Here is a 56,968-nt window from a genome sequence, read left to right on the forward strand (position 1 = left end):
CAGTACAGGCGAATCATCAAAATCGCGTCTCTAGGCAGTTTCGGCCCGGGAGGTCCGCCCTCAGCTGCTGACCTGCACGTTCAGGCCACAGTGCCCTCTAGGAGCCCCGAATTACGTCGAACCCGGGTGACCGGCGGGTCGAACGTGATGGGGCGTTCGGTGGTGGAGACCTGGCAGGTGAGCAGGGTCTGCTGGGTGGTCGCCGCGGCGGGTGTTGTGGTCGTCATCGCCACCGCGGCGGCTGTGGCCGCGCCTGCGCGCACGAGCGGGTGAACGGGCATGTCGTCTCCTTGTCCTGGTGGTGGCCGGTGTGTGGTGCTCGGTGATCGTTCCGAGGTGGGGCCCACGATAGGAGCGGGCGTGCTGCGGGGCGGCGAGCGCAGCACCTGGCGGGAAAACTTGATCGACTTCTTAACGGCGCGCGCCGCGCCACAAGTGATCGGTTGTCGCGGTATGGGCGACGCTGGGTGGCAGGGGCGCCGACTGTGCCCTGGGGAGGGAGTTTCGCCGTGAGTGAGGACGACATCGCGACCGTGGTGCGGGAGCACTGCGCGAGGATCCTGAAGGTCGACCTGGGCCGGGTGACCGTGGACGCGCTGCTGCGTGAAGATCTGGAGGCCGACAGCCTGGACCTGGCCGAGCTGCACGTGGCCTTGGAGGACAGGTGGGGGCCGCTGCCTCGCGAGACCCTCGCGAACGTACGGACCGTGGGCGATGTGATCGCCAGGGCCCGCCTGCTGCTGAGCGGATCGGTGTGAGTGTGCCCGGGGTTCGTGTCGCGGTGACCGGCCTTGGGGTGCGCACTCCGGCCGGCGCCCACCCCAAGGAGGTGTGGAACGCGCTGCTGGCCGGCCGGTCCACCGCCCGCCCGATCGCCTCGTTCGACACCGACGGGCTGGGCGTCGGCTTCGCCTGCCAGATCGCCGATCTGGACATGGAGGCGTACCTGCCCGCCAAGCAGGCGTCGCGGCTCGACCGGATGGCTCAGCTGGCCTTCTGCGCCGCCACCGACGCTCTGGCCGACGCGGGAGCTCTGCGAGCGCCGCCGCAGCGTCGGGCGGTGGTGACCGGCACCTGCTTCGGCGGCCGGATGACGGACGAGACGGTCATGCTCGGAGGGCGGCATCCCGGACGCGGCGATCCGGGTCCGCTGTGCGTGCCGATGGCCATGCACAACTCGGCGGCCGCCGCGATCAGCATTCACCACCGCATCCAGGGTCCCAGCCTGTCCGTGGAGACGGCCTGCGCCTCAGGCTCGCACGCGATCGGCGAGGCGGGCCGCCTGGTGCGTGGCGGGCATGCCGATGTGGTGATCGCCGGTGGAGCCGAGGCCTGTATCACACCGACGGTGCTGCTGGGCTTCCGGCGTTGCCAGGTCCTGTCGCAGCGCAACGACGCGCCTGAGCGTGCCAGCCGGCCCTTCGACCGTGATCGGGACGGCTTCGTGCTGGCCGAGGGCGCCGCGTTCGTCGTCCTGGAGAACCTCGAACACGCCGTGCGTCGCGACGCCCATGTCTACGCCGAGCTTACCGGCTACGCCTCCGTCTCCGACGCCCACCATCTCACCGCGCCGTCGCCGCAGGGCGAGGGCGCCGCCCGCTGCATGCGCGCCGCGCTCGCCGACGCGGGCCTGGCCCCCGAGGAGATCGCGCACGTCAATGCGCACGGCACCGGTACGCCGCTCAACGACGTGGCCGAGGCCCAGGCGATCAACGAGGTGTTCGGCCCGGCGAGGGTTCCGGTCACCTCGGTCAAGGGGGTCACCGGGCACGCCATCGCCGCCGCGGGCGCCATCGAGGCCGTGGCGGCCGTGCTGGCGCTGCAGGAACGGGCCATCCCGCCCACGGCCAACCTCGAGCACGTGGACCCGCGGTGCGACGTCGATGTCGTCGGCCGGGTGCGGCCCATGCCGCCGAGGCCGGTCATGTCGAACTCTTTCGGGTTCGGCGGCCACAACGCCACTCTGATCTTCTCGCCGTGCTGACCCGAGGACCTATCGTGCGCATCTCCGTTCTCACCGGCGTCACCGCCGCCGTCCTGCCCGCTGTCCCGCTCGCCGTCCTGCTCGCCGGGGGGCCGGCCGGTCCGGTCGCCGCCGACGCTGCCGGCGCTGCCGACGCTGCCGGCGCTGCCGGCGCTGCCGGCGCTGCCGGCGCTGCCGGCGCTGCCGGCGCCACGCCCTCACCGGCCGGCGCCGGTGTTCCCCGCGTCGCGCCCGCGTCCTCGCCGGCCGGCCCGGTTGTCGCCGGTGTTCCTGGCATCGCGCCCTCGCCGGTCGCTCCGGTCGTCGCCGGCGTTCCCGCCGCTACGCCCCGGCCGGTCGCCGGCGGCGTTGCCGGCACCGGGCTCCCGTCGGCCGACGTCCCGCTCGACGTCTCGCCCGATGCTCTCCCCGATGGCCCGCTCGATGGCCCGCTCGATGGCCAGGGAGAGGGGCTGGAAGTGGGTCAGGGCAAGATCTGCATCAACGTTCCCGTCGACGCCATCGCCAGAGCCTGGGCCAGGATCGTCGCGCCGGGTCTCGTCGTCGGTCCCGCCGCCGGCGCGGCGCCGCGCGCTGGGGCGCCAACGCCGCCCCAGCCTGCGGTGACGCCTGGGGTGACGCCTTCCCTGCGGTTCCCGAGCGGCGGGCTGCCCAAGGACATGCCCTTCCTGGAAGCCGTGCCCTGCTGAGCCCGCCTGTCAGGCGATCCCGCTCACGGGGGAGCCGTGGAAGGTGCCGCCGTAGCAGGCCATGCGGCTCGTGCTGGTCGGGCTCGGCAGCACCACGCCGGTGCCGAGCATGCAGTCGATGATCGAGACGCTGAGGGCCGGCCCTGCCGTGACGACCATGAGGGCGCTTCCTGCGGCTGTGGAGGCGAGGACGGTGATGAGGCGGCGCATGTCGAGTCCAATCACTTTAGGCAATGTCTAATTACATACGGTTACCATACGGTGAGTGATCCAGAACGACCTGTGAGAGGTGAGGCGTGACCACCCCGCTCTTCGACGTCGTGGCGATGACCGAACGCTGGATGCGCGCCCGGCCCGGCACGGTCGCCTGCCGCGTCGATCGCCGCCGCGGCGCCGAGGAGCTGACCTACGGGCGGCTCGACGAGCTCATCACCCAGGCCGCGGCGAGGCTGGCCCGCGCCGGGGTGACGGCCGGAACGCGGGCCGCGGTGATGATCCCGCCCGGCCGGGATCTGGTCGCGGTGGTGCTGGCCCTGCTCCGGCTGCGGGCCGTACCCGTCCTGATCGACCCGGGGCTCGGGGCGCGCGCCATCGGCGCCTGCCTCGAGGAGGCCGCCGTCCAGGCGTTCATCGCGGTTCCGCGCGCTCATCTGGCGCGGCTCCTGCTGGGCTGGGCACGCGGCAGCGTGACCACCACCGTCACGTTCGGCACGTACGCCCTGTGGTTCGCCCGCATCCGCCGCCTCCACACCGGCCCGCCGCCGGTCGCCGCGGCGCGCCCACGGACGCCGTACGCCGACGATCTGGCGTTGATCGCCTTCACCTCCGGCTCCACCGGCGTGCCGAAAGGAGTGCCCTACCGCCACCGGCACCTGGCCGGGCAGACCGAGCTGCTGGCGCACCTGGGCGCGCTCGAGCCGGGCGCCACGGTGTATTCGACGTTCCTGCCGTTCGCGGTGGCGGCGCCGGCGATGGGGTGCGCCTCGGTCATCCCGCGGCTCGACCTGCGCCGTCCCGGACGTAGCGACCCGGCCGCCATGGCCGCCTCCATCGCCGCCCACGGCGTGCGGGGCCTGTTCGCCGCGCCCGCGCTGCTGGACCGGCTCACCCGTCACTGCGCGCGCCACGGGCAGGTCCTGGACAGCCTCCAGATCGTGCTCACCGCTGGCGCGCCCCTGCCCTTCTCGGTGCTGCGGCGCGCCCAGCGGTGCCTGCCCGCGCACGCCGACGTTCGCTCGGTGTACGGCGCGACCGAATGCCTGCTGGTGGCCATGGCGGACGCGGCCGAGCTCGCGGGAACGGCGGCGGACACCGCGCGCGGCGCCGGCACCTGCCTGGGCTCCGCGCTGCCGGGCAACCGGGTCCGCGTCATCGGCATCACCGACGAGGCGATCCCGCGCTGGTCGGACGATCTGATGGTGCCGGTCGGCACGGTGGGGGAGATCACCGTGGCCGGGCCCGCGGTCAGCGACCCGTACCTGAAGCGCCCGCGCGAGAGCGCGCTGGCCCGCATCGACGACGACGGCGAGCCGGTGCACCGTATGGGGGATCTCGGCTGGCAGGACGAGCGGGGGCGGCTGTGGTTCGCGGGACGCAAGAGCGAACGCGTGCGCACCGCCGACGGCGAGATGTACACCGACCAGGTCGAGCCGATCGTCGACGCGTTTCCGGGCGTGCACCGCAGCGCGCTGGTGGGGGTGGGGCCGCCGGGCGGCCAGCGTCCGGTGTTGTGCGTGGAGTGCGAGCCGGGCACCCCCAGGCGGGAGCGGCGCGAGGTCGTCGAACGGGTGCGGGCCGCCGCGATCGGCGGCATCCGGCACGTGCTGGCCCACCCGGGCTTCCCCATGGACGTCCGGCACGCCAGCAAGATCCGCCGCCCGCTGCTGGCTCGATGGGCCGCGCGCGAGCTGGGCGGTGATGAGCGGTGAAGGTGCTGGTGACCGGCGGCGGAGGGTTCCTCGGCCAGGCCGTGTGCCGGCTGCTGGCCGCGCGAGGCGAGCACGTCTCGACGCTGGGCCGCCGCGGCCACCCGGAGCTGGACGCGCTCGGCGTCGTCCAGCACGCCGCCGACATCCGTGACCCGGACGGCGTACGCGCCGCTGTGGCCGGCTGCGAGGCCGTCGTGCACTGCGCCGCCCTGGCCGGGATGTGGGGGCCGGCCCACGCCTACCGGTCGATCAACGTGGCGGGCACGGCGAACCTGATCGAGGCGTGCCTGCGGGCCGGTGTCACCCGGCTGGTGCACATCTCCTCGCCCAGCGTCGTGCACGACGGAGGCGACCTGGAGGGCGTCGACGAGTCGGCCCCCTACGCCCGCCGCTTCCTGGCCCACTACCCGGCGAGCAAGGCGATCGCCGAACGGATCGTGCTGGCCGCCGACAGCGACCGGTTGGCCACCGTCGCGCTGCGCCCGCACCTCATCTGGGGGCCGGGAGACCCGCATTTCCTGCCCAGGCTCGTCGCACAGGCCCGCCGCGGCCGGCTCGTCCTGCCACGCGCCCCCGGCAAACGCATCGACACGGTCTACGTCGGCAACGCGGCCGAAGCCACCCTGCTGGCCCTGGACGCGCTCGCCCCGGGATCGCCGGTGGCCGGCCGCGCCTACTTCATCACCCAGAACGAGCCCATCACGGTCGCCGCCTGGGTCAACGGCCTGCTGGGCGCGGCCGGCCTGCCGCCGGTGTCCCGGTACGTCCCGGCCGGCGTGGCCCGGATGGGAGCCGCGGTCGTCGAATTCGGCTACGGGCTCGCCCGCCCGCGCTCGCAGCCCCCCGTCACGCGGATCGCCGCCGTCCAGGCCACGACCTCCCACTGGTTCGACATCTCCGCCGCCCGCCGCGATCTCGGCTACGTGCCGCGCGTCAGCACGGCCGAGGGCCTGGCCAGGCTCGCCGCCCACCTGTCCGCTTACGGCGCGGGCCCGGACGACGACCGCGCCGGACGCCCGCCCGTACCACCGATCCAGCCCTGAGGTCCCGATGCCCGCCCACTTCCCGCGCCTGCCCGGCTACCCCTTCGTCTCCCGCTGGTTCGCCCGTGACGGGCTGCGCCGGCACTACCTGGACGAGGGCGACGGGGCGCCCGTGCTCATGCTGCACGGCAACCCTTCGTGGAGCTACCTGTGGCGGCGGCTGATCGAGGCGCTGCGCGGCGAGCACCGCTGCGTCGCCCCCGACCACATCGGCATGGGCCTGTCGGACAAGCCCGGCCGGGACCGCTACCCCCACACCCTGGCCTCCCGCGTGGACGACCTCGACGCGCTCACCGCCCACCTCATCGCCGAACGGGGCGCGCCGGATCGTGGCTGGACGCTCGTGGTGCACGACTGGGGCGGTCCGATCGGCATGGCCTGGGCCGGCCGCCACCCCGGCCGGGTGGCCCGGCTGGTCGTGCTCAACAGCGCCGCCTTCCCCAACCCGCACGGTCCGAGGGTGCGGCCGGCGCTGCGGCTGCCGCTGTGGCTGCTGCGTGAGACCCGCCTGGGTGAGCGGCTGTTTTTGCGCCACCACGCCTTCGCCCGCCTGGCCACGCTGCCGCCGTTCGGGGTCCGCAACCGGCTGCCCTCCGACGTGCGGGCCGCCTTCCTGGCCCCCGACGACCGCCAGGGGAACCGGGTGGCCGTCCAGCGGTTCGTGCACGACATCCCGCTCGGTCCCGGCCACCGATCCTGGCCGCTGCTGGTGCGGGCGGAGGAGAGCCTGGCCGGCTTCGCGGACCGGCCCGTACTGATCGGCTGGGGGCTGCGCGACCCTGTGTTCGACCCGCTCATGCTGCGCGAGTGGCGGCGGCGCCTGCCCCGCGCCCAGATCCACGCCTTCCGCGATGCCGGGCACTACGTGCTCGAAGACGCCCATGACCGGCTCGTCCCCGCCATCCGCGCATTCCTGCGCCACTGACCGGCCCGGACCGGACGCCGTTCACCGGGCCCTTGCGCCGAACGCCTTGCGCCGGCCCTCGTCACCCAGGTCGCCTTGACCGGGCACGGCCCCGCGTTCCTGGCAGCCACCAGTTGCGATGCCCCAGCAGCCGCATCAGGCACGGGACCAGCACCATCCGGATGATCGTCGCGTCGATGATGATCGCCGCAGCCACCGCGAACCCGCCCTGCTGGAAGTCCAGCCGCCGCGTGAACATCAGGCCGCCGAACGTGACGGCCATGATGGCGGCGGCCAGCGTGATGGGACGCGCCGTATGCCGCAGCCCGTGCAGGACGGCGGCGGTGTTGTCGCCGCCGCGGCGGTAGTGCTCGGCGATGCGGTGCACGAGGAAGACCTCGTAGTCCAGGGACAGGCCGAAGACGATGGTGAAGACGACCAGCGGCAGCAGCACGTTGATGTCGGCGCCCGGCCCGCCCAGGTCCTGGAAGACGACGGTGAGCAGCCCGAAGGCGGCGCAGACGCACAGCAGGTTCATGGCCAGCGCCTTCGCCGGGATCAGCAGGCTGCGGAAGACGATCAGCAGGAGCGCGGACGACGCCAGCAGCACGACCGCCAGCACCCGCCACAATCCGCCCAGCGCGCCTTCCGCCAGATCGGCGAGCCGTGCCGTCGGCCCGGTGGCCAGCACCTGCTGACCGGCGGGCAGCAGGCGCCCGGCGAGGGCGTACACGTCCCGCTGCAAGGCGGCGCCGGCGTCGCTGTCCGGGGCGGGCCTGCCGGCGACCAGCATCACCGTCAGATCCCTGCCGTTGTCGAGCACGGTGGTCACCGACACCCGCGGGTCGGCCCTCAGAGCCTGGCCGAACGCGAAGGTGTCCACAGGGGCGGCGCCGTCCGGGTGGGGCAGCGCCAGAGCGGTCAGCCCGGCCACCCCGTCCCGCTCCAGCTCGGCCAGGCCCGCGCCGATGTCGGTGCCGGCCAGCGCGCCCCGGTCGTAGTGCAGCCCGAGCCGCAGGTGCAGCACCGGCGCGGCGGCCAGCAGCAGCACGGTGGTGGCCGCCACCGCGTACCAGCCCGGCCGCCGCATCAGATGCTCGGCACCGCGCAGCCACGCGGGCCGTCTCGTCAGATGCTCGGCGCCGCGCGGGGATGCGGGCAGCTCCGTGCCGCGCCCGGCCCGCCACCTCGGCACCCTGCCCCAGTCCAGCCGGCGATCCACCCGGGCCAGCAGCGCGGGGCCCAACGTCAGCGCGGCCGCCAGGGTGACGAACGCGGCCAGCATCCCCGCCAGCGCCAGGGAACGCGCCCACGGTACGCCGACGACCAGCAGCGCGCAGGAGGTGACGACGACGACGGCCCCGCACCAGGCCACCGTGCTGCCCGCGGTGGCGGCGGCGCGTCCGGCCGCCGCCACGGCCGTCAGACCCGCGCGGCGGGCCTGACGGTAACGCAGCAGGATCAGCAGCGTGTAGTCCAGCCCCAACCCCAGCGACATGGTGACCGTATAGGTCAGCATGGTCGAATCGACGGGCACGAGCGTGCCCGCCACCGCGAGGGCGCCCGCGCCGGTCATGATCGCCGCGCCGCCCACCACCAGGGGCACGACCGCGGCGCCCACCGTCCCCAGCCCGAACACCAGCAGCAGCGCCGCCACCGGGATGGTGACGGCCTCCATCGTCCGCAGGTCGGCCATGTCGGTGTGCGCCATCTGCGCGAAGGCGCGGCTGACGCCGAGAATCGTCACGCCGACCGCGCCCGCCGACGCGTCCCTGGCGGCCTGCCGCGCGCTCGCGAGCTGGGCGGGCAGGTTCCGCTGACGGGTCAGTTCGTCCCCGTGCACGCCGGCCAGCACGTAGGCGTGGCGGGGATGCCCGTCGTCGATCTCCGGCAGCGGCAGCAGCGCGCCGATGTCGGGGCGGGCGGCCAGTGCGTCCACCGTGGCGGCCATCGCCTGCTGGAAGCGCGGCTCGCCCGCGTCCAGGCTCGCCGAGGAGAAGGCCAGCAACATCTGCTCCTCGCCCAGTTCAGGGAGCCCGCGTGCGATCATGGCCGCGGCCGCCGCGGACCGTGAGCCCGGCACTTCCAGCGAGGGCGGAGCCAGCCGCTGCATGAGGCCGGGCAGCAACATCGCCGACCCTGCGGCCAGGAGCAGCCACACCGCGAGAACGAGCCGTCCACGGCGGGCCGCCGCCCGGCCCAGCCTGCCGAGCGCGGCGGAGCCGGCAGCGGGATCGTCCCGCTGAGGGCGAGGAAGGGCTGAGGAGACACCGGCGGGGGAGACGGTGGCAGCCGCGCCGCCGTGGCGGGAACGGCGGCGACGGACACCGACCGGCATGAGCGCTCCTCTTCCTCCTCCCGCCGCCCGGAGCCTCCGGGCGGCGGTCCATCTCCTGGGCCCCTCTCGGGGCCCCTCCTGCGCTTCTCCTGGGCTTCTCCTGCGCTTCTCCTGGGCTTCTACTGGCCGGGCGCCGCCGTGTCATGGGCCGTCTGCGGCCGCAGCCGGTCCAGGACGAGACCGGCGAGGTCGGCGACCGTGCCGCCGCTGCGCAGGATCTCCATCGGCGGGATGTCGATGCCGTACTGGTGGCGAAGCGAGGCCAGCACCTGCGCGCCCATCAGCGAGTCCATCCCGTAGTCCTCCAGCTTGCGATCGTGGGCGATCTGCTCGGCCGGCATCTGCAGGATCGACGCCAGGATCCGCGGGATGTGCTCGGTGAGGTAGGCCAGCACCTCACCGGCGTCCATCGCCTCCAGCTCCCTGGCGATCTGCTCGGGGCTGACGTCCTCCTGCCGCATCGCCGCCGGCATGACCGGCGACATCCGCGGCCGGTCCAGGGCGGGCAGGACCTGGCGCAGCCGGCTCCAGTCGCAGCGGCCCACCCCGGCCACGTCCGCTCCGCCGGCGAGCATGTCCTCGATCGCGGTGAACGCCTCCCGCGGGCTGATGGCCTCGATCCCGAACGCGGCCAGCCTGTCGCCCGCGCCGCGTGCCACGACGCCGGTCTGCGCCAGCGCGCCCAGACAGACCGCCAGAGCAGGCAGGCCGCGGGCTCTCCTGCGGCGCGCCAGCGCCTCCAGGAACTGGTTGGCGGCCACATACGACGTCTGTCCCACATGCCCGAGCGTGGTGGTGACCGAGGAGTACAGCAGGAACAGGTCCAGGTCCTCCTGCGCGGTCACGTCGTCCAGGACCAGCGCCCCGGCGATCTTGGGCCGGAGCACGGCCGCGATCCGGTCATCGGTGAGGTCGCCGACCGGGCCGTCGTCGAGGTGCATGGCCGCATGGACGACGCCGCGCAGCGGCCGGCCCTCCGCCCGCGCCTCCTGGACGATGCGGCTCATCGCCGCCCGATCGCTCACATCGGCGGCGTACACGTGCGTGTCCGCCCCGAGCTCGCCCAGGTCGCGCAGCAGAGCGGCCGCTTCGGGGCTGTCGAGGCCGCGCCGGCCGACCAGCGCCAGACGGCGGGCGCCGCGGGCGGCGAGCCAGCGGGCCGTCGCCGCGCCGAACCCGCCCAGCCCGCCGCTGACCAGGTAGGTGCCGTGGGGGTCGAACCGCGGCGCGCGCGGCCCCGCCTCGACGAGGACGGAGTCGTCACCGCCGCCGAACGAGACGACGATCTTGCCGATGTGCCGCGAGTGGCGCATCGCCGCGAAGGCGTCCGCGACGCGGGAAGCCGGATAGACGGTGTGCGGCAGCGGCGTGACCCGCCCGGCGGTCACATCGCCGGCCAGCTCGGCCATCACGCGGGCGGACCGGTCCGGTTCCTGGGTGATGAGCGTGCCCACGTCCAGGCCGATGAAAGCGGTGTTGTTGCCGAAGGGACGCATCGGCAGCCGATGGTCGGCGAAGATGTCACGCTTGCCGATCTCGATGAACCGGCCGCCGTGCGCGAGGATCTCCATGCTGCGGATCAGCGCCTCGCCGATCAGCGAGTTGAGCACCACGTCCACGCCGCGCCCGCCGGTCAGCTCCATGATCTGCTCGGCGAAGTCCAGGCTGCGGGAATCGTACACGTGCTCGACGCCGTGGGCGCGCAGGAAGTCCCGCCGCGCGCGGGTGCCGGCGGTGGCGATCACGCGGGCGCCGACGCGGCGGCCGTACTGGATCGCCGCCAGCCCCACGCCGCCGGCGCCGCCGTGGACCAGCACCGTCTCACCGGCCCGCAGCCCGCCGGCCGTGCGCAGCGCGGCATGGGCGGTCAGGTGGGCCATGGGCATGGTGGCGGCCTCGGTGAAGCTCATCCGCTCCGGCACCGGCATCATCGCCCAGGCCGGGACGACGGCGTGGGTGCCCAGGCCCACGGCCTGCGCCGTCATCACGCGGTCGCCGGGGCGCACGCCCGTCACGTCCGGGCCGGCGGCGGCGACCACGCCGGCGCCCTCAAGCCCCAGCGGGAAGCCGCCGTAGAAGCCCTCGAGCGCCTCGCCGGGCAGCAGGTTGACGGCGTGGACCAGGTCGCGGAAATTCAGGCCCGCCGCCCGCAGCTCGATCAGCACCTGACCGGGCCCGGGCGGCGGCGGAGACAGCGGCTGCCAGACCAGACGGTAGGCGGCTCCGGGATCGCGCACCGCCAGCCGGTGGCCGCCGCCTCCAGCGGGCCGGGGCGGGCGGGCCGGCGTGTGCCGCGTGCGGGCGACGAAGCGGCCCTGCCCGGTCAGGACGATCTCGTCCTCCTGCCCGGGGCGCGCCAGCTCGCCGAACACCCGCTCGGCGTCGCCGGCGCCGCGCTGCACCGACACCCGCCGGATCGTCATGCGGGGCTGCTCGTTGGCCAGGGTACGGGTCGCCCCCCACACGGCCGAGGCCACCGGCGTGTCCCCGCCACCGGGGACGGGGCAGGGCACGGCCGCGCACTCGTTCGTGACCAGCCACAACGTCGCAGCCGTGGACGGCGGAAGCTGGGCGCACGCCTGGGCCACGGTGCGCACGGTGGCGATGTGGCCGGTGACCTCCTCGACGACGGCCTCGGGCGGGCAGGCGGCGCCGCGGCGGCCGACAGGGCTCTCCACGACGAGGACGAAGGTGACGGCGGTGGCCCCCCGCGGCACCCGGGCGAGCAACCGCGCCGCGTCCTCTCCCGCGCCCGCCCGCTCGACGTGGCCCTGCCCGGCGATCAGGTCGCCGAGCGCGTCCGCCAGCGCGGGCGCACGCCCGTACGTCCGACTGTCGGCAGGTGCGGGCGCACGCCCGTGCGCCGGACCTTCGGCGAGCTCGGGCGCGCGGTCGTGGGCTGGAACGTGGGACGACGGGTCGTCCGCGCCGTTCTTCGTGTGGTCGGCGATGACGATCCAGGTCTGCGCGGGGTCGAGCTCGAGCCGCTGCGGGGCAGGGGCCGTGCCGGCCGCCGTGGCCAGCAGGAGCGAGTACGCCGCCCGCCCGGGATCGTCGTCATCGGTCAGGTGCGCGACCTCGCGGTATCCCGCCTCGGTCAGCACCTGCGGCCACCGTTCGGCCTCGACCAGCGGCGAGTGCGGCCGCAGCTCCCGGTCGGTGTTGCCCCAGTAGCCGGGCAGCATCCCGGCGTAGGCCGCGACGGGCGGCCGGTGGGGTTCGACCGCCAGCACCTGCCCGCCCGGCACCAGGAGTTCGGACAGGCGGGCGAGCGTGCCCGCGAGGTCGGAAGACCGGTGCAGGGTATGGGCGGCGATCACCAGGTCGAAGGAGCCAGGAGGCAGGCCCTGCCCGGCGGGGCCGGCGTCGAGATCGAAGCGGCGGAACTCCACGATGCCGGACCCGGCCAGACGCCGTTGCGCCCGTGCCAGGACCACCTCGTCGACGTCGGTGACCAGGTAGCGGGTACGGTCGGCGGGCAGGATCGGCAGCAGCATGGCGGCCGTGCCGCCGGTCCCCGCGCCCACCTCCACGACGCGCAGCGGCCGGTCCGCCGGCCAGCGTGCGGCGATCTCCCCGGCCACGGCGCGAATGAGCCGGTTGCCGTGCAGGCACAGGGGCGCGATGTCGTGCACCTGCTCCAGCAGTTCGGCGCCTCCGCCGGAATGCAGCAGCTCGGCGGGGTCGTCCTCGCCGAGCAGGACGGGGACCAGGTGCCGGACGCACAGCGCGGTCAGGGCCTGTTCGGCGGCGAACGGCGTCGCCTGCCCGAAGAACGCCGTCGTCTCGTCCTGCCTGGCCGGTCCGGCGGCTGGGCCGTCGCGGTGCGGGCCGGTCAGCTCGAAACGTGCCTCGCCCATGCGCCGGGCCAGGCCGTGCCGCTCCAGGAGCGGGAGGGCGTGCTGCACCATCGCCACGCCGCGGCCCGTCACCCCTGCCCGCACCAGGTCGGTCACGCCGATCTCCTGGCCGGCCGGGCAGTCGACGTCCTGCAGGGCGGCGGCCAGGGCGACGGCGAACGACGCCTCCGCACGGTCGGCGAAACCTCCGTAGTCCAGGGCCCGCCAGGCCGAACGGAGATCGGCGAGCCTGCCGGCGACCGCGTCGGCGATCTCCACGGGGCCCGCCAGCGGCCATGGCGCGGCGGGCGTGTTCTCGTGCGGCAGGGCGCGCAGTTCGGTGCGGAAGTGCTCCAACGGCAGGACCGTGCTGAGCTGGGTGCGCCGCAGCCGGCATCCCTCCACCTCGACCGTGACCGTGCCGTCGGGATCGGCCACCAGGATGTCCCAGCACACCTCGTCGTCGCCGCGCGCGCGTTCGCGTACGTACAGGACGCCCTCGGCGGCAGGGGCGCGCCACACCCGCACCGCGCCGATGGCCGAGGGCATGAAGGCGTTGCCCTGCAGCATGGTCTCCACCAGCCAGGCCACCCCCGCCTGCAGCGCGCTGTCCAGCAACACCGGGTGCACGTGGTAGCGGCCTTCGGCCTGCGCGGGCACATTGTAGGCGGCCAGCACCTCACCCTCGCCCAGCCGCAGGCCGGTCAGGACCCGGAAGGCGGGCCCGTAGGCCATCCCGCCGCGGGCGGTGTCCCGGTAGAAGGCGTCCACGTCGGCTTCGGCGGTGACGCGGGCGCGCAGCGCGGCCAGGTCCAGCGGCGGCGGGCAGGGCCGCAGCAGCAGCCGTACCCGTGCCCTGAAGTGCTCCTGCGGCGGCAGCGCCAGATCGTCGGTGCTGGTCACGACCACCGCGCCGGTCTCGGGCGCCAACGACGTCTGCGCGTACAGCGGCCGGGCGTCGGCCGACTCGGGGATCACCAGCGCCCGGGTGACGGCCGCCCGGTCGACCTCCACGGCTTCGCCGGCCTCCGGCAGGGCCAGCCTGGCGGCCGACAACGCCATCTCGATGTATCCGGTGACGGGCAGGACGGGCACGCCCCACGCGCGGTGGTCGACCAGCCAGGGCGCCAGCGTGCGTTCGATCGGGCCGTGCCAGGTGGGGTGCGGGGCCGGCAGGCGCTCGCCCAGCAGCGGATGTTGCAGCGCTCCCGTGCCGCTGGAGTGCACCCACGTGTCGGGGCCGCCGATCCAGTACCGCTCGCGCTGCCACGGGTAGGACGGCAGGGACACGACCCGGCCCGGGCGGGGGAAGCAGACGTCCCAGTCGAGCTGGGCGCCGGCGGCGATGATCTCGGCGACCGCGGCCGGCACGGCGGCGGGCTGCTCGCGGCGCAGGGTCGGCACCACGCAGGCACGCCGGCGGGCCCGCGCGGTCATCCGGCGCAGGTAGGAGCGGAGCACCGGATGCGGCCCCACTTCCACGAAGACGTCGTGGCCGCTCGCCAGCGCGCCGTCGACGGCGTCCGCGAACCGCACCGGCTCGCGGACGTTGCGCCACCAGTAGTCCGCCGTCAGCTCGCTTCCGTCCAGCTCGCGCCCCGTCACGGTGGACAGCAGCGTGACGCCGGAGCGCCCGGGGCGCAGCCCGTCGAGGGAGCGCAGCAGCGGCTCGCGGACGGCCTCCATGGCGGCGCTGTGGAAGGGATAGTCGAGGTCCAGGTGGCGGACGAACACGCCGTCCGCCTCCAGATCCGCGCCGAGCTGCTTGAGCTGCCCCTCCGGCCCGGCGAGCGTGACGTCGCGGTCGGTGTTGACCGCCGCGACCTCCACGTCCGGATAGCGGGCCAGCACGGCGCGGGCCCGCTCCTCCGGCAGCCCGGCGGCGGCCATCCGGCCCGTTCCCATCGTGGCGGCCTGCGCCGTGCCGCGCGCCGCGATCACGCGCGCGGCCTGCTCCAGCGACAACGCCCCGGCGGCGTAGGCGGCCGCGACCTCGCCCACGCTGTGGCCCAGCACAGCCTGCGGGCGGACACCCGCCGCGCGCAACACGGCCAGCAGCCCGGCCTGTACGGCGAACAACAGGGGCTGGGCGACCTCCGTCGCCGACAACCGCCACTGCCGGGGCGGCTGCTCCATCTCGCGCAGCACCGACCAGCCCAGGTACGGCCGCAGCGCGGCGTCGGCCTCCTGCACCGCAGCGCGGAAGGTCTCGTCGGTGGCCAGCAGGTCGGCGCCCATGCCCGCCCACTGCGAGCCGTTGCCGGAGAAGACGAACACCACCCGGCCGTGCTCGGCCGCGTCAACCACCGCCGCCACGCCCCGCCCTCGCTCAGCGCCGTGCGCCCCCTCCAGACCGGTCGCCTGCTCGGTGCCCACCGTCTGCTCGGTGCCCACCGCCTGGTCCAGGCCGGTCGACTGCTCGGGGCCGCCCGTGCGGGGCTGATCGGCCAGCAGGCCGCGCAACGCCCTGGCCGCCTGCGCGGGCGAGTCCGCCAGCGCCACCGCCCGGCGCGGGTGGCCGCCCCGGCGGCGGGTGGCGGTGTAGGCGCAGTCGTACCAGGCCTCCTCGTCGTCGCCCAGACGCGTCAGACGGTCGGCGGTGCGCTCGATCGCCTGCCGCAACGCCGCGTCGGTCTGGGCCGACACCAGCACCGGCAGCGTCGTCCCCGACCTCGGCGCCGGCCCGGGAAGGCGCGCTGGTGGGGGCGGCGTGGTGAGGGTGACGTGCACGTTGCTGCCGCCGAACCCGAAACTGTTCACCCCCGCCAGCGCTCGCCCGCCGCCGGGTGCGCTCACCGCGGTGGCCCTCGTCGTCACCGACAGGTTGAGGCCGTCGAAGTCGATGCGCGGATTGAGCTCATCGGCGTGCAAGGAGGCGGGAATCCTGCCGTGCCGCAGCACCAGCAGCGCCTTGAACAGTCCCGGCATGCCCGACGCCGGCTCCAGATGGCCGAGGTTGGACTTGACCGACCCGATGGGCAACGGCCCCCGTGCGCGCCCACGGCCGAGCACCCGGCCGAGCGCCTCGCATTCGGCCGGGTCCCCGGCCTGGGTGCCGGTGCCGTGCGCTTCGACGTACACCAGGTCGTCCGGGTCGAGTGCGTCCGGCCCGTACACCTGGCGCAGCAGCGCCTCCTGCGCCTCGGGGTTGGGCAGCGCCAGCCCCATGGTGCGGCCGTCGTTGTTGGTGCCGGCGCCGACGATGACGCCGTGGACACGGTCGCCGTCCGCCAACGCGTCGGCCAGCCGTTTCAGCACCACCACGCCGCCGCCCTCGGCCCGTACGAATCCGTCGGCATGAGCGGAGAAGGCGGCGCACCGGCCCGTGGGGGAGAGCATCTGCGCCTGGCTGAACCCGGTGAAGCTGCCGGGTGACACCAGCACGTTCACGCCACCGGCCAGCGCCAGCCTGCTGGTGCCCGCGAGCAGCGTCCGGTAGGCGCGCTCCACCGCCAGCAGGGAGGACGAGCACGCGGTGTCCACCGCCATGCTGGGGCCGTGCAGGTCGAAGGTGTGGGAGATGCGGTTGGCCGCGATCGACAGCGTGGCGCCCGCCATGGTGTACGGGGTGACGTCCTGTTTCTCCAGCATCTGCTGGAAGCCGTAGGAGGTGTCGGAGATGCCGACGAACACCGCGGTGTCGCTTCCGGCGAGCCCCGCCGGGTCCACGCCCGCGTCGTCCAGAGCCTCGGCCGTCATCTCCAGCAGCAGGCGCTGCTGGGGATCCATGGCGGCCGCCTCCTTGGGTGAGATCTTGAAGTAGGCGGCGTCGAAGCCGGCGATGTCGTCGAGGAATCCGCCGGCCCGCGTGTAGCTCTTGCCCGGGCGGGGCGTGTGCTCGTCGACGAAACGATCGGCGTCGAAGCGGTCGGGCGGCACCTGCCCGACCAGGTCGGAGCCCTGCTCCAGGGCCTGCCAGAGGCCGTTCATGTCGGTGATGCCGCCCGGCAGCCGGCAGCCCACGCCGATCACCGCCACCGCCGTGTCTGTCCCCTTGGTACCGCCCATGCGCCAGCCCCCTTTGTGTCACTCACCGCAAGTGATCAACTACTATGCGATGAAAGCGGGGACCGCAACGAGTGCGGCCGCCACGGCGCGGCGGTTGCGTACGCGCCGAGCCGGGGATGCGCCCTTCGCGCGGCTCCTACCAGCGCAGCAGCACGGTGCCGGCGCTGAGCCCGCTGGCTATGCCCACCAGGGCGACGAGGTCGCCCCGCTTGAGCCGGCCGGCCCGTTCGGCCAGGTGCAACTGCATCGGCAGCGTGGAGGCGGCGAGGTTGCCGTGGTCGACGATCGTCACCTCGGCCTTGCCCGGGGAGGCCCCCATGAGCTCGCAGCCCCAGTGCAGCGCCGCCAGCGACGGCTGGTGCACGCACACCACGGCCATGTCGTCCCAGCCGAGCCCGCGCTCCGCCAGCGGCTGCCGCAGCACGCCGAAGTCCAGCTTCTGCACGCCGATGGCCAGGCCCACAGAATCGATGGTGAAAGGCCCGGTACGGAACCCGCCGGAGGCGTCACGGACGAACGGCATGATGGAGGCCCGCCAGTCCGCCGAGTTCGCGCCGAACGCGTGCCCGAGCACGCCAGGGGTGCCGCTGAGCTCCAGCAGCAGCGCCGTGCCCGAGTCCGAGACCGTGTACGACGGGATCGCCGGTTCGAAGTCCTCCCGCGACCCCACGTGCCACCGGATGCTCGAGGTGATGACCTCGCCGCAGACGATGAGGACCGTACGGTGATGGCCGGCGGTGATGAGCGCGTCGGCGAGGTGAATCGCCCGCAGGACGCTGTTGCACGCGTCCCGCACGTCGAAGACGGGGCAGCCGGCGCCCAGCTTGGCCGCCACCATGTGTCCCGTCGCGGGTTCGACGGCGTCGCCGGACACGCCCGCATAAATGATCAGGTCGATCGAGGGCGGCGTGTGCCCGGTCTGCCGCAGCAGCCGGCTCGCCGCCTCCGCCGCCAGGTCCGATGCCATGCACTCCGGCGGGGCGACATGGCGGCGTCTGACCCCGCTGTGCCGTTCGATCAGGCCGCGCGGGATGTCGATGCCGGGGTTGCGCTCGGCCAGCAGGTCTTCCAGCTGCTCCGTCGTCAGGCTGACCGCCGGCACGTGCGCCGCCACCCCCGCCACCCGGGAGTATCGTGACTTGCTCATTCCGCTCCGCCCTGCACGCCTGCGGGCCGCATGGCCGCACGGCGGCGCCGAGATCGCCGATCGAGCATGCCGCGTCCGCTCTCCTAGGAAACAGGCGCTCACGATAGGCAGCATCCGGCCGCGGACCTAGGGGAACCGCCGAGGAGACGACCTTGCTTGCCCCGGCCTTGACCTGTGTCGTCAAGGAGGGCTGGGGGAGCTGGGAGGTCAGGTCGGCGAGTTCAGGCTCCCGTTTCCCGAGTCCGGCGCGGGCCGGGGGATCCTGGCCTCGACCGCGGCGAGCTGGGCGGCGAGGATCGCTTCGAACACGGCGTGGCGGTTGTCGGACAGGGGGCGGATGTCGCGGGAGAAATGGGCCAGGGCGGGGAAGCGCACGGGGTCGGCGCCCAGCACCGCGACGCGGAACGACTCGAGGCCCTGCTCGTGCTCTTCGGGAGTGATGCTGCCGGCCGCCGCCTCGGAGGAGATCAACGCCGCGAGGAGGATCGCGAGCCGGTGGTAGTGCGCCGGGATCTCCTCGTCGGGCAGGCCCGATGCCCGCAGGGCCGTCAGTGTCTCCTCTATGACCAGCCGGGAGCCGGTGCCGCCTGAGACGTAGCGGGCCCAGATCCCGGCGACCTGGGGATGCCGGCCGAAGGCCTCCCTCAACCGGGTGGCCACCGTGGTGATGCGCTGTTTCCAGTCGCCCTCGGGGCGGTAGCCGTCCATGGCGGCGATGAGGATGCGGTCGGTGACCGCGCGCAACAGCTCGGTCTTGTTGCGGAAGTGCCGGTAGAGGCTGGAGGAGTCGGTCCCGAGGGCTGCGGCGAGCCGGCGCACGCTGAAGGACTCGGCGTCGCTCGTGCGGAGCAGCTCCGCCGCCGTGTCCAGGATCTCTTCGGTCGACCAACGCCTTCGGCCTGCCATGTCACCCCTCTCATCCGGACCCAACCTAACCTATGCACTCACTGTTGCACGCACCGCGTGCATAATGGAGGCGACCATCCATCCACTCACGACGAGAGGACACGCAACGTGAACAACCCCCTTGACGCCGTGGCGCTGCGAACCGCCATGGACAACGTCCACCGCGCGGGGATGCCCGGAGTGTTCGCCGAGGTGCGTGACGGCGACCAGGCATGGCGGGGGGCCGCCGGGGTCGCCGATGTCGCCACCGGACGTCCCGTCACGGCCGACATGCGGCACCGCGTCGGCAGCGTCACCAAGACCTTCACCGCCGCCGCGGTGCTGCAACTGGCCGAGAGCGGCCAGATCGGGCTGGACACGCCGATCGGCCACTACCTGCCGCGGCTGGTCCCCGGAGAGCGCGGCGACGCGATCACGGTCCGGATGTTGATCAACCACACCAGCGGCCTCGCCGAATACCTCCCTCACGCCTACCCGTCGCTCAAGGCGTTCCCCTCCGTGGCGGACACGGGGCCGGAAAGCCTGGACGAGCACCGGCTCACGCGGTTCGAGCCTGCCGATCTGATCGAGATGGGAGTTACGGCGCCCGCCGTCGGCGCGCCGGGCGGCACCCCCGGGGTGTACTCCAACACCAACTACCTGCTCCTCGGCCGGCTCCTGGAACACGTGACCGGCACTCCCGCGGAGAAGCTGATCACCCGGAACGTCATCGACCGCGCCGGGCTGCCGGACACCCGCTTCCCGGACGGACCGCATGTCCACGGGCCGCACTCGCAAATCTACGAGGCGTGGTTCGGCATGATCGACCCGCCGCGCGACTACAGCGTCTACGACATGTCGTGGGTGGGGCCCTCGGCCGCGCTGATATCGACGATGGCGGACCTCAACCGCTTCTTCGGCATGCTGCTGGCCGGGGAGATCGTCAGCCCGTCGTCGCTGGCGCAGATGCAGCGCACCGTCCCGGTCGTCTCCCAGGAGGGGAAGGTGATCGACTACGGTCTCGGCCTGCACCCGACGGAGGCCCCCGGCGGCGGCACCTTCTGGGGCCACGGCGGCACGGTCTGGGGTGGCGGGACACTGTCCATGACGCGCGCCGACGGCAGGCGGCAGATGTCCATCGCGGTCAACCTGCAGCGGTGGAACAGGCTCGACGCCTCGGGGAAACCGCAGCCCCATCCCATCGACGACGCGCTCGCCGCCCTCTACAGGGTGGCGATGGGCGGTTGATCCCGCCGGCGCTCCAGGTCTGGAGTACCGGAGACGCCGCGGTGGCGGGAGTGTCCGTGCTGAGCGAGCGGGAGCTGCGGGTGCTGGAGCTCATCGCGCGGGGCCTGTCGAACGCGCAGATCGCGGAGGAGGTGGGGTTGTCGGTGTCGACGGTGAAGAACCGGGTGAGCGACCTGTTCGCCAAGCTCGGCGTGCGCGACCGCGCCCAGGCGGTGATCGTCGCCTACGAGGCCGGGCTGGTGACGCCCGGCCACGGGCGCCCGTAGGGGCCGCCCGCGAGGCGGGACGGCGAACGTTATCGGGGGGTCAGCACGCAGAACTCGTTGCCGTCGGGATCGGCCATCACCACCCAGCCGACCTCGCGCTGGCCGATGTCGACGCGCCTGGCTCCGAGGGAGACGAGACGGTCGACCTCGGCCTGCTGATCACCGCCGGCAGGGGGAGCGAGGTCGAAGTGGAGCCTGTTCTTCCCGGTCTTCCGCGCCACCGGAGGACCACCCCACGTGATCTTCGGACCTCCGTGCGGCGAGCGGATCGCGGTCTCCTGGTCCTGGTCCCAGACCAGCGGCCACCCCAGCGCCTCGCTCCAGAAGTAGCCGACCTCCTGCGTGCCGTCGCACGAGAGCGCTCCGATGAACCCGCAGTCGGCGAGGAAGTTGTTGCCCGCCTCGATGACGCACATCTCGTTGCCTTCGGGGTCGGCGAGCACCACATGACCCTCCTCGGGGCGCTGGCCGACGTCGATGTGGCGCCCACCGAGCGCGAGCACCCTGTCCACCGTCCGCTGCTGGTCGTCGGGGGACGCGCTGGTCAGATCGAAGTGGATCTGGTTCTGGGTGGTCTTCTTCTCCTGGGTCGGCAGGCAGCGGATGCGGAACCCGGTGTCGTCGCCCGGCACGAGCACGAGGCCGTCGTGGGGGTCGTCGGTCATCTCCCAGCCCAGGACCCCGGCCCAGAAGCGGGCGAGAGCAGGCGGGTCGTTGGCATCGACGCAGAGCGCGACGAGCTGGGAAGCCATCCGGCGTCTCCTATCTGATGACTCGCCGGACGCGGGCACAAGGGCGTCGTCCCGGCGCGTGACGTTAGCAACGCTAGCCCAGCCGATGCGTACGATGCCAACGCATTTCGGGCGCCCTCAGGTGGGCCTCTCGCCCATCTTGTGCGCGAGGCGGATGTAGGTGTTGTCGGCCTTGTACTGGAAAATACCGATGGGCGCCTTGGCCGGATCTCCCCTGTCGGTGAAGTCGATCGGGCCACTCGCTCCGTCGTAGTCGATGTCCCTGCCTTCGGCCAGCAACCGTGCGCACGCCTGGAAGCCGGTGCAGCGCTCGCCGGCCCGCGTCACGTCGGCCAGGGCGCCGGCGATGCTCTTCGGATCATCACGGCCCGCCGCGACGGCGGCCAGCGCGGCGACGACCGTCGCGTCGTAGGCCTCCGGAGCGTAGGTGAAGTCGGTCGGCGCGGAGTCGACTGCGAGCAGCCGCTCCTCGAAGGCGGCGGCCACCCTGGCTCCCGCCTGGGTCGCCTTCGCCCCGGTGAGGACCCCCGGGGGAAGGCCGAGGCTCTCGCCCGAGGACAGGTAGCCGTCCGTGAAATACCACTTGTGCTCTCCCACGCCCAGTCCCTGCCGCACCAGCTCGCGGACGACGGCCGTGGCCTCGGCGAAGCCGACGACCACGATCGTGTCCGGGTTCGATGACCTGAGCTTCTTCACGTCGGCGGTGTGGCTCTCGCCGGAGGCGTCGTAGGTCTCGACATGGACGCGGTCGACGCCGCGGCGCTCCAGCGACCTGCGGATGTGCTCGCTCAGCCCTGTGCCGTACGGGCCGTCCGACGCCAGGATGCCCACCCGCCGGCCGCCGTCGGCCCGGATGAGCTCCCCGAGGACGTCGCCCTGGATGGCGTCCGGTCCCGCCATGCGGAAGAACAACCCGTCGTCGGCGGCGCCGGTGAGCTCGTCGGAGGTCGCGGTGGGCGAGATCTGCACGACCCCGGCGGTCCTGACCTGGTCGATCGTCGCCAGGGACGTTGACGACATGATCGGGCCGATGACGACGTCGTTGCCTCCGGCGATCAGCTGGGCCAGGGCCTCGGTGCCGCGGTCGTCCGAGTCTCCCGCGTCCACCTCGGTCCCGATCACCTCGCGGCCGAACACCCCACCCGCCTCGTTGATGTCGGCGATCGCGAGCCGGACGCCCGCGGCCATCGGCCGGTTGAAGAACTGCAGACCGCCGCTCTTGGGCACCAGCGCTCCCACCCGCAGCACTCCGTCGCCGCCCACGTACGCCGGCGCCATGGCCGGCTCGACACCGCCCGCCCCGCTGCCGGAGACGGACGACAACGTCCAGGAAGCGGCGGCCACACCGGCCAGCGCGAGCACGCCGGCGCCCTTGGTGAAGACGCCGATCCTGCGCCGGCCGATCCTGGCGGGCGCGGTGGGCGTAGCAGGCGGCGCGGCATCGGGCGTGCCGCGGCCGGCGTCGGGCGCGGGGCCTCCTGCCGGGCGCGGAACCTCACGGTACGGGACGACCCCGCCGGGTCCGTCGCCGTCACCGTGCTCCGCGGCCGGAGCCTGGTCCGCCGTGCGCAGGCGTCTGACGGCATCGGCGGCCAAACGGCTCGTGCTGCGTACGCCGGCCATGCCCACCAGCACGTCCCGATAGGCCGCGTCCCATGCCCGGCGATCGGCGAGGTCGCCGGGAAGCGGGCGGCCGGATCGTTCGACGATGCTCAGACAGGTGTCGACGAACACCTCGAAATGCTCCTGCCGTGGGCACACCGGCCGGGTGTTGCTGATCATCCCGTCGATGGTGCTGCGCTTCAGCCGCAACGGCGCCTGTCCCGCGCGGCGCCGCGGCGTACGGCTGCTGGCGACCTCCAACTCGCGGACCGACACCTGTGCGGCGTCCTTCAACGCCCGCAGCCGCCGGGCGAAGTCTGGTCGCGGATCCGGCTCCCACCCCATTCGCCCCACCTGCCGATCGCGTTCCCGGCCACAGGGGTGTCCGGCGATGCCGGACACCCGCCTCATCGTCCAGAGCACGGAGCCCCACCTCGAGATACACCGGTCACGCGAACGGACTCGTCCGGTGACATCGCCGGACACCCGTTCGTGACGCGACCGTGGCAGGAAGGTGCGGGCAGCAAGACCACCTTCCACGCGGACCGGGGCCGCCTCCGCGTCGCCCGCCGGCCCCGGCCTGACGACCTTCGGCGAGAACTTCAGCAAGGAGACAGAGATGAACAACGGCTCACGTGCGCTGGTCGGGCTCACCGCGGCGGCGCTCCTGGCGACGGCCGCGGTGCCGGCCGCAGCCGAGGCCACGGCGGAATCCTCCGCGGCGCGCACGGCCGTCGCCGCGCCGCAGTTCTGGGGTCCGTACCACTCGCCCGGCGGCAGGCGGGCCAGGGCGGCCGGTACGGTCACCGCGACCGGCGAGGACCACGAGGTGATCCCGTCGGCCGCCACGCTGACCGTGTCGGGCACCGTCACCGACCTGGCCCGGGCCCGGTCCAGGTGCGGGTGGGTGGTGTTCGGCATCGCCACCGTCAACACGGCCGGCAATCAGGTGACCTGGAAACGCCACCACGTCCGTACATGCGCCTACCGCACGTCCAAGCGGTTCTCCTTCACCTATCGCCGGGTGTACCAGGTCGAGGTGAAGGTGTGCTCCGCGCGCCGGGGGTCGGCGCCGTCGATCCAGTGCACCGCCGGCAACCCCGCCTGGAAGAACATCTACACCTCCCCGCACTAAGGGGAGTCACCGGGGATGCTGCCCGCCCGGCGTCAGCCGGCGGCCGCGGGGCCGCCGGCGAAGCGGCGCAGCGCGTCCAGCCCCGACAGGCCGTAGACGTCCTCCACCGCGTCGGCCAGCAGATGGCAGGTCCTGAACCGGTCGAGCGGGGTGAGCCCGAGCCGCGTCAGGTGCAGGTAGGTGTAGTTGAGCAGCACGCGATAGCGCCGGAAGGCAGGGTCGGCGAAGATCGCCTCGTGGTAGGCGGGGTTGTCGAAGACCAGGCGTTGCAGCTCGCTCGGCTCGCGGTGCGGCGCCGGCGGGTCGCCTGGCCGCACCCGGAGGGCCTCGCCCGGCTCGATCATCGGCTGGATCAGCCGGCCGTCGTCCAGCGCCGCGACCCGCCTGCGGTACCGCTCCAGCAGGGATGCCCACTCCCGCACGAACGGGACGGCCGGGGCGCCGCCGTCGTCCAGGCAGGCGACGACCTCGCGTACACGCCGCGTCAGGGCCGCGCGCCGCTCCCTGAAGCCGCGCTCGAAGAGGGCGCGGGCGCCTTCCGGGTCGGCCGCCCAGGTGAGGTATCCCTCCGCGTGCATCCGGAACGACAGGTAGCTGCGGTCGATGCGCCGCGAGGTGTGCGCGATGGTCAGCATGAGGCTCAGCGCCAGCCCGATCCTGCTGTCGCGGCCCGCGCGCACGTGCTCCAGCATGCCGAACAGCAGCGGGGTGGCATCGACGTAGAACGCGGTGAGCAGGTCCACCGCCTCGTCGCTGCCGAGCACGTGCCGGCGCGAGTCGTACGGCGCGTCGCGGATGCAGTTATCCGGCGGCCACGGCGTGAGCGGGCCGCGCTCCTGCTCCCGCTGGGCGAGCAGGCGGTGCCTGGGCAGGCTCTCGGCCGGGTCGAGCACGACGGTCGAGGGGTGTTCGCGCAGGTAGCCGCCGACGACCTGGGCCACGCGCGGGCGCACGACCCGCTGCCAGACGGCCGGCTCCGCCTTGACGTTGATCCGCAGGTGCGGGCCCTGCCGCCAGTGGCGCAGCACGTACGCTGCCGTCACCTGGCCGCGCAGCCCGTCGAGCAGCGGCCGTACGGCGTCCAGCAGCAGGCCGTCCTTGTCCGGCGCGTGGTAGTGGACGTGCACGCAGTGCCAGGTGGGAGTGTCGGAATCGGGCAAGCCGGTCAGGGAGACCACCTCCGGGAGTCGGCGAGGCCGGCGATGGCACGGCCCGCCAGGAACGACATGTGCTGCTCGGTTCCGGCGCGCAGCCCCAGCCGGTTGTGGAGCAGATGCGCGCAGCGCATCAGGATCAGCGACACCGTGCGCCGCTCCGGCGGCGCGGCCAGGGCGAAGAACGCGTGGGGGGAGCCCGAGTCGAGCGGCGCGCACCGGCCGGCGGAGCGCAGCGCGTCGAGGTCGTCGCGGAGCGCGCGCATCGACGACGCCCACGTGGCCAGCAGGCCGCCGCCCGACTCGGGCGTGTCCCACAACCTGCGCGTCTGGGCGAGCAGGGCGCTCTCTCGGCGCCGCCAATCCTCCTCGCTCCCGGGAGCGAGCGGGGCGAGACCGGCGCTCGGCGCCTCGCGGGCGGCCGCTGCCAGGCGGCGCGCGGCGGCCGCCAGGTCGGGCTCGCACACGGCGGCCGCGATGGTCAGCGCGGCCAGCCCGATCGCCGCCCGCCGGCCCATCTCCGTCCCCGCGCGCAACACCTCCAGCGCGAGCCTGCTCGACACCGCGAAATGCCGTTCCGCGGCGGCCACGCAGGCGGCGTCGCCGTACGCCTCGTACTCGGGCCGGTAGCCGATGAACGCGACCGAGCCGGCGGGGTGCAGCCGCTCGTCATAGTGCGTACGCCGCTCGCCCCTGGCCATGGCGGCGGCGAAGGCGCGGTAGGCCGCCGCGTCGACGGAAGGGGACGGGCGGGCGGCGAAGTGGGCCGCCGCCCGCTCGCGGACCAGGTTCCGGACGCGCGGCCGCAGCGCCGAATCCGGCACCTCCAGCCGCAGCCGCACGTGCTGGCCGCCCTCCCAGTAGCGCAGGAAGAAGGCGCGGCGCGCGGTGCCGTCCGCCGCCAGCTCCCGCGTCACCGGGTCCACCACGCCGGTGATCAGCGGGTCGAGGTCGCCGAAATGGAACAGGTGCACGCCGACCCAGCCGTCGCCGGTGGCCGCGTCCTCCCGCGCCGCCGTCATCGGCCCGGCCTTTCCGACAGTTGCACGACGTACTCGGTGACCCGGCCGCCCGCACCGTAGCGGGGCGCCTGGTAGGGGTCGGGCAGCGCCTCTTCGAGCACCAGCAGCGCGCCGGGGTCGCGCAGCGTGCGGACGAACCCGGTCAGCAGGAGCAGGTCGGTGACGTCCACGTACATGGGCTTGCGGTCCTTGCTCAGCAGTCCCGCCAGCAGGCCGCCCCGGAGATCCACCACTCGGGCGAAGAACCGGCGGGGCATTCCGTGCAGCGCCAGCCACTCGGCCAGCCTGGGCAGGTACGCGGCCTCGCTCTCGCCCTTGGCCGGCACCGGGAACGCGCCGGCTCGCAGCCGCCAGACCGCCCGCGCGACCGTCACCCGCCCGAGGTCCATCCGCGGCCAGTGCTCCACCACGCCCTCGGCCGGCGGTTCGGCACGGGCGCGGAACACCCAGCCGGGCACCATCGCCGTGGACGGCTCGCCGAACGCCCGCACCAGGAACTGCAACCACGGCGGCAGCCAGTACTGGGCCGTCATGCCCAGGTGGACCGGCCTGACCGGGCGGCCCGCGGCGTCGAACAGCGTCAGCCGGTCGCACTCGGGGTCGTAGCCGACCACGAGGTCCGCCGGCGAGACCCGTGGGAGGTGCGCGTCAGGAGCGGTGAAGGGATGGTCGAGGGCGAGGTCGGCGGCGGCGGGGCGGACGTTGAGGCCGCCGCCGACGAGCCCGCGGCACTCGGCCACCATGACGTCGTCCTGCGCCGCCCGCAGGCCGGCGGCAGGCGGCGGCTCTCCGCCTGCCAGGGTGACCAGCCGGTGCAGCCGCGACAGCCCGCGCCCGTAGCCGGCGGAGACCGAGTTGACGACCGCGCGCACGCCGCCGGGACCCGGCACGGCCTGCAGGTAGCAGCAGATCGACCCCGGCGGCCGGACGAAGCGCGGCCAGTTCTCCGCCATGGCGGCCAGGCGGGGCACCGTGAGCTCCACCACCGGCTCGCCGCCGCCTGGCCCGGCGCCGGCCCGTTCCCAGAAGCTCCGCCGCAGCTCCGTCAGCCGCGTCAGGCCGGGCGGGTGCTCGGCGCCCGGCACCGCGCGCGTGCCCGCGACCGGGTCGCGCAGCATGCCGCGCAGCAGCGCCCCGCCCTCGCCCGGCGCCTGCCGGTGGATCTCGCGGTAGAGGTCCAGGGCGGCGATCCGCCCGCCGGGGCCGTACCGGTCCAGGAAGAACGCGGTGGCGGCGATCTTGACGGGCAGGTCGGGGTCGAACAGGCCGAGCAGCCCGCGCAGCGCGTCGAGGTCGTCGCACACCCCGCGCCAGGCCGTCGCGCTCAGCCGTCCGGCCACGCCGGGGATGACGGCGCTGTGCCAGAGCAGGTTCTTGCCGGGCAGCGACGGCCCTGGCGGCAGCACCTCGCTCAGCGCCGCCCGCACGACCCCGGCCGCCCGCGCGCCGTCGCCGGGGTGGGTGACACCGTCGCGCAGCGCCTCGGCGACCCGGCCGACGGCCTGCGCGTACGGCGCCGCACCGTCCTCCGCCAGCCACGACGCCAGCCGTCCCACCGGGTCGGCGCCCTGCTCGTCGTACGGCGGGACCAGTTCGAGCAGCCCCGCGTCGACCAGTGGCTCGATCCCCGGCGCGGCGGCCAGGGTGGCGGAGTCCCGCCCGCGCACCCAGTCGAGAGCCTCCCGCACCGCGGGGGTCGCGGCCACCCCGGACAGCGGCTCGCCGTGCCCGAAGCCGAGGAACCAGATCCGGTCGCCGTCGTCGGCGGCGGACGGGTTGACGCGCAGGCGGGCCCGCTCCCGCACCCGCCGGTGCCGGGTGAGCGCCGCCCACAGCGGGCGCAGGACCGCCCGGTCCAGCTCCACCATGACGTGCCAGGCCGGCTCGCCGCCGGTCCGCACGGCGGGACCGTCCGCCTCCCACCGGCCCAGGCCGCTGAGCGTGAAGGTGGCGTACGGGCTGGTCTTGACGCTCGCCCGGGCGAGGTAGCGGGCCAGCCGCAGCAGTTCCTGCCGGTCGGGCGGGCGGTCGGCGGGGCCGGCGAGCCAGGCTTCGAGCCGGCCGGCCAGCACCGCGCTGCCCTGGGCGAGCCCGTGGCGGAAGCCGGCGTCGGACACCGCCTCGCGCAGCACCGCCGTCTTCTCCCGCGACTCCTCCGCCAGCACGGCGGGCAGCGCGGCGCGCAACCTCTCCGCGCGCTGCCGCAGGGCGGTCCACGCGCTGATCCGGGCGGACAGGTCCGCGGGCAGCGCCGCCAGCACCCCGGCGGACGCGGCCAGGCCGCCCGGCCGGCGCCCCGCGAACACCGCGCGCCGCAGGGCCACCAGCCCGGACTTCAGCGGGCCCGGCGCCACGCCGCCGATCACATCGTGCAGCGGACCGGACAGCTGCGCGCCCTCCCGCCGCAGCCGGGCCGAGACGTTCGCCAGCTCGTCCACCAGCCGCCACGTCCGGGTGCAGCGCATCCGGTCGAGCCCGGCCACCGGCAGCCCTGCGACGCGGACTGCCAGAACGGGCGACAGGGCATAATCGGGATCGGCGAGCCCGGCAGAGTAGCCGTCCTCCGCGACGGGGACGGCCTGCGCTACATGGGTCAAGGGAACGCGCTCCTCGAAGGGTTCGTCGGGAGGCCGAGGGCGCCCACGGCACGGGCGCCCTCGGCCCTGCTCGTCACATCGGTGGCCGTTCGCGGCTCACCGCCGACGCCTGCTTACACCTCCGGAGCCCAGCAGCTCATCGCCGTCAGGTACGACGAGCAGTAGCCAGGGGAGGAAGAGGCGCCGGTCTCGATGGTGCCGTGCCCTTCGGCCACGATGGAGTCGGCCGAGACGACGTCGATGGAGTCGACGTCCAGGCCGCGCAGGTCGAGTTTGAGGTTCTCCGACATGTGTGTCTCCTGAATGTGTGTGACGTACGAAAGGTCGTTCACGGGTTCTCGCCGACGCCTGCTCAGGCCTCCGGAGCCCAGCAGCTCGTCGCCGTCAGGTACGACGAGCAGTAGCCGGTGGCGGAAGAGGCGCCGGTCTCGATGGTGCCGTGCCCTTCGGCCACGATGGAGTCGGCCGAGACGACGTCGATGGAGTCGACGTCCAGGCCGCGCAGGTCGAGTTTGAGGTTCTCCGACATGTGTGTCTCCTGAATGTGTGTGACGTACGAGAGGTCGGACGCAGTCGGTCCGACCTGGTCACCAGCTCGTTGGGGCGGGCATCACCTCCTCGGCGACAAGGGCGGGGACAGGGCGGGCCACCACGGGCCCGCCGGTCGGCGGGGTGCCCATCGCCAGGAAGGACAGGCTCCTCAGAGGGGTCGCCGCGAGGCCGAGCACATCGTCGGTGGTCTCGTTCGCGCCGTCGGAGTGGATGCGCGCCGCCAGGCCCAGCGCGGTCGCGGTGAGCGTAACCCGCTGCGCGACCAGGCCCGCCTCGATCTGCTGCATGCGATACCAGCGGTCGCCGTACAGGCGCACGCCCGCGAGGGGGTCGCCAACGGGGACCAGCACGGCCGCGGCCCCGCGCAGCGCCACCCGGGTGTTGGCCAGCAGCCGCCCGGTGGCCACGGCCTCCACCCCGGCGCCGGCCAGCCGGTGGAGCGTGTGCCGTACGGGGTCGTACCAGTAGGCGGCGCGCGGCAGCCCCTCCACCCGCAGCGACAGCAGGCACAGGGCGGTCGCGGCCGGTCCCGTCGCGGTGCCGGGAAGGTCGGCCGGGTAGCCGCCCCCTGCCGCGGCCAGCACCGCGCCGAGCGCCCTGGCCGCGAGCGGCACCGGACGGTAGCCGGCCACCGGGGACGTACGCCGCGCCACCCTCGCGGCCGGACGGGCTCCGGCGGCGGGCTCGGGAGCCGGGAAGGCGGGGCCCGCCCGCGCCGGCAGCCCTGGCCGCGGCACGCCCTCCGGTTCACCCCGGCCGGGAGAGCGCGGGTCGGGGGAGTGCGGGCCGGGGGTGAAGGGGCGCGCGCAGGCACGGTGCAGGTCGGCGGCCAGGCCGTCCGGCATCGCTCTGGGCAGCGGCCTGCTCTCAGCGGCCACAGGCCGCGACATCAGCGACCTGGCCACGGACGAGGGCGGCGGTGACCCGCCGGGACGGGAGGCGGGCGGCGCGGTGAAGGCGGGCGGCGCGGCGAAGGTGAGCACGGCCAGCGCGGCCTCCCTGGTGCCGTCGAGGCCGAGCAGCCGGTCGACCTCCCCGTCGGGGAAGCGCAGGCGGGCCCGGCCGGACAACCCCAGCCGCCCGCCCACGGCCAGCGCTTGGGCCATGAGCACACCGGTCTCCTGGCAGATCAGGCGGTAGCCGAAGTCGCCGTACTTGAACATCGACCGCCAGAACACCGCGGACAACACGATCACCATGTCCGCCGCGGCGCCGTCCGCGGCCAGCGCGGTCAGGGCCGGGACGTGGTCGCCGTCGCGGACCCGCTCCAGCGCGTGGTGCACCGGGTCGTAGTGGTGGAGGGCGGCGGGCAGGTGCGGCTGGCCCGCGGCGACGTACGCCTCGATCGGGTAGAGCCCTCCGCCCGACGGCGCGGGCCGGCCGGTGAGCAGCATGGGCGGGTGCCCCAGAGGCTCGCCGGCGTCGTCGAGGTGGTGCGACCACACGATCCTGGTCATGCCGAGCAGGTCCCGCAGCAGCTCACCGAGCAGGCCGGGGCCCCCGCCGTCATCGGCCGACCACGGCAGCCGCACCCGTTCGGCGCCCGGGTAGCGCTTGTGCCGGGTCGGCGCGGCGGCCCAGTCGATGGACAGCGCGCCCCGGTCCCGCATGGCGGCCAGGTAGCGGCTCGTGGCCGCGCCGGGCGCGCTGGTCGCCGTGGTCGTGTGCACTGGGCGTTCGCCTCGCTTCGCGGTCACGGGAACGGGTGAGGGTACGGGTTCAGCTCTCCGGGCCGCAGGTCGCGGTCCCGGTAGCCGAGGAGCCGGGGCAGGCGCAGCAGCCGCGGCAGGCCGTGGACCCGCCGGTAGCGGTGCCCGAACGTCATGGACATCGTCCCGGGCACGATGATCTTCGCGGCGGACAGGCCGCACCCGCGCGCCTCCGGCGAGGTGATGTCCACGGCGATCACGTCGAGCCCGCCGGTCAGGTAACGTCCGGCCAGTTCGGCCACGTCCTCGGTGAGGTCGTCGTGCTCGGGCCAGCCCACGCGGGCCGTCACCTCGGCGACGCTCAGCGTGGGCCCCTCCAGCGGCAGGAAGCCCAGCCGGGCGAACGCGTCCGGGTGGCCGTAGGCCAGGGGATGGTGCTCCAGCAGGCGCACCTCGTCGGAATCGGCCGCGAGCCGCGCCGACGACGCCGGATCGTAGCGTTCGACATGACCGGCCAGCATCGGGCCCAGGTCCTCCAGCGCCCGGCGGAGCGCTCGCTCCGGATCGAGATGCGAGGCGGACCCGCACAGCGCCCGCGGCCGGTCCTCGCCGCCCAGCGCGTCGACGGCCATCACCCAGAACACCGGCACCCGCTGCTCCAGCAGCGCCGCGAATGCGTGCACCTCGTAGCCGAGCCGGTCCCGTACCCGCCGGGCGAGCATCGGGATACGCCGGTCGGCCGCCGAGCCGAGGTCGACCCGGGGGATCGGCATCCGGGCGTACCACGTGGCCAGGGCCGCGTCCCGCTCGGCCACCTCCAGCAGGCCGTACAGGATCGCCTCCGCCGGGTGGCCGCCCAGGGCGCAGCCGTTGGAGCACTCGTAGGCGAACCCGAGGTCGTCCGGCGGGCGGGGGCCGAAGAAGGCGTAGCTCTCCGGCACCAGCACCGGGGCGTTCCTGGCGAAGGAGTACGCCCACACCCAGGTCGTGGGGCGTTCAGGGTCGAAGCGGGTGAACAGGAAACCGGGCTGGTCGTACCAGTCGTCGGGGTAGAGGCCCAGCGTGCGCGGGTCTAGAGCGTGGTCGGCGACGTCCGTGTACGCGGCGCGCACGGCGGTGCGCCGGCTTCGCGGATGGATGCCGGCGATCCGCTCCAGGGCCTCGGCGACGGCGGTGGCCCGCGCCGAGACGAAGTCGTCGCTGCGGCCGTAGCCGTGGTGGCTCTCGTGCTCGGTGCGAACCGGGCTGAGCCGGGCGACCGCCATCGGGCCGCCGCCGTGCTCCTGCGCGACGAGGGCCTGCACGATGCCGGTCTCCGCGTCGACGAACCGCTCTTCCAGCTCCGCCGCGCGGCCGCTGATCCCGCCGACCCGGAACGTCGCGGGGTCCGGTTTGGGCGCCGGGCGCGGGACGTACCGCCCGAAGTGCGGATTGTCGTCCGGCCGGGCGCCGCAGTCGGGGCAGAGCGGGTCGGGCAGGAATCGATGGCGGCGCACCGCGGCGGTCGGCAGGCGTACCTTCAGCAGCGCCCCCACGGTCCGCGCGGAGCCGGGGTCGTGGCGCAGCCGGCGCACCTCGTCGGCGACCAGCGCGGCGACCGTACGTGAGACGAGGGGCGTGAGCAGGGCGCTGGGCCGCACATCGAGGTCGGCGGCCCAGCGTTCGCGCAGCGCGTCACGTGCCGGCGCGTCCGGCCGGTTGCCCGTGCGCCTGCGCTCCACACAGGTCGGGCAGCCGGGCCGCGACGGCCGGACGGCCGGGCCCACCAGTGCCCAGCCGGTCTCGACCCGCACCGGTAGCCACGGCACGTCCCGCTCGGCCGCGCGTCGCGCCACCGCCGGGTACGGCCGCCTGTCGTCGGCGTCGCTCACGACGACGATCACGCCGCCTCCCTGCCCAGCGGCGAGCGCCTGGCGTACGGCCGCGTGCAGGCGTCCCTCGCCCAGGACGGTGGCCAGGTCAGGGTCCGTGGCGGACCGGACCGTGGTGAGGGCGGCCTCAGTCATCGACGAGGACGACTCGGAGGACGAACGGCAACAACCGGGCCGCCTCGGGATCGCCGTCCAGTGGCACCGCCACCGGCACCTTGCCCGCGCGGCGCAGCGCCCCGGCCATCGTCCGTACGGCCTGGGACGGGTAGCCGTCCGGCGGCCAGAGGGGACGGGCTCCGGCGTACGCATGCTGCCGGGACGTACGGGACTGCCAGCGCAACAGCAGCCGTTCCAGGCCGTCGCGCCGTGCGTCGGGCACGGTGGCGGCCGCGGACACAAGTGTCTCCCGGCCGGGAAGCGTCAGGGCGACGGCGGGCACGCCGAGAGCGGCCGTGAGGTCGCGGATCCGCGGGCTCTCACCGGCCAGCGCGAGCTGGCGCAGCAGCGCCTCCGCGTCCGTCCCGCCCGAGTCGGCGCGGGCCGCTGTCGCGCCCGGGCCGGTGTGGTCGTCGGGGGCGGCCGGCAGGTGGGCGGCCGGCAGGTGCTCGCAGTGGGCCCGCAGACCGGCGGCCAGCGCCTCCGGCCAGCTCAGCCCGGCGCCGGTGCCGAGCGGGGCGCGTGGTGTGCCGGAGCCGTCGAGCCGGAGGGCGGCCCTGGGCACGGGCCGAGGACGCCCGCCCGGCAGTTCGACCCCCCACACCGCCTCCTCGCCAGGGCCGAGGGCCAGCAGACCGTACGTGGCCATGGCGGCCAGCAGGCAGCGCAGCCGGGCCGTGCGCTGGTCAGGTCCCCAGCCGTGCACAAGCGGGCTCGGCGCCCAGCCGGGCAGCGCGCCGAACGGGTCGGAGACGACCGCCTGGCAGATCGCCAGCGGTGACTGCGCCAGCGCCTGCTCGTCCAGCAGGCCGATCGGGCCCAAGCGGGAGCCGACCAGCTCGGAGGTGAGGCCGAGCAGCCCTTCCGCGTCGAGCGTGGCAGCCGCCTTCTCCAGAGCAGGCACCGCCCCGGCCTGTACGGCGCCCGCCCGGTCCGCGGCCGGTCCTGGTGCCGCCGGCGCCTCGTCCTCCCGCATGATGGCGGCCAGCGCCTCCGTCAGCTCACCGATCGCCTCCGAACGTGCGCCGGGACGGGCGCCCGCACGCGGGTGAGTCAGGAACCGGTGCGGGAGCGTGTCGAGCGTGCGCAGGTCCACCCTGGTGAGCCGGCGTTCCGTATCCGTGTCGAGCCCGGTCACGTGAGCGAAACCCGCGAGCGCCTGCATGGCGGCGACCACCGTGGGCACCGGTCCGGTGAGCAGGTCCTCGTCCGGTGGCGCCGGGGCCGCGGAGGGCAGCCCGGCCAGCCGATGCCAGCCCGACTCCACCGCTGTGGCCGCGGGCTGTCCCACCTGACCGAGCCAGACCTCCGCGGGGCCGACGAGGGCCTGACCCAGGACGACCGAGGCCGCCTCGCAGGCGCGGGCCGTCGCCACCAGCTCGTCGAGATCCTCGCTGACCTGGAGCAGGACGTCGGCGTCCCCCGTGATCGCCCGGCCCGGCAGGTCGGCGTCGCGCGTGGAGGCGAGCGTACTGATCTCCTGGGCGGGGTCGCGGCGGGCGGCGTCGGCGGCGCGGCCGGCCGCCTCGGGAGCGGGACAGATCACCGTGATCCGCCGCCATCCCGAGCCGGCGCACGCTCCCACCAGCGCCTCCAGCAGCGGCCCTGAGCCGGTCAGCACCAGATGGGCGCGACGTATCCGCTCGAACCGGGCTTCCGGCGAATCCAGGGCATAGCCGATGAATGCAATTTCTTCCGCGTACTCGCGCAGTTCGGCGGCGGTGAGCCCGTGGGGCCGCGCCTGCCGGGCGTCCACCACGAACCGCTGCTCGGCGAGCCGGCCCACCAGGCGCTCGACCATGGCCCGCCGGTCGTCGGGAAGGTGCGCGGTGAGCTCCGCCAGGGTGTGGCGGCCGGTCAGCGCGGGTGCCAGCCTCGCGAGCCAGGCGTAGGCCTGGCGTCCTCGCAGCGTGCACGCACCGTAGTCGCTGTGCACGTAGGCGCCGTCGGGGCATTCGACGAACCGTACGTCGTCGCGTAGCTGCGGTCTCATCGCCGTATCGGCGTTTGGGAGCGCTCCCATGAATGGGATGTTAGAAACCGGAACCGTTTAAGTAAAGATAAATCCGCTCTTTTATGTGCCTCTCTCTGCCGATATAATCGCGAAATCCGTCAGCTGATAACGGAAGGTAACTGACCGGACGACCGCCCCGATCGAACACGGTCGTCCCGCCTCAGGATTCGAGGGCCCTGAGGTAGGCGTCCAGGTCGGCGGCACCCTTGAGCATGGCGCGGCCCCGGGCGGACAGGCGGGCCTGCCAGTCGCGCAGGGTCGACTCCAGCGGGGCGACGCCTCCGGCGGAGCGCACCTGGGCGATCAGCGGCGCGATCTGCTCCAGCAGGTAGCCGCCCCGCCGCAGCTGGTGGGCCAGCCGGACGTCCCGTACGTCGGCCGCGCTGTAGACCCGGTAGCCCGTCTGCGGATCGCGGCGCGGCCGGACCAGCCCGGCGTTCTCCCATTTGCGCAGGGTGGCAGGGCGGATGCCGAGCCTCCCGGCCAGCGGGCCGATGAACGTGTCGCCGCGCTCCTGCGGCACGGGCGCCAGATCGCGGAGCGCGGCCTCGACGGCCTGGAGGGTGCGCCGGTCGTCGAGGAGCTGGCCGTGGCTCTCGTCGATGAGCCGCAGCGCGTCCTCGGTGGCGTCCCGGTTGACCGCCCGCATGATCGACGTGGCCGTCTGGTGGCCGTGCGCGGGCACGAGGGCGAGGAACGCGCGCAGGGCCTGGGCGTGCAGCGGCGTATAGGTGCGGTAGCCGTGGACGGTGCGTCCGGCGGCGGGCAGGATGCCGGCGTCCTCGTAGTTCCTGACCGCCTGCGTGGACAGGCCGTGCTCGCGCGCCAGGTCCACCGGCCTCATGGATGCACCACCGATTGAGGGTTGTTCGCGAAAGAAGCGGGACTTTCGCGGAAAAGTCTACACCGAATGTTCAAGGATACCGTTGAATGTATGGATATCAAGGACATTGCCCGGCCGCTCGACGGCGCGGGCGTCTCGGCCTTCCTCCGGTCGCTGCCCGCCCAGCCCCTGCTGCTCGGCCTGGGCGAGGCCCGGCACTTCGTGGGGGAGCTGGGCGAGGTGCGCAACGAGATCTTCCGGCACCTGGTCGAGCACGAGGGCTACCGGTCGTTCGCCATCGAGAGCGACTGCCTCATGGGCCTCGTGGTCGACGAGTACGTCGCGACGGGCGCGGGCACGCTCGACGACGTCATGGAACGCGGCTTCAGCCACAACTTCGGCACGTTCGCGGCCAACCGCGAGCTCGTGCGCTGGATGCGGGCGTACAACGAGGAGCATGAAGAAAAGCTCCGGTTCTACGGCTTCGACGGCCCTCTGGAGTACTGGGCGGCGAGCCCGCGCCAGGCGCTCACCGCCCTGTACGCCCTCCTCGACGGCCCGCTGCCCTGCACCAGGGAAACCCTCGACGCGCTGCTGGGCCCGGACGAGCGGTGGGCGAACGAGGCCTCGGCCATGGATCCGTCCCAGTCGGTCGGCCGGTCCGCCGACGCCCAGCGGCTGCGCCTGATCGCCGACGACCTGGTGGCGCTGCTCGACACGCAGGCGCCCCGGCTGGGCGCGGAGGACTGGGAGCGGGCGGCGCTGTACGGGCGCACCGCCACCGGCCTGCTCCGCTACCACTACTGGCTGGCCGACGCGTCCCCGGCGCGGTGGACCCGGCTGTCGGCCCTGCGGGACGCGATGATGGCCGCCAACCTGGGCGCCGTCGCCGAGCGCGGCCCCGCACTGGTCTTCGCCAGCAACCTCCACCTGCAGCGGAACAAGAGCCTCATGCCGTTCGGCGACCAGATGCTGGAGTGGTGGAGCGCGGGGGCGATCACCGCGAAGCACCTTGGTGACCGGTACGCCTTCCTGGCCTCGGCCTTCGGCGTGGTCGGCGACGACGCCCCGCACCCGGACACCGCCGAGGGCGTCCTGTCTACGCTCCCGTGGGATCAGGCTCTCATCGACGCCCGCCACCTGGCCGAGGCCGTCACCGAGCCTGCCAAGCGCGTTTCCCGCGATTTCGCCTATTTCCCGCTCGACCAGGCCCAGCTCGACATGATCGACGGCATCGTCTTCGTCAAGCAGGCCGTCAAGCTGGACTGGCCAGGGCGCGCGCCAGCCGAGGACGCCTGACACACCCCGCCAGTCACCGCAGGCGCCTCCCCACCTCGACAGCCGGTAGCGCGCCCGGGGTCGTCAGGCGGCGGCGCGGTCGCTGACGGGCCGGCGGCGGAGACCCGCCTGCTGGAGAGCCGGCGGCACGTGGACCTGGTCGAGCGTGCCGACGTCGGTGCCCGGCGGGACGATCTCGTCGATCCGGTCGAGGATCTCGTCGGTGAGTGCCACGTCGACGCCGGCGAGAAGGTCGTCGAGGTGGCTCATCGTGCGCGGCCCGACGATCGCGCTGGTCACCCCGGGATGAGCGATCGCGAACGCCATGGCGAGGTGGGTCAGGGGCAGGCCCGCCTCCTCGGCGAGCGAGACGAACCGTTCGACGACGTCGAGCCGGCGCTCGTCGTTGAGGTGCCGGAAGAAGCCGGCGCGGCGGAGCTCGTTCGGCCGGCCCTTGCGGACGCGACCCGTGAGCAGTCCCTGCCCGAGCGGCGCCCACACCAGCGTGCCCATCCCGTGGCGCTGGGCCACCGGCAGCACCTCGCGTTCGATGCCGCGGTCGAGCAGGGAGTACGGCGGCTGGTCGGTGTGGAAGCGCGCCAGAACGCGCCGCTCGGCGACCCACTGGGCTTCGACCATGTCGGACGCCGGCATCGAGGACGTGCCGATCGCGCGGACCTTCCCGCTGCGGATCAGGTCGGAGAGCGCGGAAAGCGTCTCCTCGATGTCGGTGGCGGGGTCGGGCCGGTGAATCTGGTAGAGGTCGATGTGGTCGGTCCGCAGGCGGCGCAGCGAGTTCTCGACCGCGGTCATGATCCAGCGCCGCGAGGCGCCCTGCTGGTTGGGGTCGTCACCCATCGGGCGGCTCACCTTGGTCGCGAGGACGACATTGTCCCGACGCCCCTTGAGCGCCTTGCCGACGACCTCTTCGGAGTCCCCGTAGACGTCGGCGGTGTCGATGAAGTTGATCCCCGCGTCCAGCGCCTTGTGAATGATGCGGGCCGAGTCGCCGGGGTCGGGGTTGCCGACGGACGTGGCGAACATCAAGGCGCCGAGCGCATAGGGGCTGACCTTGATCCCGGTCCGGCCGAGCGTGCGGTAGTGCATGGCGAGATATGCCCTTCTCCGTGAATGAACGTGCGGCACCCTTCGGGGCGTGCCGGTTCCAGCGTGCGGCGGTGCGGGCGGCGGCGGGAGAGACGCCCTTAGCCGGGGACGGGCCGTCCCTGGCTGTGCCCCCGCGTACCGGGCATGGTGGAGGGGTGGACAGAACCGAACTGGCCGACTTCCTGCGCCGTTGCCGTACCCGTCTCGCCCCTGCCGACGTCGGGTTGTCGCAGGGCGCGCGGCGCCGCACCCCCGGACTGCGCCGCGAGGAGGTGGCGCAGCTGGCGGGCATGTCCACCGACCACTACACGCGGCTCGAGCAGGCCAGGGGCTCGCGTCCGTCCCGCCAGATGCTCGCCGCCGTCGCCCGCGCGCTGCGGCTGACCGGCGACGAACGCGACCACCTCTTTTACCTGGCCGGCGAGGAGCCACCGCGCAACCACCGGCCGTCCACGGAGCACGTACGTCCCGGCCTGCTGCTCGTCCTCGACCGGCTGACCGACACTCCCGCCCAGGTGCTGAGCGACTGCGGCGACATCCTCGCCCAGAACGCGCTGGCCAAGGCGCTGCACGGCGACGCCTCCACCCGCCCAGAGGTGGACCGCAACATCGCGTGGCGCTTCTTCACGGACCCGTCCGCGCGGGAGCTCTTCCCGGCCGAGGACCGTGAGCGTGCCGCCCGCACAGCAGTGGCGGATCTGCGTGCGACGCTCGCCCGCCGCCCGGACGACGCGCGGCTGGCCGGGCTCGTACGCCGGCTCCGCGCCCGCAGCGAGGAGTTCGCGGCGCTGTGGGACACCCACCACGTCGCCGTACGCCGCGCCGACGCCAAACGTTTCCTGCACCCGGTCGTCGGCCTGCTGGAGCTCGACTGCGAGGTGCTGGCGAACCCGGAGCACGATCAGCGGCTGGTCATCTACTCCGCCCGTCCGGGCAGCAGGGCGTACGAGCGGCTGCAACTGCTGCGCGTGGTCGGCCTCCAGAACCTGAGACACGGCCAGGCGACACGTACGTGACGACCTGCGTCCCGGACGACGATGAAGGCGGCGGTGCGGCATAACGGCCGGGTCGCCGGGGAGGGGGAGGCGCGCTCAACCCCGGCTACATCCTCACCCGCCTGCAGCGGCACCTCGACGACGACACCATGCGCGCGTTCGGCGTGATGGACGGCGAGGGCAACGTGCGGGCCGTACTACAAGACTCCCGAGCAGGGGGCCGCCACCTCCGTCCTGCCGGCCGCCTCGCCTCTCCTGAAGGGCGTCACCGGCCGATACTTCGAGGACAACCAGGGGCGGCCCGCGGGCAGGGCGGCCCGCACGTCCTCCTCGCGAAATTGGTCCTGAAATGGCCTCAAGAATCGGCTCTTATCGCGTGTACCAATTCCTGTCAGGCTGAGGGGCATGACAACGACAGCGACCCGCTTCGACGGCCGGCTCCTCACGCCTGGCGACGCCGGCTACGACACCGCCCGTACTGTCTGGAACGCCATGGTCGACCGGCGTCCACGCATGATCGTCCGCGCGGCCGGCGTGGCCGACGTGGTCGCCGCCGTGCGGCTGGCCCGGGAACTGGACCTGGAGATCGGCGTGCGCTGCGGCGGTCACAACGTCGCCGGCTTCGCCGTTCCCGACGGTGGCCTCATGATCGACCTGGCGCCGATGGGCGGCGTGCGGATCGACCCGGCCCGTCGCCGGGCCCGGGTGCAGGGCGGCGCGCTGCTCGGCGCGCTGGACCGGGCGGCCCAGGCGTACGGCCTGGCCACCACCGCCGGCAACGTCTCGCACACCGGCGTCGGCGGGCTCACGCTCGGCGGCGGCATGGGCTGGCTGGCCCGCCAGTACGGCCTGGCCTGCGACAACGTCGTCTCCTACACGATGGTCACCGCCGAGGGGGACGTGGTGGCCGCGAGCCGCGAGCAGCACCCCGACCTGTTCTGGGGCCTGCGCGGCGGCGGCGGCAACTTCGGCATCGTCACCGAGTTCGAGTTCCAGCTGCATCGCACCGGCACGCGGACGCTGGTCGCCGAGTTCGACTTCCGCGCCGAGGACGCCGTCCCGGTCATCGAGGGCTGGCGTGACCTGAACGCCGTCGCGCCCCGGCAGGCGACGTTCACCGCCGGCGTCGGCGGCGGTCCCGCCGGCCCGATCGCCACGCTGGGGTTCGTGTGGGCCGGCGACCCGGCCGAGGGCCGCCGGCTGCTGCCCGCGATGCGGGCGCTCGGGCGTCCCGTCGCGTCGCGCGTCACCACGCCGTCGTACCTCGAACTCCAGCGACGTGACGACTCCACCGGCGGACACGCCTACCGCCGCTACTCCAAGGGGCACTACCTGCGCCGATTCCCCACCGAGGCGATCGAGGCGTTCCTGCTGCGGGGCGGCACCGACCTGAGCGCGAGCCCGTACCTGCCGGGCGTCGGCCTGCAGGCGCACGGCGGCGCGATCGACGACGTCCCGGAAGCGGACGCGGCCTTCAGCCACCGCGGCACGATGTTCGAGTTCGGAGCCGGGTCCCGCTGGACCGACCCGGCCGAGGACGACGCCAGGATGGGCGCCGCCCGCGACGCCGGGTCCGCACTCGAACCGTACGCGAGCGGGGTGTACGTCAACTCGTTGACCGCCGACGAGGTGGCCGACGGGCGGCGCGGCATCCGGCGGGCGTACTCGGCCGCCAAGCTGGCCCGGCTGACCGAGGTGAAGACCGCGTACGACCCGGGCAACGTGTTCCACCTGAACCAGAACATCCGCCCGGCGGACTGATGCGCATGCCCTGGATGGGCCGCCGGCGCAGCGGGTCAGGCCCCGCGTACTTCCCGGATGGCCGCCGCCAGCAGCGCGACCCCCTCGGCGATGGCGCTCTCGCTGAGAATGGCGTAGCCGAAGATGAGGCCACCCGGTCCGCCGCCGGAGATCCGGTACGGACCGACGCCGCGGATGCCGAGCCCGTGCCGGGCGGCGGCCGTCACCACCGCCGTCTCGTCGAGGCCGGGCGGGAGCCAGGCGACCACATGCTGTCCGGCGGCGACCCCGGCCGGCTCCAGATCGGGCAGGTGGGTGCGCAGGGCGTCCAGCAGCGCGTCACGGCGGCGGCGGTACACCGGACGCATCCGGCGCAGGTGGCGGTCGAATTCGCCGCGCGCCAGGAAGTCGGCGAACGTCAACTGGTCGATGACCGGCGAACCGCGGTCGGCGAGCACCTTCGCCGCGGTGACGTCGGCGACCAGCCGGGGCGGCACCACCAGCCAGCCGAGCCGCAGCCCCGGCGCGAGCGTCTTGCTGGCCGTGCCGCAGTAGACGACATGATCGGGCGCCAGGCCCTGCATGGCGCCCACCGGTGACCGGTCGTAGCGGTATTCGGCGTCGTAGTCGTCCTCGACCACCATCGCGCCGCGACGCTTCGCCCAGCGGATCACCGCGGCCCTCGCCGTGGCCGACAACACTCCTCCGGTGGGCCACTGGTGCGACGGCGTGAGCACGACCGCGTCGGCGTCGGCCCGATGGAGCGCATCGACCTGGACGCCGTCCGGACCCACCGGGATGCCGACCATGTCCAGGCCGGCGGCGCCGGCCAGCACCCGGGCGTCGTCGTTGGACGACGGGTCCTCCAGGGCGATCCGCCTGGCGCCGTGCTGGACGAGCACCTGGATCAGCAGCCCGATGCCCTGCCCGTAGCCGTTGCAGATCACCACGTTGCCCGGGACGGCGGCTGTGCCGCGCACCCGGTTGAGGTAGTCGCACAGGGCCTCGTGCAGTTCGGGCACGCCACGCCCGTCGAGGTAGGCGAACCGGTCGTTGGGCGCGGTGGTGAGCACGGAACGAACCGAGCGCAGCCAGGCGGCCCGCGGGAACTGCGACACGTCGGTGCGCCCGTACCCGAAGTCGACCCTGAAGTTCGCCCCGATGCCGGTCCCGATGCCGGTCCCGACGGCGGCCCCGATGGCGGTACCGCGCGCGGCCGGGCGCGCCGTGGACGCCGCGGCGCCCGCACCGGCGGCTGGCGGCATCGACGCGGCGACCTGGGTGTAGCCGCCCGACCGGCTGGCGAGGTAGCCCTCGGCCACGAGTTGCTGGTAGGCCTCCACGACCACCCCGCGGGAAACCCCGAGGCCGGCCGCGAGGGTGCGGGTCGGCGGCAGCGACGCGCCCGCCCGCAGCCGGCCGGCCTGGACGCTCGCCCGGATGGACGCCTCGATCTGCCGGTGCAGGGGCACCCCGGCGTCGCGGTCGAGCTCGATCAGCAGGTCCTCGGCCGGCCCGGTCCTCGATCGCCCCACGGATCGCACCTTATCGGCGTGTGCCGACTCCTACCAGGTGCTCTTCGTGGTGGTGCGACAATGTGCCCCCCGGTCTCGTGAGCCAGGTCGCCGCTTGACCTTCACATGGATGTGACGCCTTACCGTCCCAACCATCGCTGATCACGAAAGTGGGGAGATGTCGATGCCGAGTGCAGTGATCATTGGTGCGGGTCCGGGGATCGGGCAGGCTGTGGCTCGCCGGCTCGCGAGGGAGGGGCTGTCGATCACGCTGATCGCCCGGAGCGAGCGGACGCTGCGTACCGTGTACGAGGCGGTTGCTCCCCGTGGTGTTCCGGTTGTCACGGTGGAGGCCGACAGCACCGACCAGGCCGCGTTGAACGCCGCGCTCGACAAGGCTGTCAGCGAGCATGGCGTGCCGGACGTCGTCGTGTACAACGCCGCGATCATCCAGGCCGACGCGCCGGGCGAGCTGTCGGTACGTGCTCACATGGAGGCATGGGCGGTGAACGTGGTCGGCGCACTCAACGCCGCCGCCCACGTCGCGCCCGCGATGGCGGCACGAGGCAACGGCACGTTCCTCATCACGGGCGGCATGCCCGAGCCCAAGCCGCAGTACACGAGCCTCTCGCTGGGCAAGGCAGGCGTCCGAACCCTGGTCACGCTGCTCGACCGGGAGTACGGGCCCTCCGGGGTGCACGTGGCGAGCGTCACCGTGGCCGGCCCGGTCGCCCCCGGCACCGGCTTCGACCCGGATGACATCGCCGAGCACTACTGGCGGCTGCACACGCAGCCACGACACCAGTGGGAGCGGGAAGCTCTGCACGCCGGCAGCTCGAGATGACCGGCTCCGTGGCCACAGATGTGCTCACCGGGCTGCTTCACCGCTGGCAGCGGGCCTTCAACGAACACAAGCCGGCCGAGATCGCTTCGCTGTTCAGCCGGGACGCGCTCTTCCAGGGCATCAGTCCGCGGCTGCGACGCGGCCCGCAGGAGATCTCCGAATACTACGGCAGGGTCACCCGCGGCACGACGGCACAGGCCAAGGTGCTGTCCGCCGCCCGGTTGAGCCAGGCGGTCGTGCATGGATTCGCGGAGGTGACCTTCACCGCACCCAACGGTGACATCCATCTGATCTGCCTGTCCGTCGTAGCCGGACAAGCGGATGGCACCTGGCTCATCCACCAGTATCACGCCGCCACACGCAACTGACTCGAGGTCATCACTCACAGGCCATGTCTCCCGGCGACGCGGTCAAGACCAGAAGGCCGCGCCGGTCCGGGCTAGCTGGTGGCGCGCCAGGACAGGGACAGGCCGGTGGCGGCGCGTTCGGTGCGGATCTCCATCATGGTGCCCAGGATGGTGGCGTGGTCGGACACCAGGGGAACGGCGTCGGGCGTGTAGGCGATCCGGGTGCTTTCGAGCACGGGGCTGCCCTCGGGCTCGTGGAGGCGGCGGGCGGCGGCGGGGCCGAGCAGGCCCGGCCGGACCACCTCCGACGCCCGGGCGACCGCCACTCCCGCGTCGGCGAGGGCCGTGTAGAGGGAGACGGCGGTGAAGTCGCGCTCGCGGATCTCGTCGGCCACCGGCCGGCGGACCCAGGACACCTGGTGGACGGCGGGACGGCCGGCGAACTCGCGCACCCGCTCCAGCCGCAGGGCGGTGTCGCCGGGCCGCAGCCGCAGCTCCGCGGCGATCGGGGCCGGGGCCCGCCGCATCGCCCGCCCGGCCACCACGGTGCGCACGTCGTGGCCCTGCTCGCGCAGATCGTCGGCCAGGCTGCGGAGCGAGCCGAGCTGGTACGCCAGATGGGGCGGGGCCACGTACGTGCCCCTGCCGGGCCGCTGCACGATCAGCCTCTCGTCGCTGAGCTCCCGCAACGCCTGGCGCAGCGTCATGAGGGTCACCCCGTAGGAGGCGCTCAGCTCCCGCTGCGGCGGCAGGGCCTCGCCGGGGGCGTAGTGTCCCGACCGGATCTTCGCGGCGAGGTCGGCGGCGATGGCGCGGTATCTCGCCTCGTGCCCGGCGTCGGGGGTCATCGTGGTGCGTCACTCCTGGTCGAGGGCCCGCCGCAGGGTCGCGAGGAAGGCCAGCAGATCGTCCGGCCCCGCCCCGTCGAGCACCCGCCGCATGACCGCGGCGCCGACCACCACGCCGTCGGCGTGCCGGCCGGCCTCCCGCGCCTGGTCGGGCGTGGAAATGCCAAATCCTAGCAAGACCGGCCGGTCGGTGCCCCGCCTGATCCGCGCGGTGAGCTCCGCCGCCGAGGCGGCGAGTCCGGCCCGCTCGCCGGTGGTGCCCATCAGCGACACCGCGTAGACGAATCCCCGGCTGCGGCGCGAGATCTCCTCCAGCCTCGGCTCCGGCGTGGCCGGCGACGCCAGCAGGACCAGCTCGATCCCGGCGGCGGCCACCTCGGTCAGCTCGCCGGCCTCGTGCACCGGCAGGTCGGGCACGATCAGACCGCTGACCCCGGCTCGGCGCAGCGCGGCGCAGAACGCCTCGTCCCCGTCGTGCAGCACCAGGTTGTAGTAGGTGCTGGCGACCAGCGGCACGCCCAGGTCCGGGAGCTCGGCCAGGTCGGCGAGGATCCGGCGCGTGCTCGCCCCCCGGGCCAGCGCCGTGTCGTTCGCCTGCTGGATGGTGACGCCGTCCAGCGTGGGGTCGGAGAAGGGCAGGCCGACCTCGATCGCGTCCGCGCCGGCGGCGGCGAACGCCCGCAGGTAGTCCGTCCAGCCGGGCGTGATCCCCCCGGTGACGTACGGCATGAGCAGGCCGCGGCCCGCGTCCCGGCGGGCACGCAGGTGGTGTTCGACCGTGCCCGCGGCCAGGGTGGGGTTCGTCATACCAGCTCCTTCAGCGTGGAGATGTCCTTGTCGCCCCGGCCGGACAACGTCATCAGCACCGTCGATCCGGCGGGCAGCTCGCCGCCGCCCGCGGCCCGGATCACCCAGGCCAGGGCGTGCGCCGATTCGAGCGCCGGGACGATGCCCTCGGTGCGCGCCAGGCGCACCGCCGCGCCGGCGGCCTCGCCGTCGGTCACCGTGACGTACCGGGCCCGGCCGAGATCACTAAGGTGGGCGTGCTCGGGGCCGACCCCCGGGTAGTCGAGCCCGGCGGCGATGGAGTGCGCCGGGGTGATCTGCCCGTCGTCGTCCTGGAGGAACAGCGAGCGGCAGCCGTGCAGGACGCCGGGCCGGCCGCGGGCCGCTCCCGCGCCGCCCTCCGCCTCGACACCGACCAGGCGCGCCGTGGTGTCGGCGAATCCGGCGAACGTGCCGGCCGCGTTGGAGCCGCCGCCCACGCACGCGACCACGTGATCCGGCACGCCGGTCCGCAGCTCGGCGGCGCACTGCCCGCGGGCCTCCTCGCCGATGACCCGCTGGAACTCCCTGACCATCCACGGGTACGGGTCCGGCCCGATGACCGAGCCGACGCAGTAGTGGGAGTCGCCGGTGACGCCCACCCAGTGCCGCATGGCCTGGCTGGTCGCGTCCTTGAGGGTACGGCTGCCCGTGGTCACCGGGACCACCTCGGCGCCCAGCATGCGCATCCGGAACACGTTCAGTGCCTGCCGCTCGATGTCGCGCTCGCCCATGAACACCGTGGCCTCCAGCCCGAGCAGCGCGGCGGCGGTCGCGGTGGCCACCCCGTGCTGGCCCGCCCCCGTCTCGGCGATCAGCCTGCGCCGTCCCATCCGCGCGGCGAGCAGGGCCTGGCCCAGCACGTTGTTGATCTTGTGTGATCCGGTGTGGGTGAGGTCCTCGCGCTTGAGGTACAGCTGCACGCCCAGCTCCTGCGACAGCCGCCGGGCCGGTGTGAGCGGGGTCGGACGTCCGGCGTTCAGGGCGAGCAGTTCCGCCAGGTCGCCGCGGAATCCCGGGTCCGCCCACGCCTCCCGGAACGCCTCCTCCACCTCGCGGCACGCCTCCACCAGCGACTCCGGCGCGTACCGCCCGCCGAATTCGCCGAACCGGCCCCGCTCCCGCGGCTCGCCCATCGTCCCCGTCGATGGGACGGGCTCCCGCCCTGACGACACGTATCGCATCCCGCACACCTCCTTCGTTCTATAACTCTTCTGAGAGTTCTATAACAGTGAGCATGGCACGGGTGGCGCGGGCCGGACAAGGGGGGAGCGCGAGCCCTTGTCAGGCGCGAGCCCTTGTCAGGGGAGCTCGCACAGCTTGTCGCCACCGGTGATGTCGTCGAGAACGCGCCGGAGGTGCCGCATCCGGCGTTCGGCCTCCTCGACGAGCCGCTCGGTCAGGTGCTGCCAGTCGACGGTGCCCGACAATGTCGACCTCGCGGTGGCCGCGGCCGTGGTGCACGACGCGACGACCGCCCTGGCCCTGTTCGACACCACGAAAGTGGGCCGACGGGACGAGGTGCTGGTGGTCGGAGCCAGCGGAGGCCTGGGAGTGTTGTGCGTGCAACTCGCCCGCGCCCGCGCGGCGAAGGTGGTCGCGGTCGCCCGCGGCGCGAAGCTGGCGCGGCTCGAGCAGTTCGGCCCCGACGCGCTGATCGATGCGGATCAGCGGGACTGGCTCGATCAGGCTCGGGCGGTGTTCGGCGGACACGGCGCCGACGTGGTGCTGGACAACATCGGCGCTCCGATCGGCGAAGCCGCATCGACGCTGCTCGCCCGCGGCGGCCGGTTCTCCGCGCACGGCGCGGCCAGCGGTCGTTTCTCTGGCGTCGACCGGCAGGTGGCCGACGCGCTGGACCTCTCGGTGACCGGCATCGAAGCGGCGCAGCTCGCCGGCCGTGACCGTACGCGCTACATCGAGCAGGCGCTGCGCGAGGTGGCCGCGGGTGTGATCGCGCCGGTCATCGGGCAGACGTTTCCGCTCGATCAGGCCGGGGCGGCCCATGCCGCGATCGAGAGCCGCACCGTGTTCGGCAAGACTCTGATCACCGCCGGTGGTGGTCCGGCACTGGCGTAGCCTGTCGCCATGCCCGGTGGACCGGCTCGTTTCGGCGGGCGAGATGATGTCGCCCTCGCGACGGGAAAGCCAGGCGGCCGGCCGTCGCGGCGGCGCTGACACGGGCTCACGTCCCGCTCGCGCCGCCGCGGAGCGGCGGAAACCGGATCGTCAGCCGTGGTCGCGGCGGCGGACGTACAGGCGGCGGCCCCGCGGGCCGGTCCATTCCAGCCGGACGACGCCGGGTACGGCGGCCTCATCGCGGCGCGAAGGATCGGCCCAGTAGCCGAAGCGCGGGTTGCGGAAGAACGTCGCCCAGAGCCGGCCGTCGTGGTCCTTGAAGATGTTGTTGTGGCCGGCCCCGACGCCCATGGTCCACCGTTCCGAATACGGCCCCTCGAAGCGGTCGGAGACGGCGACGACCGCGTCGTAGTGGTACTGCGCGCGGCCCTCGCCAGGCGGGTCGTAGGCGTAACGGGTGCTGCCGTCGGGGTTGGCCGAGCTGCGGTTCCAGGCGGCGTGCAGGAGGTAGTACTTGCCGCCGTGCTTGAACACGTACGCGCCTTCGAGGTACGGCTCGGGCGTGTAGGGCGTCTGCCGGAAGGCCGGGAGGCCGGTCACCGGGACGATGTCCTCCATGTCGTCCCTGAACCTGGCGTACAGGTGGTTGTGCAGCACCAGCCACGCGTCGCCGCCCTCGGTGTAGAGGCTGCCGTCGATGTGGTGGTACGCGCCGGGCTCGATGAAGCCGGGCCCGCCGATGAAGGAGTCGCCGAAGGGCTTGTCGTGGTTGCCCTCCACGAGCCGGTACGGCCCTTCGACCCCGCCCTCGCTCACCAGCATGAACGAGCCGACCTTCCGGGAGTGGTCGCCCATGCACGCCACGATGTACCACTTGCCGCGGAAGTGGTGCACCTCCGGGGCCCAGGCCGCGGCCCGCTTGCCGAACTGCTCGTCGTTCCAGTACTCCTGCCACGGGGCGACCACCACCCGCCCTGGCTTGTTCTCGCCGGCGAACTCGGGCGACCAGACCTTGCCCTTCTCGGCGCCGGGCCGGACGCGCGTGGTGTCCGCCAGCCGCCACGGCCCCCGCAGGGACGAGGACACCCAGACGAAGATGCCGTCGTTCCACGGGGCCGGCCCGGCCTGGCCGGCCGCCCGGGTGGTGCCCGTGGCGACGTAGACCGGGCGGCCGTCCACCACGAAGCAGTTCACGTAGGTGTCCCGCATCCACACCCGGCCCAGCTCCTCGTCCCTGGGACGCAGCTCCAGCGGGAGGATGAAGGAGTTGTCCGCGCGCGGCCACAGGTCGAGGCGGGTGTCGGCGAGGCCGTAGGGCTCGGGGTCGGGCCAGTTGGAGGGTTGTCTCCGCATCGAGGCGGCCTCCGCGCTCGCGGGCAGCGCCGCCGCCCCCACCACTCCTGCGGCCCCGGCCAGCAGGAATCTCCGGTTCACCTGCGGCTCGTTTCCGGCATCAGTCATCGGTCACGTCCTCTCGCGTCAGCCACTGCCCTGCGGCCGGCATGCCGAGAGTCTGCCGAAGTCTGTGGATTTACGTCAATAAGTCGGAAGAAATAGCGGTGTTCTGCATGAGGCGCGCGCGTAGGTGTTCTGCATGAGGCGCGCGTACGGAGTCAGGCGAGGATCCTCACGATGTTCGTGAACAGGCCGGGCAGGCGGCGGGCGGCGGGCACCACCAGCCGGGCCGTGCCGGGGCGGCGGGCGGCCTGCACCAGCGCGCCCGTCAACAGCCGGTGCGTGCGAGAAAGCCGCAGCCACGCGCCGTCGTAGTCCTCGGGCCGGTCCTCGGCCAGGCACCTGACCAGCACTTCGGCCGAGCGCACGGCCAGCGAGACGCCCTCGCCGGTGAGCGCGTCCACGTAGCCGGCGGCGTCCCCGACCAGCAGGACGCGTCCTGCGCGGCGGGCACGCACCGCCTGGCGCAGCGGGCCCGCGCCGCGCACCACGGTGACGGCCGGGCCGTGCAGGCGGCGGCTCAGGCCGGGGAAGTCGCGCAGGTGCTCGTCGTAGCGGCGCCGCACCGAGCTGAGGATCGCGACGCCGATCAGGTCGCCGGCGACGGGCGTGACGTAGGCTTCGCCGGAGCGCGACCAGTGGACCTCGACGAAGTCGGTCCACGGTTCGATCCTGTAGTGCCTGCGCTGGCCGTACCTGCGGGGTCCGCGCGCGGGCAGGCCGAGGCCGAGGGAGCGGCGCAGCGGGGAGTGCAGCCCGTCGGCGGCCACCAGCCAGCGGGCCCGCAGCCCGGCGGCCCGCACGCCGTCCCGGTCCTGCTCCACGCGGGTGATCTTGCCGGTGACCGTCTTGACGCCCAGCTCGGCGGCCCGTCGCGCGAGCGCCGAGTGCAGGTGCGTACGGCGCACGCCCAGGCCGGGAGCGGCGGCGAAGGCGGCCCGCACCTCCCGCCGGCCGTCGAGGTAGTGGATGCCGCGAAACTCGTGTCCCTCGACCTCGACCCCCATCGCCGCCAGTGCCGCCACCCCGCCCGGCATGACGCCCTCGCCGCACGCCTTGTCCACGGGCCCGGCCCGCGGCTCGACGACGACCGCCTCCATCCCGGCCAGCGCCGCGTGCACGGCCGTCGCCAGCCCCGCCGGGCCGCCGCCCGCGACGAGCACGTCGATCACGCCGTCACCGCTCGGACGCGAGGGTGAGAGCCGCGTTCTCGCAGCGGATCCGCACCACCATCAGCACGGCGTTGAGCACCGTGAACGCCAGTGCGGTCATCCAGGCCGTGTGCACCAGCGGCAGCGCGAGCCCTTCGACCGCCACCGCCACGTAATTCGGATGCCGCAGCCACCGGAACCGGTAGGGTCCGCGCGTCACCAGCGGCAGGCCGGGCACCACGATCACCTGCGTGTTCCAGCGCGGCCCGAGCGAGGCGATGCACCACCACCGCAGCCCCTGGGCGGCCACGACGAGGGCGAGCATCGGCCAGCCGAGCGCGGGCAGGAAGGGCCGCTGCGCCAGCACGACCTCCAGCGGCGCGCAGACGAGCAACCCCGTGTGCAGGGCCACCATCCACGGATAGTGACCCTGACCGGAGACGACACCGCCGCGTGCCATGCTCCACGCGGCGTTGCGCCGGGCGACGACCAGCTCGGCCAGACGTTCCAGGCCGACCAGCACGACGAGCGCCAGATACCAGGTCATAAGGCAAGCACCAGCAATCGGGTCATGAGCACGGGGGCACGGTCACCAGCGGATCAGGACGAGTTCCGAGCAGAAGCCCGGCCCCATGGCGATGATCAGTCCCCAGGCTCCCGGCTCCGGCCGCCGGGTGGCGAGGGTGTCACCGAGCACCTGCAGGACCGAGGACGAGGACAGGTTGCCGTTGGCCGCCAGCGAGCGCCACGTCACGTCGAGCGCGTCCGCGGGCAGGGCGAGCACGTCCGACACGGCTTCGAGCACCTTCGGCCCGCCGGGATGGCACACCCACGCCGTCACCTCCCCGGCCGTCAACCCGTGCTCGGCCAGGAAGCCGTGCACGTCGTCGGCCAGGTACCGCCGTACGACCTCCGGGACGCTCGCGTCCAGCATCACCCGGAACCCGGTGTCGCCCACCTGCCAGCCCATGACGTGCTCGGAGCCCGGGTACAGGTGGCTGCGCGTGGCCACCACCGTGGGACCGGCCGTCTCGCGTCCGCCGCCGCAGGCCACCACCGCGGCCGCGCCGTCGCCGAATAATGCGCTGGCGACCAGGTTGGCGGGCGAGGAGTCGCCCCGCTGGACGGTGAGCGAGCACAACTCCACCGACAGCAGCACGGCCACGTGGTCCGGCCAGCCGCGCAGGTAGTCATGAACCCTGGCGATGCCCGCCGCTCCGGCCACGCAGCCCAGACCGAAGACGGGCACCCGCTTGACGTCGGGCCGCAGTCCGAGCGCCGCCGCCAGGCGGGCGTCGACGGACGGCGCGGCGATGCCGGTCACCGACGTGAACATGATCATGTCCACGTCGGCCGGCTCCAGTCCGGCCGCGTCCAGCGCGGCCTTCACGCTTTCGAGCCCCAGGTCCACGGCGACCGAGACGAAGGCGTCGTTGGCGGCGCCGAAGCCATTGAGCTTCTCGTACTGCTCGACGGGCAGCGCGAGGTGGCGGTAGTCCACCCGGGCGCTGCGGTGCAGGCGGTCGAGGAGGCGCCGGTCGCCGTTCTCCGGCAGGCAGATGCGGGCGGCCATGTCGGTGAGCTCTGACTGGGGGTAGCGGTGGGGAGGGAAGGCACAACGGACTGCGGCGATACGGGTCATGCAGTTCTCCCTCGTCAGCCGACAACTCCTGCTTCCCGCACGTTTCCCGTCCGACTGGTCGTTTAAGCCACGCTGGGACGGCGGAGTTCGCGCCGAACACCTGCCCGAGCACGCCAGGGATGCCGCTGAGCACCACGGAATTCCGGCGGCCATCGCCCGGACTACGATCACCTTGTGACTGAGCGCGATCCCGCGGTCGTGCGCGACGGGCCGGGCCGGCCGGCCGTCGGGCTGGTGCTCGCGTGCCACCCCGGCCCGACCCTGGCCGTGACCGCTCTGGTCACGGCGCTGGCCGTGGCCACGGGACGCGACGCGACCGGGTGCGTGCTGGCGGGCGCGGCCGTGCTGACGGGGCAGCTCTCGATCGGCTGGTGCAACGACGCGATCGACGCCGAGCGCGACGCGGCGGCCGGGCGCTCGGGCAAGCCCGTCGCGGGCGGCACGGTGAGCGCGCGTGCCGTCCGCATCGCCGCTCTTGTGGCGCTGGCCTGCTGCGTGCCGCTGTCGCTGGCCTCCGGCTGGCTGGCGGGCGCCCTGCACCTCGTCGGCGTGCTGGCGGCCTGGGGGTACGACCTCGGGCTGAAGGCGACGCTCCTGTCGTGGGCGCCCTACGCCGTGGGGTTCGGCGTGCTGCCGGCCTTCGTGACGCTGGGCCTGCCCGGCGAGCCGTGGCCCGCGTGGTGGGCGGTCCTGGCCGCCGCGCTGCTCGGAGTGGGCGCACACCTGGCCAACGTGCTGCCGGACATCGCGGGTGACCTGGACACCGGCGTACGCGGCTGGCCGCAGCGCATGGGCGCCTCCCGCGTACGGCTTCTGGTCCCCGTGCCGCTGCTGGCCGCCACCGGCCTGCTCGTCTTCGGCCCCGGAGGCGCGCCCGGCGTGGCGGGCTGGCTGGCCGTGGCCGCCGCCTCGGTCCTCGCGGCCACGGGGCTGCTGGGGGCCAGGTCGTCACGGGTGCCGTTCGTCACCGCCGTCGCCGTGGCGGCCGTGGACGTGATCCTCCTGGTCGCCGGCGGCGCCTCGCTCACCGCGTGACGTGGCCGCGCTCCACAGCGCCGCCGCCGCGAAGCTGGATCCCGCGGGCTGCCCGGCCAGCAGCGCGCGCAGGGTTTGGATGACCGGCGTGAACGGGGGTGGCGTCTGAACATGTCAATAGTGCCAGCGTTCCGCGTCGCCTTTCATCGCTGTATCAAGTGCGCTCTTCAAGCGCGGGCGCTACTGCAGTTGGTCGCGGCGGCGGGTGAGGTAGGCGGTCTCGCCGGTGTTGCTGGCCAGCTCGATGGCCCGGTCGTAGGCCGCGCGTGACTGCTGACTTTGGCCCAGCCGGCGCAGCAGGTCGGCGCGGGTGGCGTGGTAGGCGTGATAGCCGGTCAACGCCTCGGCAAGGCGGTCAACAATGGCCAGTGCCACCTCCGGCCCGTCGAGCTCGGCCACGGCGATGGCCCGGTTGAGGGCGATGATCGGCGAGGGGTCGAGACGGACGAGCTGGTCGTAGAGGGCGAGGACCTGCGACCAGTCGGTGTCGCGGATGTCGCGGGCGGAGGTGTGCACCGCGTTGATCGCGGCGAGGATCTGGTAGCGACCCGGAGCCACCCCGGCAGCGGCAGCGGCCAGGCGCTCGCGCACCAGCCGATGACCTTCGGCGATCAGTTCCGCGTCCCAGGCCCCACGGTCCTGCTCGTCGAGCGGGACCAGTTCGCCGTTCGCCGAGATCCGGGCGGTGCGGCGGGCGTCGGTGAGCAGCATCAGCGCCAGCAGCCCGGCCACTTCTCCGTCCTGCGGCAGGAGCGCGCGGATCAGGCGGGTGAGCCGGATCGCCTCGGTGGTCAGGTCGTGCCGTACGGGATCGGTGTCGGGGCCGCTGGCCAGGTAGCCCTCGTTGAAGACGAGGAATAGGACGGCGAGTACGCCGGAGACACGAGCCGGCAGATCGTCGGCGGACGGCATCCGATAGGGGATGCGAGCCGCCTTGATCTTGGCCTTCGCGCGGGTGATGCGCCGCTCCATGGTCGTCCCCTGCACCAGGAAGGCACGGGCGATCTCGGGCACGGTCAGACCGCCGACCATGCGCAGCGTCAACGCCACGCGCGCTTCCATCGCCAGCGCCAGGTGACAGCAGGTGAAGATCAGCCGGAGCCGATCGTCATGGATGGCGCCGACAGGCTCGGGCGGGTCGTCGTACGTCATCTGAGCCTCCCTGTGCTTGTCGTCGCGCTTGTTCTCACGCCGGATCCGGTCGATGGCCTTGCGGCTGGCGGTTGTGGTCAGCCACGCGCCGGGATTGGGCGGTACGCCGTCGGCCGGCCACCGCTCCACGGCGGTCGCGAACGCCTCGGCAGCCGCCTCCTCGGCGATGTCGAGGTCACCGAAACGCCTGGTCAGGGCGGCCACCACCCGCGCCCACTCGTCGTGGTGGGCCCGGGTGATCGCCTCCTCGACGTCGCTCACAGGAACGGCCGCACCTCGACCTTCCGATCGCAGACCTTCGACGCCTCGGCGGCGAGCTTGAGCGCCACATCCAGATCGGGGGCCTCCCACACCCAGACGCCGGCGAGGTACTCCTTCGACTCCACGAAAGGCCCGTCGCTGAACACCGCCTGCTCGCCCCGGTTGTCGATGACCGTGGCCGCGTCGGTGTCCGCGAGTCCGCCCGAGAAAACCCAGTAGCCCTCGGCGATCAGTCGTTCGTTGAACGCGCTGATGGCAGGCCGCCTGTCCGTGCTGCCGGAATTGCTCTTGTCATGGATCACGGAAACCAGGTACCGCATCTGAAGATCATCTCCTGTGGTGTCAAGACAGCGTGGTTCGGTGGTCAGAGACTTCAGGCCGTTGCATACCGCGGGCGCCCGGCCGGCCGGTAGGCCTGGATCGTCACGCCCTTGGAGTCGACCCGCGACTCGACCAGGTCGAGCGCAAGATCCGGACCGGTCTGCGGGAACAGTCTCGCGCCCTGGCCGAGGATCACCGGGATCACGATCAGAATCATCTCGTCGACCAGGTCGTTCTCCAGCAGCCACTGGGTCAGGATGCCACTGCCGTGCACCTGCAGCTCACCCCCGGGCTTGGCCTTCAGCTCACTGATGGTCGCCGCGAGGTCACCGCGGAGAACGGTCGTGTCCTCCCAACGCGGCGCGGTGAGCGTGGTCGAGGCAACGTACTTGGGGGCCTCGTTCAAGGCCACGCCGATGGGATGTGCGCGCATCTGGTCGATTGATCCCCAGGAGCCGGCGAACAGCTCGTAGGTGCGCCGGCCGAACAGGAACGCCTCGGCGCGCTGGTAGGTCTGCGTGATGAACGTCCTGGTCTCGTCGTCGCCCTTCCCCCGGGCCCATCCGCCGCGCTCGAATCCGTTCCTGCGGTCATCCGACGCGGCGCCGTTTCCCTGCATCACTCCATCGATGGTGACCTGAGTCATGGTCGTCAGCTTCATGATCGCGGTTCCTTTATCTAGGCGCCGCCTCCTTGCGGGCGGCCTCACCCCTGCTACGAACACCACCGCCCCGATCCGACACCTCCTCCCGGACTTCTTGAAAAATTTTCCGGGACGCCGGTCGTCAGCGATCCGACAGCACGACAGTGTCGCGGCGACCGCGCTCCACCTCCTCAAGTGCGCCCAGTGCGGACAAGCTCGTGGACCAGGTCGATCGCGAAGATCCTGACCAGTGGTGGCGGGCGTCGAACGGCTCGGGCGCGTGGGCAACCTCGTCGGTGGCGTAGCCGCCGGGCGGCGGCACCTTGCCGTAGCCGAGCCGACCCAACTCGCGCGCGGTCGCGGTCCCGATTCCCCGGCTGGCTCCGCCGACCAGCGCCACCTGCTTGCTGTTCATCTGTCTCTCCTGACTCGTCGTACGAAGATGCGAGAGACGCTAGGTTTGGGCTTACATTTTGTAAGTACGCACCTTCGGGCCGTAGAGATAGCGGTAGGTGAGCAGGCGGACGAGAGCGATGCCCGGTGGATCAGTGACACGTTCCACAGTGACTGCCCCGGGCGGGAGGTGATGGAACATGTCACCGGACGGTGGGTGCCTCTGATCCTGGCCGCCCTGACGCCTGGGCCGATGCGCTTCTTCGAGTTGCGCCAGCGCATCGAGGGCATCAGTGAGAAATGCTCTCCGCCAAACTGCGCACCCTTGTCCGCGACGGGCTGGTAGAGCGCACCGTCGAGCCAACCACGCCGCCGCAGGTCAGCTATGAGCTGACCGAGTTGGGTACAGCGCCAACCGCTGCTCCTGGGTTCCTCAACCCCGTCGTTGCTACGGGGACCCCGTTCACCGCGCGGCGCGCAGGGATCCGCGCAGCCACCGCATCCCCACGGCCAGCGCGAGCGGGGCGGGCACCGTACCGGCCCCGAGTCCCACCTCCACCAGCAGGTCGAACACCTCCTTGCGGCGCGCCGCGGTCGCGATCGCCGCGTCGATGAAACCGGGGGACTGGGCCAGGCGGGCCAGCACGTCGGTGGTGCGCAGGTGCCGTCCGAGCGCTGCACGCAGCTTGCTCCGGTACAGCGTCAGCGGATCGCCCGGCGACTCCACCGCCGCCTCTGCCGCCAGCCGCCCGGACAGCAGCGCGTAGTAGATGCCCTCGCCGGTGAGCGGGTTGATCAGGCCCGCGGCGTCACCGGCGAGCAGGACCCGTCCAGCGCCGGGCGCCGGCCGTCCGGTCGAGAGCGGCAGGTGGTGGGCGCGCAGATCGCGGGGGTGCCGCTCGGGCAGCAGCTCGGCGAGCCTGCCGTGCAGCACCTGACGCCCTGGCGCTCCCGCCGCGCGCAGCTTCGGCAGCAGCATGCCGAAGCCGACGTTCGCGGTGCCGTCGCCGATGGGGAACGACCACGCATAGGCCGGCCAGCCCGCCTTCTGCATGGCGATGAGCTGCACATCGTCCTCCTCGGGCACGTCGGCGTAGCCGCGCACGGCGATGGCGGTGTGCTTCTCGGCGGGGGAGGGCAGGCCGATCAGGCGGCGCACGACCGAGCCCGCCCCGTCGGCGGCCACCACCGTACGGGCCCGCAGCCCTCCGTCGATGACCACGCCGGACCCGTCGATGGTGAGATCCCTGACACGGTGCCGGCGTACCTCGACACCCCTGGCCCGCGCGGCGGCCACCAGACGGGCGTCGAACACCCGGCGCGGCACCACGTGATTGGGCCGCCCGGCCTCGGCGGAGACCCGCACGCCGCCCGGCGAGACCACGGTCAGGCGGGGCGTGGGCCGGTAGTCGTCGATGAGCGCGGGCACGCCCAGCCGGGCCAGCTCGTCGCGCCCGTGGGCGGCGATGCCGTCGCCGCACGGCTTGTCGCGGGGAAAGTCGGCCCTGTCGAGCAGCAGCACCCGCAGCTGGGGGCGCAGTTGCACGGCCCGCAGCGCCGCCGCCGAGCCCGCCGGTCCCGCTCCCACGATCGCCACGTCCCACATGCGCTCCATGCGAGGTCTGTCCCACCGCACGCACGATCGGAAACTCCTCACGCTCCGCGGGCCGCTCGGCGTACGTCACACCATGCTGACCTGCGGGGCGGCCATGCCCAGGGCGATCGACCACGC

General features: G+C 73.4%; 48 protein-coding genes and 1 pseudogene. 17 read left to right on the top strand and 32 right to left on the bottom strand.

Going from position 1 to position 56,968, the window contains the following annotated elements:
• Nucleotides 1-80: 80 nt before the first annotated feature.
• A complete protein-coding gene (locus tag ABGB01_RS03440; protein WP_347770181.1) occupies nucleotides 81-281 on the bottom strand; it encodes a hypothetical protein in 201 nt (66 codons plus the stop codon).
• Between the two features lie 228 nt (nucleotides 282-509).
• Between ABGB01_RS03440 and ABGB01_RS03445 the strand changes: the two genes are divergently transcribed.
• The 3 genes from ABGB01_RS03445 to ABGB01_RS03455 are packed head-to-tail and all read left to right on the top strand — an operon-like array spanning nucleotide 510 to nucleotide 2,673.
• The gene (locus ABGB01_RS03445; RefSeq protein ID WP_347770183.1) at nucleotides 510-758 is read left to right on the top strand and encodes an acyl carrier protein; all 249 of its coding nucleotides are present in this window, start codon (nucleotides 510-512) and stop codon (nucleotides 756-758) included.
• A gap of 2 nt (nucleotides 759-760) precedes the next feature.
• Entirely contained in the window at nucleotides 761-1,984 is a 1,224-nt protein-coding gene (locus ABGB01_RS03450; protein ID WP_347770185.1) for a beta-ketoacyl-[acyl-carrier-protein] synthase family protein, read from the top strand.
• 14 nt (nucleotides 1,985-1,998) lie between these two features.
• Nucleotides 1,999-2,673 carry a hypothetical protein gene (locus ABGB01_RS03455; RefSeq protein ID WP_347770187.1) on the top strand — a complete coding sequence of 225 codons (675 nt, stop codon included), beginning with the start codon at nucleotides 1,999-2,001 and terminating at the stop codon, nucleotides 2,671-2,673.
• Between the two features lie 9 nt (nucleotides 2,674-2,682).
• Here ABGB01_RS03455 and ABGB01_RS03460 read toward each other — a convergent pair whose 3' ends face one another.
• Nucleotides 2,683-2,898, bottom strand: a complete 216-nt coding sequence (locus ABGB01_RS03460) for a hypothetical protein (protein WP_347770189.1) — start codon at nucleotides 2,896-2,898, stop codon at nucleotides 2,683-2,685.
• 71 nt (nucleotides 2,899-2,969) lie between these two features.
• Between ABGB01_RS03460 and ABGB01_RS03465 the strand changes: the two genes are divergently transcribed.
• From ABGB01_RS03465 to ABGB01_RS03475, 3 genes are read left to right on the top strand one after another with little or no spacing between them, the layout of a single operon-like run.
• On the top strand, nucleotides 2,970-4,601 hold the full coding sequence (locus ABGB01_RS03465) for a fatty acid CoA ligase family protein (protein ID WP_347770191.1): 1,632 nt from the start codon (nucleotides 2,970-2,972) through the stop codon (nucleotides 4,599-4,601).
• On the top strand, nucleotides 4,598-5,644 hold the full coding sequence (locus ABGB01_RS03470) for an NAD-dependent epimerase/dehydratase family protein (RefSeq protein WP_347770193.1): 1,047 nt from the start codon (nucleotides 4,598-4,600) through the stop codon (nucleotides 5,642-5,644). Before ABGB01_RS03465 ends, ABGB01_RS03470 begins: the two co-directional genes overlap by 4 nt.
• Before the next feature lie 7 nt (nucleotides 5,645-5,651).
• Nucleotides 5,652-6,569: an alpha/beta fold hydrolase gene (locus ABGB01_RS03475; RefSeq protein ID WP_347770195.1), complete on the top strand. Its 918-nt coding sequence runs from the start codon at nucleotides 5,652-5,654 to the stop codon at nucleotides 6,567-6,569.
• A 61-nt stretch (nucleotides 6,570-6,630) separates the two neighbouring features.
• Here ABGB01_RS03475 and ABGB01_RS03480 read toward each other — a convergent pair whose 3' ends face one another.
• The 4 genes from ABGB01_RS03480 to ABGB01_RS03495 all read right to left on the bottom strand — a co-directional run bounded on the left by ABGB01_RS03480 (nucleotide 6,631) and on the right by ABGB01_RS03495 (nucleotide 18,786).
• Nucleotides 6,631-8,886 (bottom strand): MMPL family transporter, encoded by a 2,256-nt coding sequence (locus ABGB01_RS03480; protein WP_347770197.1) that lies wholly within the window; start codon nucleotides 8,884-8,886, stop codon nucleotides 6,631-6,633.
• 119 nt (nucleotides 8,887-9,005) lie between these two features.
• The gene (locus ABGB01_RS03485) at nucleotides 9,006-16,733 is read right to left on the bottom strand and encodes an SDR family NAD(P)-dependent oxidoreductase (RefSeq protein WP_347770199.1); all 7,728 of its coding nucleotides are present in this window, start codon (nucleotides 16,731-16,733) and stop codon (nucleotides 9,006-9,008) included.
• Nucleotides 16,734-16,869: 136 nt separating this feature from the next.
• Nucleotides 16,870-17,880, bottom strand: a complete 1,011-nt coding sequence (locus tag ABGB01_RS03490; protein WP_347770200.1) for a 3-oxoacyl-[acyl-carrier-protein] synthase III C-terminal domain-containing protein — start codon at nucleotides 17,878-17,880, stop codon at nucleotides 16,870-16,872.
• Between the two features lie 207 nt (nucleotides 17,881-18,087).
• Nucleotides 18,088-18,786, bottom strand: a complete 699-nt coding sequence (locus ABGB01_RS03495) for a TetR/AcrR family transcriptional regulator (protein WP_347770202.1) — start codon at nucleotides 18,784-18,786, stop codon at nucleotides 18,088-18,090.
• Between the two features lie 108 nt (nucleotides 18,787-18,894).
• On the opposite strand from ABGB01_RS03495, the gene ABGB01_RS03500 reads away from it, so the two are divergent.
• Together ABGB01_RS03500 and ABGB01_RS03505 are read left to right on the top strand one after the other, a co-directional pair.
• A complete protein-coding gene (locus ABGB01_RS03500; protein ID WP_347770204.1) occupies nucleotides 18,895-20,013 on the top strand; it encodes a serine hydrolase domain-containing protein in 1,119 nt (372 codons plus the stop codon).
• Between the two features lie 41 nt (nucleotides 20,014-20,054).
• The gene (locus tag ABGB01_RS03505; RefSeq protein WP_347770206.1) at nucleotides 20,055-20,279 is read left to right on the top strand and encodes a response regulator transcription factor; all 225 of its coding nucleotides are present in this window, start codon (nucleotides 20,055-20,057) and stop codon (nucleotides 20,277-20,279) included.
• Nucleotides 20,280-20,308: 29 nt separating this feature from the next.
• Here the strand turns inward: ABGB01_RS03505 and ABGB01_RS03510 are convergent, their stop codons facing one another.
• Both ABGB01_RS03510 and ABGB01_RS03515 read right to left on the bottom strand, forming a co-directional pair.
• Nucleotides 20,309-21,031: a VOC family protein gene (locus ABGB01_RS03510; RefSeq protein WP_347770208.1), complete on the bottom strand. Its 723-nt coding sequence runs from the start codon at nucleotides 21,029-21,031 to the stop codon at nucleotides 20,309-20,311.
• A 117-nt stretch (nucleotides 21,032-21,148) separates the two neighbouring features.
• Nucleotides 21,149-22,978, bottom strand: coding sequence for an ABC transporter substrate-binding protein (locus ABGB01_RS03515; protein WP_347770215.1), 1,830 nt, complete (start codon nucleotides 22,976-22,978; stop codon nucleotides 21,149-21,151).
• 274 nt (nucleotides 22,979-23,252) lie between these two features.
• On the opposite strand from ABGB01_RS03515, the gene ABGB01_RS03520 reads away from it, so the two are divergent.
• Nucleotides 23,253-23,768, top strand: coding sequence for a hypothetical protein (locus ABGB01_RS03520; RefSeq protein ID WP_347770217.1), 516 nt, complete (start codon nucleotides 23,253-23,255; stop codon nucleotides 23,766-23,768).
• A 32-nt stretch (nucleotides 23,769-23,800) separates the two neighbouring features.
• On the opposite strand, the gene ABGB01_RS03525 is transcribed toward ABGB01_RS03520, so the two are convergent.
• From ABGB01_RS03525 to ABGB01_RS03565, 9 genes are all read right to left on the bottom strand, one after another.
• Entirely contained in the window at nucleotides 23,801-24,928 is a 1,128-nt protein-coding gene (locus ABGB01_RS03525) for a thiopeptide maturation pyridine synthase (protein ID WP_347770219.1), read from the bottom strand.
• 5 nt (nucleotides 24,929-24,933) lie between these two features.
• On the bottom strand, nucleotides 24,934-25,944 hold the full coding sequence (locus ABGB01_RS03530; RefSeq protein ID WP_347770221.1) for a lantibiotic dehydratase C-terminal domain-containing protein: 1,011 nt from the start codon (nucleotides 25,942-25,944) through the stop codon (nucleotides 24,934-24,936).
• Nucleotides 25,941-28,541 (bottom strand): lantibiotic dehydratase, encoded by a 2,601-nt coding sequence (locus tag ABGB01_RS03535; protein WP_347770223.1) that lies wholly within the window; start codon nucleotides 28,539-28,541, stop codon nucleotides 25,941-25,943. Before ABGB01_RS03535 ends, ABGB01_RS03530 begins: the two co-directional genes overlap by 4 nt.
• Before the next feature lie 113 nt (nucleotides 28,542-28,654).
• On the bottom strand, nucleotides 28,655-28,831 hold the full coding sequence (locus ABGB01_RS03540; protein ID WP_347770224.1) for a hypothetical protein: 177 nt from the start codon (nucleotides 28,829-28,831) through the stop codon (nucleotides 28,655-28,657).
• Nucleotides 28,832-28,893: 62 nt separating this feature from the next.
• The gene (locus ABGB01_RS03545) at nucleotides 28,894-29,070 is read right to left on the bottom strand and encodes a hypothetical protein (protein WP_347770225.1); all 177 of its coding nucleotides are present in this window, start codon (nucleotides 29,068-29,070) and stop codon (nucleotides 28,894-28,896) included.
• A gap of 58 nt (nucleotides 29,071-29,128) precedes the next feature.
• On the bottom strand, nucleotides 29,129-30,763 hold the full coding sequence (locus ABGB01_RS03550; RefSeq protein WP_347770226.1) for a SagB family peptide dehydrogenase: 1,635 nt from the start codon (nucleotides 30,761-30,763) through the stop codon (nucleotides 29,129-29,131).
• Between the two features lie 23 nt (nucleotides 30,764-30,786).
• Nucleotides 30,787-32,748, bottom strand: coding sequence for a TOMM precursor leader peptide-binding protein (locus tag ABGB01_RS03555; RefSeq protein WP_347770227.1), 1,962 nt, complete (start codon nucleotides 32,746-32,748; stop codon nucleotides 30,787-30,789).
• Nucleotides 32,741-34,792 (bottom strand): hypothetical protein, encoded by a 2,052-nt coding sequence (locus tag ABGB01_RS03560; protein WP_347770229.1) that lies wholly within the window; start codon nucleotides 34,790-34,792, stop codon nucleotides 32,741-32,743. Before ABGB01_RS03560 ends, ABGB01_RS03555 begins: the two co-directional genes overlap by 8 nt.
• A gap of 151 nt (nucleotides 34,793-34,943) precedes the next feature.
• Entirely contained in the window at nucleotides 34,944-35,627 is a 684-nt protein-coding gene (locus ABGB01_RS03565) for a TioE family transcriptional regulator (protein ID WP_347770231.1), read from the bottom strand.
• Between the two features lie 90 nt (nucleotides 35,628-35,717).
• Between ABGB01_RS03565 and ABGB01_RS03570 the strand changes: the two genes are divergently transcribed.
• Nucleotides 35,718-36,905, top strand: coding sequence for an erythromycin esterase family protein (locus ABGB01_RS03570; protein ID WP_347770233.1), 1,188 nt, complete (start codon nucleotides 35,718-35,720; stop codon nucleotides 36,903-36,905).
• Nucleotides 36,906-36,968: 63 nt separating this feature from the next.
• Here the strand turns inward: ABGB01_RS03570 and ABGB01_RS03575 are convergent, their stop codons facing one another.
• Nucleotides 36,969-37,991, bottom strand: coding sequence for an aldo/keto reductase (locus ABGB01_RS03575; RefSeq protein ID WP_347770235.1), 1,023 nt, complete (start codon nucleotides 37,989-37,991; stop codon nucleotides 36,969-36,971).
• A 155-nt stretch (nucleotides 37,992-38,146) separates the two neighbouring features.
• Between ABGB01_RS03575 and ABGB01_RS03580 the strand changes: the two genes are divergently transcribed.
• Together ABGB01_RS03580 and ABGB01_RS03585 are read left to right on the top strand one after the other, a co-directional pair.
• The gene (locus ABGB01_RS03580) at nucleotides 38,147-39,007 is read left to right on the top strand and encodes a helix-turn-helix transcriptional regulator (RefSeq protein WP_347770237.1); all 861 of its coding nucleotides are present in this window, start codon (nucleotides 38,147-38,149) and stop codon (nucleotides 39,005-39,007) included.
• 384 nt (nucleotides 39,008-39,391) lie between these two features.
• Nucleotides 39,392-40,747, top strand: a complete 1,356-nt coding sequence (locus ABGB01_RS03585; protein ID WP_347770239.1) for an FAD-dependent oxidoreductase — start codon at nucleotides 39,392-39,394, stop codon at nucleotides 40,745-40,747.
• Nucleotides 40,748-40,782: 35 nt separating this feature from the next.
• Here the strand turns inward: ABGB01_RS03585 and ABGB01_RS03590 are convergent, their stop codons facing one another.
• A complete protein-coding gene (locus ABGB01_RS03590) occupies nucleotides 40,783-42,261 on the bottom strand; it encodes a PLP-dependent aminotransferase family protein (protein ID WP_347770241.1) in 1,479 nt (492 codons plus the stop codon).
• Between the two features lie 163 nt (nucleotides 42,262-42,424).
• Here ABGB01_RS03590 and ABGB01_RS03595 point away from each other — a divergent pair, with 163 nt between their 5' ends.
• On the top strand, nucleotides 42,425-43,084 hold the full coding sequence (locus ABGB01_RS03595) for an SDR family NAD(P)-dependent oxidoreductase (protein WP_347770243.1): 660 nt from the start codon (nucleotides 42,425-42,427) through the stop codon (nucleotides 43,082-43,084).
• An 8-nt stretch (nucleotides 43,085-43,092) separates the two neighbouring features.
• Complete coding sequence (locus ABGB01_RS03600) at nucleotides 43,093-43,452, top strand: SgcJ/EcaC family oxidoreductase (RefSeq protein WP_347770245.1); 360 nt, start codon at nucleotides 43,093-43,095, stop codon at nucleotides 43,450-43,452.
• Between the two features lie 71 nt (nucleotides 43,453-43,523).
• On the opposite strand, the gene ABGB01_RS03605 is transcribed toward ABGB01_RS03600, so the two are convergent.
• The 4 genes from ABGB01_RS03605 to ABGB01_RS03620 form a co-directional block, all read right to left on the bottom strand.
• Nucleotides 43,524-44,279, bottom strand: a complete 756-nt coding sequence (locus ABGB01_RS03605) for a GntR family transcriptional regulator (protein ID WP_347770247.1) — start codon at nucleotides 44,277-44,279, stop codon at nucleotides 43,524-43,526.
• Nucleotides 44,280-44,288: 9 nt separating this feature from the next.
• Complete coding sequence (gene trpA / locus ABGB01_RS03610) at nucleotides 44,289-45,086, bottom strand: tryptophan synthase subunit alpha (protein ID WP_347770249.1); 798 nt, start codon at nucleotides 45,084-45,086, stop codon at nucleotides 44,289-44,291.
• Nucleotides 45,083-46,240, bottom strand: a complete 1,158-nt coding sequence (gene trpB, locus ABGB01_RS03615; RefSeq protein WP_347771228.1) for a tryptophan synthase subunit beta — start codon at nucleotides 46,238-46,240, stop codon at nucleotides 45,083-45,085. Before trpB ends, trpA begins: the two co-directional genes overlap by 4 nt.
• A 165-nt stretch (nucleotides 46,241-46,405) precedes the next feature.
• Nucleotides 46,406-46,534, bottom strand: coding sequence for a hypothetical protein (locus tag ABGB01_RS03620; protein ID WP_347770251.1), 129 nt, complete (start codon nucleotides 46,532-46,534; stop codon nucleotides 46,406-46,408).
• Between ABGB01_RS03620 and ABGB01_RS03625 the strand changes: the two genes are divergently transcribed.
• Nucleotides 46,524-47,183: a zinc-binding dehydrogenase gene (locus ABGB01_RS03625; RefSeq protein ID WP_347770253.1), complete on the top strand. Its 660-nt coding sequence runs from the start codon at nucleotides 46,524-46,526 to the stop codon at nucleotides 47,181-47,183. The two genes, ABGB01_RS03620 and ABGB01_RS03625, sit on opposite strands and share 11 nt — an antisense overlap.
• Nucleotides 47,184-47,333: 150 nt before the next feature.
• Here ABGB01_RS03625 and ABGB01_RS03630 read toward each other — a convergent pair whose 3' ends face one another.
• From ABGB01_RS03630 to ABGB01_RS03645, 4 genes are all read right to left on the bottom strand, one after another.
• Nucleotides 47,334-48,644 carry a family 43 glycosylhydrolase gene (locus ABGB01_RS03630; protein ID WP_347770254.1) on the bottom strand — a complete coding sequence of 437 codons (1,311 nt, stop codon included), beginning with the start codon at nucleotides 48,642-48,644 and terminating at the stop codon, nucleotides 47,334-47,336.
• A gap of 152 nt (nucleotides 48,645-48,796) precedes the next feature.
• The gene (locus ABGB01_RS03635) at nucleotides 48,797-49,810 is read right to left on the bottom strand and encodes an NAD(P)/FAD-dependent oxidoreductase (protein WP_347770256.1); all 1,014 of its coding nucleotides are present in this window, start codon (nucleotides 49,808-49,810) and stop codon (nucleotides 48,797-48,799) included.
• A 4-nt stretch (nucleotides 49,811-49,814) separates the two neighbouring features.
• The gene (locus ABGB01_RS03640) at nucleotides 49,815-50,336 is read right to left on the bottom strand and encodes an isoprenylcysteine carboxylmethyltransferase family protein (RefSeq protein WP_347770258.1); all 522 of its coding nucleotides are present in this window, start codon (nucleotides 50,334-50,336) and stop codon (nucleotides 49,815-49,817) included.
• A 42-nt stretch (nucleotides 50,337-50,378) separates the two neighbouring features.
• Entirely contained in the window at nucleotides 50,379-51,431 is a 1,053-nt protein-coding gene (locus ABGB01_RS03645; protein ID WP_347770260.1) for a 3-oxoacyl-[acyl-carrier-protein] synthase III C-terminal domain-containing protein, read from the bottom strand.
• 174 nt (nucleotides 51,432-51,605) lie between these two features.
• Between ABGB01_RS03645 and ABGB01_RS03650 the strand changes: the two genes are divergently transcribed.
• Complete coding sequence (locus ABGB01_RS03650) at nucleotides 51,606-52,466, top strand: UbiA family prenyltransferase (protein ID WP_347770262.1); 861 nt, start codon at nucleotides 51,606-51,608, stop codon at nucleotides 52,464-52,466.
• 180 nt (nucleotides 52,467-52,646) lie between these two features.
• Here ABGB01_RS03650 and ABGB01_RS03655 read toward each other — a convergent pair whose 3' ends face one another.
• From ABGB01_RS03655 to ABGB01_RS03670, 4 genes are all read right to left on the bottom strand, one after another.
• Entirely contained in the window at nucleotides 52,647-53,879 is a 1,233-nt protein-coding gene (locus tag ABGB01_RS03655) for a DUF6596 domain-containing protein (RefSeq protein WP_347770264.1), read from the bottom strand.
• Entirely contained in the window at nucleotides 53,876-54,199 is a 324-nt protein-coding gene (locus ABGB01_RS03660; RefSeq protein WP_347770266.1) for a YciI family protein, read from the bottom strand. The genes ABGB01_RS03655 and ABGB01_RS03660 overlap by 4 nt, the downstream gene beginning before the upstream one ends.
• Nucleotides 54,200-54,252: 53 nt before the next feature.
• On the bottom strand, nucleotides 54,253-54,861 hold the full coding sequence (locus tag ABGB01_RS03665) for a dihydrofolate reductase family protein (RefSeq protein ID WP_347770268.1): 609 nt from the start codon (nucleotides 54,859-54,861) through the stop codon (nucleotides 54,253-54,255).
• Between the two features lie 124 nt (nucleotides 54,862-54,985).
• Nucleotides 54,986-55,258, bottom strand: coding sequence for a hypothetical protein (locus ABGB01_RS03670; protein WP_347770270.1), 273 nt, complete (start codon nucleotides 55,256-55,258; stop codon nucleotides 54,986-54,988).
• 171 nt (nucleotides 55,259-55,429) lie between these two features.
• Between ABGB01_RS03670 and ABGB01_RS03675 the strand changes: the two are divergent.
• Nucleotides 55,430-55,635: pseudogene (locus ABGB01_RS03675) on the top strand (helix-turn-helix domain-containing protein); the annotation flags it as partial.
• A gap of 64 nt (nucleotides 55,636-55,699) precedes the next feature.
• Here ABGB01_RS03675 and ABGB01_RS03680 read toward each other — a convergent pair.
• Nucleotides 55,700-56,851: an NAD(P)/FAD-dependent oxidoreductase gene (locus ABGB01_RS03680; RefSeq protein ID WP_347770272.1), complete on the bottom strand. Its 1,152-nt coding sequence runs from the start codon at nucleotides 56,849-56,851 to the stop codon at nucleotides 55,700-55,702.
• Nucleotides 56,852-56,968 lie beyond the last annotated feature (117 nt).

Source organism: Nonomuraea sp. B5E05 (genome assembly GCF_039880665.1).
Classification (GTDB): domain Bacteria; phylum Actinomycetota; class Actinomycetes; order Streptosporangiales; family Streptosporangiaceae; genus Nonomuraea.

Excerpts from the sequence above, each read along its gene's own strand:
- ABGB01_RS03605 (WP_347770247.1), bottom strand. The coding sequence starts at position 44,279 with ATGACCCCCGACGCCGGGCACGAGGCGAGATACCGCGCCATCGCCGCC.
- ABGB01_RS03540 (WP_347770224.1), bottom strand. The coding sequence starts at position 28,831 with ATGTCGGAGAACCTCAAACTCGACCTGCGCGGCCTGGACGTCGACTCC.
- ABGB01_RS03575 (WP_347770235.1), bottom strand. The coding sequence starts at position 37,991 with ATGCACTACCGCACGCTCGGCCGGACCGGGATCAAGGTCAGCCCCTAT.
- ABGB01_RS03555 (WP_347770227.1), bottom strand. The coding sequence starts at position 32,748 with ATGACTGAGGCCGCCCTCACCACGGTCCGGTCCGCCACGGACCCTGAC.
- ABGB01_RS03480 (WP_347770197.1), bottom strand. The coding sequence starts at position 8,886 with ATGCCGGTCGGTGTCCGTCGCCGCCGTTCCCGCCACGGCGGCGCGGCT.
- ABGB01_RS03640 (WP_347770258.1), bottom strand. The coding sequence starts at position 50,336 with ATGACCTGGTATCTGGCGCTCGTCGTGCTGGTCGGCCTGGAACGTCTG.
- ABGB01_RS03495 (WP_347770202.1), bottom strand. The coding sequence starts at position 18,786 with ATGGCAGGCCGAAGGCGTTGGTCGACCGAAGAGATCCTGGACACGGCG.
- ABGB01_RS03475 (WP_347770195.1), top strand. The coding sequence starts at position 5,652 with ATGCCCGCCCACTTCCCGCGCCTGCCCGGCTACCCCTTCGTCTCCCGC.
- trpB (WP_347771228.1), bottom strand. The coding sequence starts at position 46,240 with ATGGGCGAGCCGCGGGAGCGGGGCCGGTTCGGCGAATTCGGCGGGCGG.
- ABGB01_RS03440 (WP_347770181.1), bottom strand. The coding sequence starts at position 281 with ATGCCCGTTCACCCGCTCGTGCGCGCAGGCGCGGCCACAGCCGCCGCG.
- ABGB01_RS03560 (WP_347770229.1), bottom strand. The coding sequence starts at position 34,792 with ATGGGAGCGCTCCCAAACGCCGATACGGCGATGAGACCGCAGCTACGC.
- ABGB01_RS03595 (WP_347770243.1), top strand. The coding sequence starts at position 42,425 with ATGCCGAGTGCAGTGATCATTGGTGCGGGTCCGGGGATCGGGCAGGCT.
- ABGB01_RS03545 (WP_347770225.1), bottom strand. The coding sequence starts at position 29,070 with ATGTCGGAGAACCTCAAACTCGACCTGCGCGGCCTGGACGTCGACTCC.
- ABGB01_RS03490 (WP_347770200.1), bottom strand. The coding sequence starts at position 17,880 with ATGAGCAAGTCACGATACTCCCGGGTGGCGGGGGTGGCGGCGCACGTG.
- ABGB01_RS03680 (WP_347770272.1), bottom strand. The coding sequence starts at position 56,851 with ATGGAGCGCATGTGGGACGTGGCGATCGTGGGAGCGGGACCGGCGGGC.
- ABGB01_RS03520 (WP_347770217.1), top strand. The coding sequence starts at position 23,253 with ATGAACAACGGCTCACGTGCGCTGGTCGGGCTCACCGCGGCGGCGCTC.
- ABGB01_RS03510 (WP_347770208.1), bottom strand. The coding sequence starts at position 21,031 with ATGGCTTCCCAGCTCGTCGCGCTCTGCGTCGATGCCAACGACCCGCCT.
- ABGB01_RS03670 (WP_347770270.1), bottom strand. The coding sequence starts at position 55,258 with ATGAACAGCAAGCAGGTGGCGCTGGTCGGCGGAGCCAGCCGGGGAATC.
- trpA (WP_347770249.1), bottom strand. The coding sequence starts at position 45,086 with ATGACGAACCCCACCCTGGCCGCGGGCACGGTCGAACACCACCTGCGT.
- ABGB01_RS03660 (WP_347770266.1), bottom strand. The coding sequence starts at position 54,199 with ATGCGGTACCTGGTTTCCGTGATCCATGACAAGAGCAATTCCGGCAGC.
- ABGB01_RS03515 (WP_347770215.1), bottom strand. The coding sequence starts at position 22,978 with ATGGGGTGGGAGCCGGATCCGCGACCAGACTTCGCCCGGCGGCTGCGG.
- ABGB01_RS03530 (WP_347770221.1), bottom strand. The coding sequence starts at position 25,944 with ATGACGGCGGCGCGGGAGGACGCGGCCACCGGCGACGGCTGGGTCGGC.
- ABGB01_RS03645 (WP_347770260.1), bottom strand. The coding sequence starts at position 51,431 with ATGACCCGTATCGCCGCAGTCCGTTGTGCCTTCCCTCCCCACCGCTAC.
- ABGB01_RS03485 (WP_347770199.1), bottom strand. The coding sequence starts at position 16,733 with ATGGGCGGTACCAAGGGGACAGACACGGCGGTGGCGGTGATCGGCGTG.
- ABGB01_RS03665 (WP_347770268.1), bottom strand. The coding sequence starts at position 54,861 with ATGAAGCTGACGACCATGACTCAGGTCACCATCGATGGAGTGATGCAG.
- ABGB01_RS03570 (WP_347770233.1), top strand. The coding sequence starts at position 35,718 with ATGGATATCAAGGACATTGCCCGGCCGCTCGACGGCGCGGGCGTCTCG.
- ABGB01_RS03630 (WP_347770254.1), bottom strand. The coding sequence starts at position 48,644 with ATGACTGATGCCGGAAACGAGCCGCAGGTGAACCGGAGATTCCTGCTG.
- ABGB01_RS03585 (WP_347770239.1), top strand. The coding sequence starts at position 39,392 with ATGACAACGACAGCGACCCGCTTCGACGGCCGGCTCCTCACGCCTGGC.
- ABGB01_RS03565 (WP_347770231.1), bottom strand. The coding sequence starts at position 35,627 with ATGAGGCCGGTGGACCTGGCGCGCGAGCACGGCCTGTCCACGCAGGCG.